This window comes from Dorea sp. AGR2135 (assembly GCF_000420885.1).
Classification (GTDB): Bacteria; Bacillota; Clostridia; order Lachnospirales; family Lachnospiraceae; genus Dorea; species Dorea formicigenerans.
In genome coordinates, this window is the sequence record NZ_ATVU01000024.1 from 1 (window position 1) to 55,243 (window position 55,243).

Here is a 55,243-nt window from a genome sequence, read left to right on the forward strand (position 1 = left end):
GGAAACAATTATAAAAAGATAGCTGCAATAAGCCAACGTTTTTTCATGACGTTTTGTGCCTTGAGCAGCGCGAAAGGAATGGATATAAAAATGAAGAAAATTATCTTAACCGGTGACAGACCAACAGGACGTCTTCATGTGGGACATTATGTAGGATCACTGCAGGAGCGTGTGAAATTGCAGAATTCCGGTGATTATGATGAAATCTATATTATGATTGCAGATGCTCAGGCATTGACAGACAATGCGGAACATCCAGAGAAAGTAAGACAGAATATTATGAATGTGGCACTGGATTATCTTGCTTGCGGAATCGACCCGGCAAAATCTAATATTTTCATTCAGTCTATGGTTCCGGAACTGACAGAGCTTACATTTTATTATATGAATCTGGTTACAGTGTCCAGGGTACAGAGGAACCCTACAGTAAAAGCCGAGATTCAGCAGAGGAATTTTGAGGCAAGCATTCCGGTCGGATTTTTCTGCTATCCGATCAGTCAGGCAGCAGATATCACGGCGTTTCGTGCAACAACTGTACCGGTAGGAGAGGATCAGCTGCCGATGCTGGAGCAGTGTAAAGAAATCGTACACAAATTCAACAGCGTGTATGGTGAGACACTGACAGAGCCAGATATTATTCTTCCATCTAACAAAGCATGCCTGAGACTGCCGGGAATCGACGGTAAGGCAAAGATGAGTAAATCACTTGGAAATTGTATTTATCTGTCAGATGAAGCAGAAGACATTAAGAAAAAAGTTATGTCCATGTTCACAGATCCGAATCACTTAAGAGTCGAAGATCCAGGGCAGGTAGAAGGCAACCCGGTATTCATTTATCTTGATGCATTCTGCAAGCAGGATTATGTAGACGAATTTCTTCCAGATTATGCAAACCTGGAGGAACTGAAAGAACATTACAAACGCGGTGGACTTGGAGATGTAAAAGTAAAAAAATTCCTGAACAATGTAATGCAGGCAGAACTTGCACCAATCCGCGAGAGAAGAAAATCATGGGAGAAGAGACTTCCGGATGTATACGACATTCTCAAAGAAGGAAGCAAGGTTGCAGAGGCAAAAGCTGCAGAAACACTTCGAGATGTAAAAAATTCTATGAAGATAAACTATTTTGAAGATCCAGACTTTTTGAAATAATTGGAATTGTTTTGACGATTACAAAAAGGGACAGGTTAAAGTTTAATTGGGGACGGGGTTTTTTTGAAAAAACCCCGTCCCCAATGATATATTTTCAAAATTGTATATATAATATTACTAGCGATTTTGAGTAGAAAGAGGTTTTTAAATGCATACGTTAAAGAGATTTATTCAATATTATGCGCCATACAAAGCTGTTTTTTTCTTAGATCTTGCCTGTGCAGCGATAATCAGCCTGGTGGATCTGGCTTTTCCTCAGATTTTACGGACACTTACGAGGACGTTGTTTGTGGAAAATGCGTCTTCAATTATGCGTAATCTTGTACCGATTGGGATTGTGTTGTTCTTGATTTATGTTCTTCAGGCATGTTGTAAATATTATGTCAGCTATCAGGGGCATATGATGGGAGCGCACATGGAGCGCGATATGCGCCAACAATTATTTGATCATTATGAAAAATTATCGTTTTCTTATTATGATCAGAACAATTCCGGACAGATGATGAGTAAACTGGTATCGGATCTGTTTGATATTGCGGAGTTTGCGCATCACGGACCGGAGAATTTATTTATCTCGCTGATTAAAATTATCGGCTCTTTTGTATTTTTATTCCTGATCAACTGGAAGCTTGCAATCCCGCTTCTTGTAATGGTTGTATTTATGATTTTCTTTTCGGGCAGCCAGAACCGGAAGATGCAGACAACATTTATGGATAACAGGCAGAAAATCGGGAACGTGAATTCCAGTTTGCAGGATACGCTTGCCGGAATCCGTGTCGTACAGTCTTTTGCAAATGAAGAGATTGAGCGGGAGAAGTTCATGGAGAGCAATCATGGATTTCTTTTATCTAAGAAAGCGAACTATCAGTGTATGGGAAGCTTTATGAGTGGAAATCTGTTCTTTCAGGGCATGATGTATCTGATTACGCTTGTATTTGGAGGCTGGCTCATAGCCCATGGTCAGATGGAAGTAGCTGATCTTGCTATGTATGCGCTTTATATCGGAATCTTTATCAGTCCGATTCAGATTCTTGTGGAGCTGACTGAGATGATGCAGAAAGGTCTGTCCGGATTTCGGAGATTTCTGGACGTGGTCGAGACAGAGCCTGAGATTACGAATGCACCGGATGCAGAGCTGCTTGATGACGTGAAGGGAGATGTGAATTATGAAAATGTTTTCTTTCATTATAGTGATGATGACACGCCGGTTCTGGAAAATGTATCGTTCCATATTCCGGCTGGAAAATCAATTGCGTTGGTTGGTCCTTCTGGAAGCGGCAAGACAACAATTTGTTCCCTGCTTCCAAGATTTTACGATGTAACAGGTGGAAAGATTACGGTTGACGGAAAAGATGTGAGAAAGCTGACCCTTGAGAGTCTGCGTAATCAGATTGGCCTTGTGCAGCAGGATGTTTATCTTTTCTGTGGAAGTATCCGTGAAAATATTGCATATGGTAAGCCTGACGCTACGATGGAAGAGATTGAAGATGCGGCAAAGAAAGCCAATATCCATGACTTTATTATGGAACTTCCGGATGGATATGAAACATTTGTCGGAGAAAGAGGAACCCGGCTTTCCGGTGGACAGAAGCAGAGAATTTCTATTGCCAGAGTTTTCCTTAAGAATCCGCCAATCCTGATTCTGGATGAGGCGACCAGTGCATTGGACAATGAAAGTGAACGTTGGATCCAGCAGAGTCTTGAAGAGTTGGCAAAGAATCGTACAACCATTACAATTGCACATCGTTTGTCCACAATCCGTAATGCAGATGAGATTCTGGTCGTTGCTGACAATGGAATAGCAGAGCGTGGAACACACGATGAGTTAATCGCACGTGGTGGTATTTATGCACATTATTATGAAATGTCATAGTTTTTACAAAATGTAGATAAAATTGGCACATAGATTTAGATAATATGGAAATTGATGTGTCACTTAGAAAATGTTATTATAATAACAATCTTTACGATTTAAAGTATTTAGAGAATGAGGTACGTACTATGAGTTCATTAGATAAACAGATAGATTTTACAGAAAACTCATGCAAGGATTTTATTGATGTTCTTGCAAGCAGTGCCCCGATTCCGGGAGGCGGCGGAGCGTCTGCTTTAGTTGGAGCAATCGGAGTGGCACTCGGCAATATGGTGGGAAGTCTTACTGTCGGTAAGAAGCGTTATGCAGATGTAGAAGAAGATATTATCCGTTGTAAAAAAGAAGCAGACGAAATTACAAAGCGGCTTCTTGAACTTGTGGCAAAAGATGCCGAGGTCTTTGAACCATTAAGCAAAGCGTACAGTCTGCCAAAGAGTACGCCGGAAGAACTTGCAAAAAAGGAAGAAGTTATGGCAGTTGTGTTAAAAGATGCATGTGAAGTACCGCTTGAAATTATGAAAACCTGTGCAAGAGGATTAGACCTGATGAAAGAGTTTGCTGAAAAAGGAAGCCGGATTGCACTTAGTGATGCAGGAGTCGGAGCAACACTTTTGAAGTCTGCACTGCAGGGCGCGTCATTGAACATTTATATTAACACAAAATCTATGAAAGATCGTGTATTAGCTCAACAGTTGAATGATGAGACAGACAGTCTCAGAAAAACTTATGAGAAGAAGGCGGATGAAATATTTGAAAACGTATGCAATGAGATTCGTTAAGTCACGGTAATGAAAAAGGAGAATCGTAAAATGGCACAGATACTGTTAGGTAAAGAAGTAACTGCTTCATTGAATGAGGAGATTGAAGAAAAAGTAAAAACATTAAAAGAGCATCAAGTGATGCCGAAACTTGGAATTATCCGAATTGGTGAAAAACAGGATGATATTGCATACGAGCGCAATGCTGTAAAGCGTTGCGAAAAATTATCTGTGGCATATGAAAAGTTTCTGCTTCCGGAAGATGTAACGGAAGAAATGGTGATTGATACGATCCAGAAACTAAACAAGGCGGAAGATATTCACGGAGTATTGGTTTTCCGCCCGTTGCCATCTCATCTGGACGAAGAGAAAATCTTAAATACATTGGATGTAGAAAAGGACGTAGATGGAATTACCAATCTTTCCATGGCAGGTATATTTGCCGGAAAAGAGATGGGCTATGCGCCGTGTACCGCAAGTGCATGTATCAGGCTCCTGGACCATTATGGAATTGACTGTACCGGGAAAAAAGCAGTGATCGTAGGACGAAGCCTTGTAGTCGGAAAGCCGGTATCTATGATGCTTCTGAAGAAAAATGCAACAATTACAGTCTGTCATACAAAGACTAAGAATATAAAGCAGGAAGTACAGGCTGCAGATATCGTAGTTGCGGCAGCAGGAAGTGCAGGATTTATAAAGAAAGAACATTTAAGAACGGGACAGGTTGTTATTGACGTGGGAATCAATGTGAACGAAGAAGGCAATCTGTGCGGAGACGTAGCATTTGATGAGGCAGAACCGATTGTAGATGCAATTACACCGGTTCCAGGAGGAGTTGGCGGAGTCACGACTTCAATTTTGGTGGAGCATGTGGTAAATGCAGCACTTTTGAAAATGAAAGCCAGTGAGAAATAGTATAACAAATATGTGAAAAGGTTAAAAAACATCAAGGAAAAGGTTAAAATTATTTCTTGAACTTTCTGATAAAAAACGTGCTGTGCAAAGAAAGGTTGTTCTTTTTGAAAAAATAGTATATAATATCTTAGTGTTAACCCCAAAACAAACAAGAAAGGATTACATTTATGAACATGCATAAGAAACGGATCGCAAGACGTGGGGCAGCCTTTGTCTGTGCGTTCGGTGTCGCACTGTCAGCAATGCCGGTGCATGCAGCGGAGGTCAAAAGCCTTGAAGATAAGACCAGTAATCTTCAAAGTCAACTGGAAGGGATTAATCAGGATTTGGTTACGATCAGCAATAAGATTGCTGAGACAGAAGCGGAAATTGAAGAGTCGAACAATGAAGTATACCGCCTGGAGGCATCACTTCAGATTTCTCGTAATAACGAGGAAAAGCAGTATGAAACGATGAAGACTCGTATTAAGTACATGTATGAAAATGGTTCAGAGACAATGATTACTATGCTGTTTACTGCAGACAGTATGGGAGACTTCCTCAACAAAGCCGAGTTCATTCAGAACATTACCGATTATGATAAGGAAATGTTGGAGAACATGATGGAGATACGTCAAGGTATCGAGACGCAGGAAGAGGATCTTAAGAGCCAGCAGCAGGAACTGACAGATTTACAGAGTCAGTTAAATACTGAGCAGCAGAATCTTCAGGCGAAAGCAGCAGCAACTTCCACAGATCTTGCGACTGTGAATGCGCAGCTTCAGGCAGCGCGTGAGGCAGAGGCAAAGCAGGAGGAAGAAGCGCAGAAAAAAGCACAGGAAGAAGCGGCAAAGCAGGCATCAGCTTCCACTGGAAATAATACTTCCGGAAGCAGTTCTAATAATAACAGCTCTTCCAAACCTTCTAATTCCGGAAGTAATAATAACTCCGGGAGCAGTTCCAGTCATGGAAAGTATAATATTCCTTCCGGTGGTCTGACCCCATCCAAAGGGAGAATCTGGTTTAACGGACATACTGAAACCTATTATTCACAGAAGGTACTTCCGGGAGCAGGACTTAACATTCCGGGACGTCATATTGCGAGTGACGGAACAATCCGTGACAAAGATGGTTATATTGTACTTGCCAGTGATGACTATCCAAAAGGAACCGTGGTCGAGACATCTCTTGGAGCTGGAAAAGTCTATGATAGTGGAAGTGGAAAAGGTAATATTGATTTGTATACCGACTGGTAGGAAAAGAAAGAGTGAGAACTCATATGACAGAAAAATTGCTCAGACCGTGTAAGGTCTGAGCAATTTTTTGTCATATAGAATGTGTACTAAATTTTTGGCTGATACCGCATATTGGAAACGTTGTAGATTGTGATAAACGCCTTAGGATCCACCTGATTGATGTATTTCATCAGTTTCTGGTATTCTGTTTTATCCACAATGGTGATAATTTCGTTATGCTTTTCCATTGTGTAAGCACCGATGGCTTCATAGATAGTAGCCCCGCTGTGAAGTTCATATAAAATGAAGTGGCGCAGCTCTTCTTCTTTCCGGGTGATGATGCAGACGCGCCGTTTCATATCTTGATTGAAGATAAAGTGATCCAGTACGATTCCGTTAAAATAAGTACCGAGGACACTTAAAACTACAGTTTTCTTATCGTACACAAGTGCTGCGGACAGAGCCACACACATACCGGACAGTGACATAGCTTTTCCGAGATCCATATGCAGATATTTGTTCATGATTTTGGCAACAATATCCAGTCCGCCAGAAGAGGCATTTCGATTGAACAAAATTGCAAGTCCGACGCTTACGACCAGTATATAACAGAGTACATCCAGTTCCTGGCTGTCGGTCATGGAGTAAAAATCCGGGAAAATCTTTTCGAAAAGCCCCAGAAACAGTGGAAGCATAATGCTTGTATAAACAGTTTTTGCTCCGAATTCCCGACCGCATGTAAAGAATCCGATAATCAGAAGCACTATATTTAAGATCATAGTGATTGCTGACAATGGAAGCGGTACAAAGTTTGACAGAATGATTCCAAGACCAGAGATACTACTGACAGAAGCGTGGCTTGGTACAAGGAAGAAGTAGACTGCAGCGGCAATAATTGCCACAGCAAGCGTCAGAATCAACGTTTCCTTTACAGAGTCTGCGTATTGATTTTTCTTATTCATATGTAACAATCCCCCACAAATAACATTTGCAACATTCATTTGCAAAGTATATTTTAACTGGTTCTGTGTGGAATAACAAGGTGTCTGTTGTATAAAATTGACAGAGATTTATAAAGAGCAGTATAATTAAAAAAGTAATAGCAAATGAGGGGATGGATTGGGAGGAGATGTATGGGAAAAAGAAAAGCCGTTTATTGGATCCTTCTTGCTTTGATAATGGTTACAGTGACAGGTTGTGGCTATACGCTGGAAGAAAAGAGAGAAATGAAGCGTTATGAAAAGCAAGGACGGGGAAATGCGAAAAATTATATAAGAGAAAAATATGGAATCGATGCAAAGATTACAGAGATAAACTGTGAGAAATACAGTTCCAGTCCGGTGCCGGATTTTTTCCCTTCTCCCACCGGAAATGTATTCGTGAAAATGAAGTACAAGGGGGCAGATTTTTTAGTTGCGATATCAGGGCAGAAAAAGAATACGGACGGGCTTGATAATTATCAGTTTCAGGAGATTGCCACAGCATTTGCACAAGAAATGTATAACATCACAGGACTTCACGCAGAGAGTGACTATGTATGTTATGGTGAGTATGGAACGGTAAAAGACGAAAAAAATGGAATGATCCACACATTTTATGATGGGGAAAATCTGGAAGAAGTCTTACAGAAGGAATCTGCAAGAGCTGTTGTATCTTATGCCAATCAGGACGTAGAACAGATTCCTGTATCGCAGATAAGCCAGAAGACAGGCGTTGATACAATATTGCTTACGGATTACGAGAGCCGGGAAGCATATCAGACGGTTCGGTGTCCATATTATAATCTGGCTGGCTGGCCGATTGAAAATGGAATAGAGAATCAACTGTATCTGATGAATGGATATCGTGTTGTGGGTGCGGGTGAAGATACCTATGTAAAATGTGAGAAAAAAATTCAGGATGATATTATCCTGATTACAGAAAATCCAAAGGATCAGATCATACTTGAAAAAACCAGTCTGGATTCACAGGAGAATTGGAATGGGAATGGATTTATTGATGCGAAGCAGGTAGCCAGTGCCTATGCATTTGATACAAATTCTGAAAAAGTATATGTGTATTTTCCGGTGGAAAAACTGGACACGAAAGAAGTGAAAGAAGCTCAGTTAGTCAAGCAGTATCAGTACAAAGGAGAAACATGCTATGACAATATCATCAGCAAAGTGACTGATGATGGCAAGTATATTCATGGCATCGTCTATACAAGAGACGAGACGGAGATAAAAATATCCGTGTTTATAGATAAGTAGGTGAAGAAAGCAATGAAGAAATTACCGAGTGCTCTTGACACAAAATAAAAATCGATTTATACTAGGCATTGTAAATAAAAGGGGAGCTTGTGATAGCAGGCTGAGAGGAAGTCTTCAACTTCGACCTAGAACCTGATTTGGATAATGCCAACGTAGGAACGTATAAGATAATGTTACGGGAGATACATTGGTGTATCTCCTTTATTATGCATAGAAAACCACGTCTTTTCTTCTAAGCCAGGTGCGAATCATAGAATATAGGAAATTTTGAGAGTGAACAGAGTTCATGAAGGGGTGCACCACCGCGGGTGTATTTCTTTGTGAACTCTGTTTTATATAATAGGAAATTACATTTCCTTTTATATAAAAAGCCTCCGGCAGGATGCGCACTCGCATTTCCGGAAAGGAGCAGCCATGATTACAGTCAATGGAGAGAACAGAACGCTGGAACATCCAGTGTCGGTAACGGAATACTTGAAAGCATGTAATTATATTCCGGTGCAGGTAGTAGTAGAATTGAATGAGGAGATCATCAAAAGAGAAAATTACGATACAACTGTACTGAAAGATGGAGATGTTGTAGAGATTCTGCATTTTATGGGCGGCGGAAGCTTCTAAGCTTCACGATATGCGAATAGCAGGTATCATAATTTATGAGTAAACAAAGAAAGGTGGATAAAAAAATGACAACAACAAACACAAACGAAGACAAATTAATCCTGGGAGGACATGAATTTACTTCCCGTTTTATTATGGGATCTGGAAAATTTTCATTGGAGCTTATGAAAGCATGTATTGAAAAAGCAGGAGCACAGATCGTAACACTTGCTTTGCGCCGTGCTAATGAAGGCGGACTTGATAATATTCTGGATTATGTGCCGAAGGACGTAACACTTCTTCCGAATACATCCGGTGCCAGAAATGCGCAGGAAGCAGTTCGTATTGCAAGACTTTCCAGAGAGCTGGGTTGTGGAGATTTTGTAAAGCTTGAAGTTATTCACGATTCGAAATACCTTCTTCCAGATAATTACGAGACAATCAAGGCAACAGAGATCCTTGCAAAAGAAGGGTTTGTTGTTATGCCATACATGTATCCGGATTTGAATGCAGCCAGAGATTTGGTAAATGCAGGGGCAGCCTGTGTGATGCCTCTTGGTTCTCCAATCGGTTCAAATAAGGGAATCTGTACAAAAGAGTTTATCCAGATTCTTATTGATGAGATTGATCTTCCAATTATCGTTGATGCAGGAATCGGTCGTCCGTCACAGGCATGTGAAGCTATGGAAATGGGTGCGTCAGCAGTGATGGCCAATACTGCTATTGCGACAGCAGGAGATGTCCAGGTTATGGCTGAAGCGTTTAAAAAGGCAATTGAGGCAGGAAGAAGTGCTTATCTTTCCGGATTAGGAAGAATACTGGATAAAGGAGCAAGTGCGTCTTCACCATTAACAGGATTTTTGCATGAGTAAATTGCACTGATAACAGAATACAAGTATAAAGATATACAAGAAAAGATATACGAGAGGATCAATGTAACAGCAATGGTAGAAACAATGCAGACCAGTAAAAAAGATGGTCATTTTAATGAAAGTATTGTAAATGAAGAAATACTGGAAGATATGAAAAAGAATCGTATCGATCATATGAAGTATCTTCCGGATATGGAGCAGTTGGAAGAATCTGATGTGATGGATCAGGTTATTTCTGCAATGAAAGCATATGATTATGATAAATATACAGAAGCAGATGTAAGAAGAGCACTGGCGCATGATAACCGGACACCAGAGGATTTTCAGGCACTGCTTTCGCCGGCAGCACTTCCGCTTTTAGAGGAGATTGCGCAGCAAGCACAGATTGAAACAAGAAAGCATTTTGGAAACAGTGTGTATATGTTCACGCCAATTTATATTGCAAACTACTGTGAAAATTACTGTATTTACTGTGGATTCAACTGTCATAATAAGATTCGCCGTGCACAGCTTAATGAAGAAGAGATTGAAAAAGAGATGGCTGCTATTGCCAAGACCGGACTTCAGGAAATATTGATTCTTACAGGTGAGAGTAAGACAAAATTTAATGTGGAGTATATTGGAAAGGCATGCGAGATTGCACGAAAATATTTTAAAGTGGTAGGTCTTGAAGTATATCCGATGAATTCGGATGAGTATGCATACCTTCATAAATGCGGAGCAGATTATGTGACAGTCTTCCAGGAGACTTACAATTCAGATAAGTATGAAACATTACATCTAGCAGGACATAAAAGGATTTTTCCATATAGATTGAACACACAAGAACGTGCACTTAAGGGTGGCATGCGAGGTGTTGGCTTTGCAGCGCTTTTAGGACTGGATGATTTTCGCAAAGATGCTTTCGCGACAGGTTATCATGCATATTTGCTTCAAAGAAAATATCCGCATGCAGAGATTGCATTTTCTTGTCCAAGACTATGTCCGATCATCAATAATGATCGCATTAACCCGATGGATGTTCATGAGCCGCAGTTACTTCAGGTAGTTTGTGCATATCGTCTGTTCATGCCATTTGCAAGTATTACGGTGTCTACAAGAGAATGTGCCCGTGTTCGTGATAATCTGGTAAATATTGCAGCGACCAAGATATCCGCAGGAGTCAGCACAGGAATTGGAAGTCATGTGGAAGATATCGAAGATAAAGGTGACGACCAGTTTGAGATTTCAGACGGAAGAACGGTGGATGAAGTGTTCGATGCGCTGAAAAAGAATGGTTTACAGCCAGTTATGAAGGATTATATATATTTGTAGATGTGAAATGTCAGACTACAAATAATTATTTTTTTTAATGATTGCAGGGAACGGAGGTTTTTAGTATGAGAACGCGAGAAGAAGTTTTGCAGTATGTGCGATCTTTCCCGAATGTGTATGAAGAAAGACCATTTCGCGATCAGGGCTGGCAACTGGTAAGAGTAAAAGGAAGTAAGAAAACATTTTTATGGATTTATGAAAGAAATGGATATGTTAATTTAAATGTTAAAGTTGATCCGCAGTGGAGAGATTTCTGGCGCAGTACTTATGCCTCTGTTATTGCAGGGTATCATCAGAATAAGGAACATTGGAATACCATCATTTTAGATGGTTCTATTCCTGAAAATGAAATTCAAAGAATGATTTCCGAGAGCTATGATCTGATTACGGACAGCCCGACGAAAAGAATCTATGAGGCAGTGAAAAAGATTCCAAAAGGTCATGTTGCGACTTATGGTAAAGTTGCAGAGCTGGCAGGAGATGCAAAGATGGCAAGAGCAGTTGGAAATGCGCTTCATAAGAATCCGGATCCGGAACATATTCCTTGCTTTCGTGTGGTCAATGCGAAAGGAGAATTAGCCGGTGCATTTGCCTTTGGAGGAGAAAGTGTGCAGGCACAATTGCTGGAAGCAGACGGGATTGAGGTAATCGATGGAAAAGTAGATTTAAAAAAATATGGGATATAACAAAAAATAAAAGTAAAAGAACCCAACGTGCCGTTTAAGATGTGGAATGCGTTGGGCTCTTTTATTTTTTTCGCTTTAAAGCAGAAAAGAACAGACAAGAAAAAACATGGCATGATATTATAAAAATAACATTTGTGGCAAAACAGACGAAAGTCCGCGGCGCAAAGCTACAGGGCCTGTGAAATGGCAGCAAATTAGAATCATTTAAATTTGATGTAAAACGAAGAGGTAAAATCAGGATTGAAGTAAGAAATCTGCATCAGTCAACACCAGATCTGGAACAGATGAACGGTGAAGAGTTCCCTGTTACATTGGGAAAGCAGGTGGAAAAAACCCGGCAGTCACTTCATGCATTAGGCACTGCCTATTACCATATCTCCAGATTGAATTTAAAAACAAAGAAGGTTGAACTCGTCAAAAGATCCAGGAAGATGGATATGGATTTTGAAGAAAATAGAGTAGATTGGGATTCTCAGTTCAATATTATTAAAGATATTATAGAAAAGCCATTTGTACAGAAGTATATAGATTTTTTTGATATACAAACCATGGCAGCACGGCTTCATAATAAAGAATCTATGTTTTCCGAATTCAAAAAGAAGAATGGATCATGGTTTCTTTCCATGGTCGTTCCTCAGAGTTATGACATAAATGGAAATGTTACATCAGTGCTGATCGCAAATCGAGATGTGACAGATGAAAAACTGCGGGAATTAAAACAAGAGGAGGAATTGCGGGAAGCAAAATTAAAAGCAGAATGTGCAAATAAAGCAAAATCAACATTTCTGTTCAATATGTCTCATGACATCAGAACTCCTATGAATGCAATCATTGGCTATGCAGATCTGGCGTCCAGACATTTGAAGGAAACAGAAAAACTTGGCGGATACCTTGAAAAAATTCAAATATGCGGAAAAGAACCTTTGTCGATGCTTGGTAATGTTCTGGATCTTGCAAGAATTGAAAATAATAAGGTCGAAATGGAATACACTGTTTTGAATGTCCATGAAAGCTTTGAAAATTGTGTCACTATGTTCCAACAACAGGCAGAAAGTAAAAATCAGACGCTCTCTCTGACAGAACAGATTCTGTATCCGTATATATGGATGCACCGCATCTGTCAGAAGTCTGTCTTAATATTATAAGCAATGCAATAAAGTATACAAATACAGGAGGCACAATATCCTGTAATGTCCTTTAAAATCGTGTGGATGTTTGCAACCTATCTTTTGTTGGTGCGGCACTGTTGGTCATTGCATATTTTATGCATATAAAAAACATATATCCGTGGCTGGTTCTATATACAGTTTCTTATTTTAGCATTGCAATTTTTGATACATTATGCTGGAAAAATAAAAATATGACGGCAGAAACTGCTGCAGAATTAATTGAAGATGGTTCTTGCGTGTGGCTGACAGCGGGAGGTGGAGGAATTAATGAACCTTCATTTTTTCTGAAGAAGCTGGAGGAACGATATCTGAATACCGGACTTCCCTGTGAACTCACTCTTTGTCATAGTGCAGGAGTGGGAGATAAACAGGGAGGAGGCGTTGACCGGTTTGCTCATGAAGGAATGGTAAAAAAGCACTGGAAGAATTTGGAATCACGGATTATAAACGGTACTTTATCTATGATGTGGATACAATTGACGAAGCATGTCAGCGTACCGTTGAAGCCTTGGAGAAGCAAGAACGGCCGACTGCCTTTTTTGCTACGATCGATATGATGACAATTGGCATATACAGTGGAATTAATCAGTGTGGTATGCAGATTCCGCAGGATATATCGGTGGTTGGCTTTGATGACATATTTGTGACAAAGCATATGATTCCTCCGCTGACAACTTATCACGCCCCAATGGGGGAAATTGCCGAGAATGCGGTTAAAATGTTGTCAGAACTGATTGAAAAAATACAATGATTAAATAGTTCAGAAAATATGGAGTAATTCCGGTAGAGAAAGAAGAATATTTGAATACTCCTAATTGAATGCCAGTATTTGGGTTACAGATAACGAATCCATGATACTGGCATTTTCATGTCTTATAATAAGATGCGTTGTTTTCGGGTGTTAAAACGGTAATGTTTTTCTTGCGTACAGTAGATACGCTATAGTATAATAAAACCAGTTTTTTGCATAAATTTAAAAGCTATAATAAGGAAATCGGCAAACCAGATGAAAGTCTGGGACGCAAAGCTACAGGGCCTGTAAAATGGCAGCCAGTTGCATAAAATGAGTTGCACTGTCTGTCTGACAGTGCTTTTTTGAGGAATAATTTATCAACAGAAGATGAAAGGAAAGTTATGAAATTGAAAAAAATATTAGGTGTATCTGTTGTAACTGTGCTGTTATGTCTTACGGGCTGTACGAATAAGAATGCGACGAGTGAACATGAAGCAGTCACTATTCTGGCACCTTATATAGAGTGTGATCGATTAGCTGATCTGGTACATGAGAAGTATCCGGAAGTAAATCTGGAGATTCTTTCCTATTCAGGTGCAAACACCACACAATATTTACAGAATATGTTAGCAGCAGATGATCTTCCCGATATTTGTACACAGACAGTTTATGATCCAGACATCAATGACATGAGTGATAAGATGATCGATCTTTCAAGTTATGATTTTACAGACAACTATGTAGAATCCAGACTGCAGGATGTCTCAGATGATGGAGCCATTTACATGCTTCCGTCAGCTTACAGCTGTTTAGGCATTACCTATAACAAGACTTTATTAGAAGAACATGGATGGAAGCTCCCAAAATCCTTTGCTGATCTGGAAAACCTGGCAGAGGAAGCAAAGGCGGCAGGGGTACAGCTTTGCCTGGCACAGATCGAATTTCCGGGTTACGGATTTCAATATATGTGCAATATTGCGGATACGGGATTTCTGGGAACTTTTCAGGGCAAACAGTGGCAAAAGGATTATCTGACAGGAAAGGCCAATGTGCGTGATACACAGGGCATGATGGATTGCATGGAATATATTCAGAAATGGAAAGACCTGGGCATGTTTACTACGAATAAAAAGAATCCCCAGAGCGATGATGAAACCAGAAATGAATTTATGGAAGGCAATACGTTATTCCTGCTTGGAAGCAAAAATGGTATCGGGGAAACAGATGATACAAAGGATCGGTTTGGATTAATGCCATATCTTTCTGAAGACGGAAGCCAGAATGTATATATTTTGAATGTGACACGCTATCATGGATTGAGCAAAAAATTAGAGGAGAATCCACAAAAACTGGAAGATGCATTAAAAGTTATGGAGATTCTTTCTTCCGTGGAAGGAACGACTGCGGTATATGACGAATCAAAATTGAAATCGAGTTTACTTCCATTTAAAGACTGGAATGCAGACGATACCTATTATGGAGATATTGCTGATGAGATCAATGCTGGAAATACGGCACTGCTTATTTATGCAGGGTGGGAAAATGCAATGGTAAATACAGGAAATCGTATGCTGGAATACCTTCAGGATCAGGCAACGCTTGAAGATGTTGTGGATCAGCTGGATACGGATCAGGATTCTGTGGTAAACAATAAACCGGAAGTTATCACGACTACAACTGAAACTATCTCTCAGGAGAGCTGTGCAAAACTGATTGGAAAAAGCTTTATGGAAGCAACAAAAAGTGATGCGGCACTGATTTCTTTAGGTGAATGGATACATGGTAATGGAAAAGATCAGAATACAGCGGGTGTGAATGGAAAGCTTTATGCACAGGATATTACAGAAGCTGATATTTGTACGATTCTTCCAACAAGCTGGTATGGCACAATACAGACAGCGAAAATTACAGGGAAAGATATCAAAAAGTTATGTGAAGATGGTTATGATGCCGCAGGTACAGGCAACACCTATCCATATGTGCTGGTGAAGGATAAAGAACTTGAAGATGATGAAACTTATCAGGTTGTTATTTGCGGAGCAAATGAAGATGTTGCATTAAATGACAGCGGTATTGTGGGAATGGATGCAGCGAAAGATTACTTTTCAAAATTTAAAACACTGAGTGAGGCAGATGTGAAATGAAACTAAGCAAGAACAGTACATTGGAGAAGATAAATAAATATAAAAAAGTTATATTGGGATGTATTGTTACGATCTTGGTGATGCTCGGTTTATTTGTTTTCCTGAATCAGTCATATATTCAAAAGTTTATTTATGAAGAACGATTGAACCAGATGGATGAAATTACCCATCAGATGTTTTTGAATCTGGAAGATGTTATGGGCACAAAATGGAATTATGTCCAGGTACAATGTAACCTCATAGAATCTGCTGATATACAGACTGTGGATGATATGAGCCGGTATATGAAAACAATAACAGATTTATATGAATTTGAAGATTCCAGGATAACATTGTTGGCAGTGGATGACAGTGGAAAGTACTATACAGAAGAAGGAAACCAGGGAATAGTGAGAGACGCATATCATTTCGAGAACAGCCCTGAAAAAATCAGCTACGTGTCGAATTTTATGACAACAAATGATTCCCGTATGGTTTTCTTACAGAAATTAGAGCATCCAATCAGGCTTCAAGGTGGTCAGATTATTAATTACTATGGTTTATATCAGGATATGCAGGAGCTGAACGAATATTTTGGCTGTGATGCCTATGATAAAAATAACAGCGTCTATATTCTTGATGATAATGGCTTTAAACAGTTTAACACCAATAAAGTAGAACTGATTAAAGGACATAACGTGTTCTCTGTATTAAAGAAGATGGAATATCTTCATGATTCTTCCTTTGACAAAACGGAAAAAGAATTAAATGGGAAAGGCGTAAGTTATTCCAATGCGATACTTGATGGGACAGAATATTTCTATGTTTTAAAAAGAATGGATAGTTCAGCATGGACCCTGATCTTTCTGGTGCCGGCAAAATATGTAGCAACGAATACGGTAAGGCTTGTGAACCTGATCATGTGGTTTATCATTCTGTTTGCAGTAGTTGCAGCAGTTTGTGTAATTACAGCTATCGTAACAGTGCTTAGAAAAAAACAGAGTGAAGCAATTGAGGTTGAAAGAGAAAATAACGCAAAACTGGAAACAATCAATACAGAACTTACACAGGCAAAACAGGCAGCTGAACAGGCATTTGAAGTAGCCAGTTATGCCAGCCAGTCCAAAAGTGATTTTCTGGCAAATATGTCCCATGATATCCGTACACCAATGAATGCAATTACCGGTATTACATCATTGCTTGAACATGATGCAGGAAATGAAGAAAAAGTAAGAGAATATGCTAGAAAAATAGATGTTTCTGCACGGCATCTGCTGGGGATTATCAATGACGTTCTGGATATGAGTAAGATCGAGGCAGGAAAAACGGTTTTTAAGTATTCTGATTTTTCTATTTTGGAATTTATGCAGGAAATCCAGATGATGTTCCGGCCACAGGCAGAGGGCAAACATCAGAAGATGATAATGAATCATGACAATATCAAACATGAGTGGGTGAATGGGGATCAGGTTCACCTGATGCAGATTTTCAGCAACCTGCTTTCCAATGCTGTGAAGTATACCCAGGAAGGCGGGGAAATTCAGTTCCTTGTAGAAGAATATGAAACAAAATCCAGGGCGTATGCAAGGTACCGCTTTTTAGTCAGTGACAATGGTATGGGAATGTCGGCTGATTTCAAGGATACAATTTTTGATGCGTTTACCCGTGCGGAAAGTTCCCTTACAAATAAAATACAGGGAACCGGACTGGGAATGGCGATTACTAAGAACCTGGTTGAGGCAATGGGAGGCACCATTGATGTGGAGAGTGAACTGGGACAGGGAAGCTGTTTTGAGGTTCTCATAGATCTGAAAATTGCAGAGGATAGAACCGTTGCTCTGGCAGCACAAGAAGAAACAGATGAGCAGGATGGTAATATCCTGCAGGGAATGAGGTTCCTGTGCGCAGAGGATAATGAGCTGAACGCAGAAATTCTGACGGAACTGTTAAAGATTGAAGGTGCAAAATGTACCATCTGTGAAAATGGTGAAGAGATTTTGAAAGCATTTGAACAGTCTGTTCCAGGTGATTACGACATGATCCTGATGGATGTGCAGATGCCTGTGATGAATGGTTATGAGGCAACGAAGGCAATCCGCAGAAGTTCCCATGAACTGGCAAAGACGATTCCGATCATTGCCATGACTGCCAATGCATTCTCAGAGGACATTCAGCATTCTCTGGCAGCCGGTATGAATGCACATGTTTCAAAACCGGTTGAGATGAAAGTACTGGAAAAGACAATCAGAAGTATAAAATCCGGGGGGGGGGGGTACCGAACCGCAGGTCACTGAACAATGACAAATGGAAATTAACCGTACATAAAAGAATCGAAAAGGATAGTTAGGGATAGATAGAAAATGAAAGGAAAAAGAATGATTGCAGGCATTCTGCTTGCGGGAATTTTAGCGGTCACCCTGGCAGGGTGTAAAAACACAGATAACACGAAAGAAGAAAACAAAAAGCCTGTGATTACCCTCGGCAGCGACAGCTATCCACCATACAATTATCTGAATGAGGATGGTGTACCGACGGGAATCGATGTAGAACTGGCTGCGGAAGCTTTTAAAAGAATGGGATATCAGTTGGAGGTTGTCCAGATTAACTGGGAGAAGAAAAAAGAACTGGTGGAGAGCGGAGAGATTGATTGTATCATGGGTTGTTTTTCCATGGAAGGGCGTCTTGATGATTACCGCTGGGCGGGACCGTACATAGCAAGCCGTCAGGTGGTCGCTGTAAATGCGAACAGTGATATTTATAAACTGAGTGACCTGGAGGGGAAGAACCTGGCTGTTCAGTCCACAACCAAACCGGAAGGAATCTTTCTGAACCGGACGGATGAGAGAATTCCAAAGCTGGGCAATCTGATCAGTCTGGGACACAGGGAGCTGATCTATACGTTTCTGGGGAAAGGATATGTAGATGCAGTTGCAGCACACGAGGAATCTATCGTTCAGTATATGAAGGATTATGATGCAAGCTTCCGTATTCTGGAAGAACCTCTGATGATCACCGGAATCGGTGTCGCTTTTGCAAAAGATGATGACAGAGGAATCTGTGAGCAGATGGATCAGACACTGGAGGAGATGCGTCAGGATGGCACATCCCTGAAAATCATTGAAAAATATCTGGACGATCCCCAGAAGTATCTGGAGGTGGATGATCTTGGATATTAAGAGAAAGAAAAAAGAAAAACGAATCCGGCTGTTCGGCTGTCTGATTGGAATCTGTGTGGCAGTAGTCGCTCTGCTTTATTTCTTCCACGCAGAAAAAGCAGAAGCAGAGAAAAGAATGGTGGAGATTGTAAACTATGTGAAAGTGCAGTGTTCCACCTACACCCATTATAATGAATCTTCGGAATCCAAAAGTCTTCTCCGTGCCATTGAAAGTGCCAGACAGATGAGCACGAATATCGATACGGAAATAGAAAACGGCGGTCAGCTAAGCCGGGATTTTCTGAAAGAAAACCTGCAGACTCTCTGGGTGGATGGTATCATTATACTGGATGCAGAGGGAAAGACAGACTGTGAATACAGTATGGATGAGTCTCTGACAGGTGAGATCACGGAGTATCTGCAAAAAGACATTATCATGGATTTTGATGGATATGAAGAAAGAACTTATTCAGAACGGTTTAACAGGAAAGACGGATCACATATTGACATTGCAGCCTGCGCCAGAAAAGATGCACCAGGTATCGTTGCGACCTATTATTACACATCTCCTGAATTTGCCAGAAACTATACGTTGACGATACAGGGACTTTTAAATGGTTATAGTATCCAGAAAGATGGAACGATTATTGTTGCAGATGAGGGAATCGTTGTTGCCAGCAATGATGAGAAACTTCTGTGGCAGAACACCGCCGGCAATGAGGTGGTTCAGGCAATGAAAAAGCATACAGACAGTCAGCACATTTTCCATTTGAAGAATAAAGGGACCGGATGTTACGGAATCATGCTGAAGCAGCGGGATTATTATATTTATGCGTATCTTCCGGATACGGAAGTATTTCATAACCTTCCATTAAGTGTGATAAGCGTTATTTTTCTTTATTTACTGATATTCGGTATGTTCTTATTCTGGGGATACAGAACTAATCAGGCACATCAGAAACAGGAGATGGAAAAAGATGAAAAATACAAAGCAGAACTTCTGATAGCAGCAAAAAAGGCAGAAGCAGCCAATGAGGCAAAGACAGAGTTTCTACAGCGGATGAGCCATGATATCCGGACTCCGATCAATGGAATCTGCGGTATGATTGATATGGCAGAGCATTATGCAGACGACATGGAGAAACAGACAGAATACAGAGCAAAGATCAAAGAGGCATCCAATCTGTTGCTGGAACTGGTAAATGATGTTCTGGATATGAGTAAGCTGGAGTCTGGTGAAGTTGTTCTGGAAGAGAGTCCATTTAATCTGAGCAAAATTTTTGAGGAAGTGCTTGTTGTGATTGAACAGATTGCTGCAGAACAGAATATCCGAATTGTATGGGAGAAAAAAGAAATCAAACACCTTGATTTTATTGGAAGCCCGAGGTATGTGAAACGTGTGATGATGAATATCCTGTCGAATGCGGTGAAATATAACAGAGAAAACGGGCAGATTTATATCAGCTGCAGGGAAATTCCATCCGAACAGCCGGAAATGCCGATAATAGAATTTGTCTGCCGGGATACTGGAATCGGAATGACAGATGAGTTTCAGAAGCATATTTTTGAACCATTTGCACAGGAGCATACCGGAAGCCGCACAAAATTTGCAGGAACAGGTCTGGGAATGCCGATTACAAAGAAACTGATCGAGAAAATGGGTGGTACCATTACTTTCGAAAGTGAAAAAGGCGTAGGGACGACATTTGTGATCCGGGTTCCATTTAAAATAGATCCGGATGTGGATAAACGTGAAGAACAGAAGGATGTGTCCGAAAAATCTATAAAGGGACTGCATATTCTTCTGGCAGAAGATAATGAGCTGAATATGGAAATCGCCGAATTTGTGCTTCAGAATGAAGGTGCTGACGTGACAAAAGCCTGGGATGGTCAGGAAGCTGTTGAGCTGTTCAGAAATAGTGAACCTGGTGAATTTGATGTCATTCTTATGGACATTATGATGCCGGTCATGAATGGTTATGAAGCCGCAAAGATGATCAGGTCTCTGGACAGAGAGGATGCAAAGGAGGTACCGATCATTGCAATGACAGCAAACGCGTTCACGGAGGACAGAATAAGAGCAAAAGAAGCAGGGATGGATGAACATGTTGCTAAGCCTGTTGATGTGGAATTACTGATAAAAATAATTTATAAACTAGTTGGATGATGAAAAATATGGATAAAAGGCAAAGAATACTGATTGTTGATGATGCAAAGCTCAACAGGGATATATTGAAGGAGATTCTGGGGGAAACTTATAATTATCTGGAAGCTGAAAATGGAAATCAGGCGATTCAGATGACAGCAGATAATCCGGGGATTGATCTGATGCTTTTAGATATCAATATGCCACAGATGAATGGTTTTGAAGTTCTGAAACTGATGAAACAAAGTCAGTGTCTGGATGAAACTCCTGTGATTATGATATCTTCAGAAGATGCCGTTGATACTATGCGTAAGGCATATGAGCTGGGAATCACGGATTATATCACACGACCGTTTGATTCTGTGATTGTAAAGAAAAGAGTCCAAAACACTTTAGGGCTCTATGCGAACCAAAAGCATTTGATCATGACACAGCGATTCAAATGATCCTGGATGGGCAATGTGGACAATTTAATCCAATCCTCCTTAAGTGTCTGAAAGAACTGAGTCGTCAGTTTTCAAAAATGCTTGATAAAGAGATGGATGATAATAAATATTACCATGAAATACAGAGACTTTCGAATGAAATACTCAGCGACAGAGCTTTACCGAATCAAAATTATTCACAGAGTGTTGTCAAGGTCATGCAGGAAAAAATCGATTTCTTCAAATCGAACAGTGGCATGAATTCGATTGATTACAATGCAATTTCAGGTCAATTAACTATATTAAATGGAGAACATCAGATATTATGTCAGAGAGATAATCCGAATTTCAATTTGTTCAAAGAATTTGGAGTAAATGAAGAAGATGTTCAATATATTCGTGTTTTATTACATCAGACATCTGTACAAAATAAAGAAATATCTGCCACGATAAAAGCGACGGTGGAAAATAACAGTCAGATGTACAGAATGAAATTGCATACATTGTGGTCGCCTTTAAAGAAGGATGGATACATCGGGATCATTGGATATTTTGATACTGTAAAATAGAAAAATGCAAAGAAGTATGGTATTAGCTTTGAAGGCGGAGCTTCCATGAGTACTTTTCATCACAGATATATCCGTAAAGATACAAAAGAGATACCAATCATTGCGATGACAGCGAATGCATTTCAGGATGATATCAGGGACTGCATTTGATGCCGGAATGAACAGAAAGATAGAAAAACGGATAAGAAAAAAAGGTAAGAAAAAAAGAATAGGTTTGAGCGTTTTAGTACTTATCATGTTACTCTTTGTACCGGTTTCTGCTTATGCGTCGGAGATAAAAAGTGACGGGAAAACAACTCAGGTAACAGAGGAAGAGAATAAAACCGTGAGAGTCGGTTATTTCCCATATGCCAATTTTCAGGAAGGCGGCTATGGGGAACACAAGCAGGGAGCAGGCTATGAGTATCTCCAGAAGATTTCTTATATAACCGGCTGGAAGTATGAATATATCTATGGCTCATTTAAAGAGTGTCTGGATATGCTGGCAGATGGAGAAATAGATCTGCTTGGAAGTGTCAGTTATACACCGGAAAGAGCAGAATCTATCGATTTTTCGACCTATGCCGAGGGAACAGAAAGATATTGAATCTATACCCGGGAAGATCATACAGATCTTACGGATGGTGATTTAAAGCAGATGAATGGCTGTCGTATCGGTGCTGCGGATGGAAGCTATCAGAAAGAACTTCTGGAAAAATGGCTGGACAGCAATCAGATTCAGGCAGAGGTTGTTGTCTGTAAAGGCTATGATGAAATGATAGAAAAACTGGATGCAGAGGAACTGGATGCACTTGTGGTCCCGGCGCTGTCTGTCAACAGCGATTTTATTGCCATTGCCAATATCGGTGCAAGTGACTGTTATTTCGGTGTATCAAAATCCAGACCGGATCTGTTAAAGGAATTAAATTCTGCCCTGGAAGAAATCAACAATACAGAAACGGACTACAGCAGCAAGCTGTATGCCCGTTATGAAGGAAAAGCGGTCATAAATTATGCACTCAACAAGGAAGAAAAACAATAGCTGGATGCACATGAAAACACAATCCGTGTGGGATACCTAAAGGATAATCTTCCTTTTTGTGGTGAAGAAAATGGGAAACTGACAGGAATCCTTGGAACCGTTCTGGATACGGTTCAGGAAAAATATGAGATCACGATCAAGGCAGTTCCCTGTTCCACGGGAGAAGAGATGAATGAGGCATTGCAATCTGGCGAAATAGATATTGCAGGTCCTATCCTTCAGGATTTTTATACACAGGAACAGTTTCAGGTGATTTTGGCGGATGAACTCAGAATCAGAGAAGTGTTGCTCAACATCATCAGTAATGCAGTCAAATTTACAAAAGACGGAGGTACCATTTCATTTGTTGCAGAAAACTGTCCGGGTAATGATGAGCACCATGTGATCGTACGCTATCGTATATCGGATACCGGAAATGAATGGATATGAAACGACAAAAGCTATCAGAAATCTGTCGGACCGTCCGGATGGAAAGAAAATACCTATTATTGCAATGACTGCAAATGCATTTGTAGAGGATGTACAGGCTGCTTTGAATGCCGGAATGGATGACCATGTGGCGAAGCCGGTTGATATGAGTATTTTAATATCTGTCATTACGAAAAATATGGAACGATGACTCGTTTGTTGAAAAATGTTAATTCTTAGAGCAGTGCCTTATGAGCTTTATAAGGGTTTGACATTTACCACAATCTGGCTAGAGGTTAATCCTCGAAAGAAAATGTTAGAAGGGTTCTGCTTATGCAGGGCCTTTCTTAATCTAAGGAGGTAGTGGAGAACTGTAATGAGGAATGTTTTAGATTGCATAAATGCATTTATCCCGCTATTATCGACCGAATATGAGCTTGTGCTAGGGAGAAAAGGTGTTTCAGTTACATTAAAAATCTCATTTGATAAAAAAGATTGTTTTCATCTTATGGGACTACAGTATCTCGCGGACAGACTTGAATTGAGCCGGGACAGAGGCAAAGTATTTGATGAGATATCAGATGGAACAATTACAATTGAAAAAATAGAGTCATCAGATTTTTATAATAAGATAGAACAAAGAGTTCATTTTTGCCATTGCTTGAACAAATGATTGACAGGAATCCCCATTAAGATAAAAACTCATAGGAATAGGATGCAGCAATGCAGCAATGCAGAACTGTTAAACATGGGTGGATCTTGCTCTGTATTTGTACTCCGCTATATAACGAAACGCTCAGAGGCTGTTTTACAGTGGGGGAAAAGAAAAAATATTTTATAGTGAATTGCAAGTGCATTGCTTTTAATGTATAATAACAATAAAGAAAGGACATACTTCTAATAAGTAGCAAAGTAGGGAAGAATCATGACATTGATTAATGAAGTGTATGATTATATAGTAAACAAGTATAGTACAAATGAACCGATTTTCTTGACAGAGTTGGATATTCCAGGCATGAAGCCAGTATCTGTTCGACAGCAAATAAAGAAGTTGACGGATGATGGAAGATTAAAACGATTTGATACTGGAATATATTATATTCCCCAAAAAACAATATTTCGTTCTGGCTCCACATTGTCAGTCGATGATGTTATCCGAAAAAAATATTTGCAAGATGGTGTCAATCGCTGCGGTTATGTAGGAGGAATTCTTTTTGCAAACCAACTTGGGCTGACAACACAAGTTCCGGCTTTATATGAAGTATATACAAATAAAGCCACAACAGAGTATCGGGAAACTAAGCTGGCTAATTTACGAGTTATTCTTCGAAAACCTTATTGCGAAATTGACACGGAAAATGCAGCAACGCTTCAATTCCTGGATTTGATAAAAGAGGTTGTAGATATTTCTGAAGTGGATGGAGAAGAATTGACAAATAGATTGATTGGTTATATGAAAAAGAAGAATATCAAATTTGAAAGTATGAAGCCGTTTCTGCCGTATTATCCGGAGCGAATTTATAAAAATATGTACGAGGTGGGGTTGTTAAATGGAGTATCTGCATAAACATAAAGAAGACTTTATAAACGCAGTTAATTTGGCAAGTGAATATTTTCATATTCTTCCACTTATCGTGGAAAAAGATTACTACGTGACTATGATTTTACGAGAACTGACAGAACGACAAGGTTTTGTTGTGTTTAAAGGAGGCACATCTCTTTCTAAATGTTATAAAGTAATTAAACGGTTTTCAGAAGACATTGATATTACAATTGATTCCAGACTGTCACAAGGGCAGATGAAAAAATTAAAAGAAGTATAAATTACTTCCAGTTGTTCCGCAAAATGAGGAGTTCAAAAATCTTATTAAAGATGTACGTAGTATCCAGGCAATGACAAACATTTGTCCATCAGCCCAGCCGGAAGTAAATGTACCGGAGTTACTGAGTTTTTTAATAGAGAATGAGGTATATAGAGACGATTATGAAAAGGTTACTGCTCGCATCTTAGAAGAAGATGTGAACTATGAGACAGCGATTAAGGCAGTAAAGGAGATTGCGCTGTCAGGATTGTTTGAGTAAATATTCTCCCCAAAAAAGATTTTCAGAGATTTGATCCTTCTCTTTAATTTTATCAATGTAGGAGTCGTTTTACTGAGAAAATACTATATATTCTCTATTGTAAGGGAATCGAACGTTTGATAGAATAAATGTATTAAAGTGTCTTTTATCAGGAAGGAGCTGCCAGGAAAAGCTTCCAGAATGTACAATGTATGATTTGATATACCAGGAAAATCAATCAAACTTAAGTCATACAGCGCTGAATTATTTTGGAAAAAAGATTAGTTATAAACTTTTTTTTGAAAAAGTAAATGAATTTGCAAAAGCATTTCAAGCTTGCGGAATAAAAAAGAGGATGTTGTTACGATTATGTCACTTCATACTCCGGAGACAATTTACAGTATATATGCTTTAAACCAACTTGGAGCAATTGTAAATTTGATTTATTTGACATTGAATGCAGAAGAGATATTAAAGCAAACAGAAAAAGCAATCTGGATTAAAAATGGAGAGAAGTGGATTCATACAGGTGATTTGGGATATGTAGAAAAAGATGGATTCCTATATTTTGCAGGAAGAATAAAAAGAATATACATCACCAGAGGAGCAGATGGAATTGTTTATAAATTATTTCCAGACCGAATTGAGAATGTATTGAAAAAATGTAAAGGGATAAATCAGGCAGCAGTGAATGTAGTTGAAGATGAAAAAAGAGTTCATGTTGCCAGAGCATATATAGTAGTTGATGACAGCTATGAATGTTATAGTGATCAAATTGAAAAAGTGTTACAAGAAGAATTACCAGAGTATGCAGTTCCTGAAAGAATCAATATAATTAAGAATATGCCAGTAATTGAGGGTGGGAAAATTGATTATAGAAAGCTGAAAAATTATGAAAAGTAAGAGCAAGAAAAATTTTGTTTGACTTTTTGAAAAAGAGGCAATATAATTACAAGAAACGAGTAGCAAGTAAGCGTAAATCCAGTTTACCGGCTACTCGTTTTTGTTTTGCAAAAAGTAAATATCGCCATGAAAAAGTGTGTAGCGTGTCAGCGTAAGTCCAGCTTATATGACAGGGTACGCACTTTTTTTGTGCCAAAAAGAAAGGAGTTAAAACGAAATGGCGGAAAGCAACAATATGAAGGAGATGCCGGTGAATAAGTTGATGGTCCAGATGGGAATCCCGATGATCTTATCCATGGCATTGCAGGCAGTCTATAACATAGTAGACAGTGCGTTTGTGGGAAATATGAGAGTAGGCAGTGAAGCAGCACTAAATGCTTTGACACTGGTATTTCCGGTGCAGATGCTTATGGTGGCAGTGGGGATTGGAACCGGAGTAGGAACCAATGCACTTCTTGCAAGGACACTTGGACAGGGAAATAGTAAAAAAGCTGCAAAGGTAGCAGGAAACAGTCTGTTTCTGGGAGTGATTATTTATGTGGTCTGCTTATTGTTTGGTATCTTTGGGGTGAAAGCATATATTTCATCGCAGACAGTAGATGCAGAAGTATTGGAGATGGGAGTCAGCTATCTGAGGATATGCTGCGTAATCTCTTTTGGTATTATTTTCTTTTCTTTATTTGAAAAGTTATTACAGGCAACAGGACGTTCTCTTTATTCCACGATTGGACAGGTGGTTGGCGCAGTTGTAAATATCATTCTTGATCCGATCATGATCTATGGTATTGGCTCTTGCCCGGAAATGGGAGTGAAAGGAGCGGCTTATGCAACTGTAATTGGTCAGGTAGCATCCGCAGTATTACTGCTCATTTTTCATATCAAATTCAATAAGGAATTCGAGCATGGGGCGAAATACATGAAGCCGGATGTTGGAATTATCAAGGAGATCTATACAATCGGACTTCCGGCAATCATTGCACAGGCACTGATGTCCATTATGGTTTATGTCATGAATCTGATTCTGAAATTCAATCCGTCAGCACAGACAGCTTATGGATTATTTTATAAAGTTCAGCAGTTTGTACTGTTTCTTGCTTTCGGTCTGCGAGATGCGATCACTCCGATCATTGCATTTGCTTATGGAATGAGAAGCAAAAAGAGAATTCAGGATGGAATCAAATATGGTCTGATCTATACGGTTATATTAATGATTCTGGGAATTCTAATTACAGAGATTTTTCCAGGGGGATTTGCAACGCTGTTTAATGCAGGGGCGTCCAGAGAATATTTTATCGGAGCAATGAGGATAATCTCAGTAAGCTTCTTGTTTGCCGGAATCAATATTGCTTATCAGGGCATTTATCAGGCATTGAATGGTGGCGTGGAATCACTGGTTATTTCGCTTCTGAGACAGTTTATTATTATTCTGCCGCTGGCTGGAATTTTTTCCGTGTTTGCCAGAAATGGTCAGATGACAGTTTCGCTGATCTGGTGGGCATTTCCAATTACTGAAATTATTTCATGCTTTGTAGGATATGTGTTCTTGAAGAGAATCAGTAAAAATAAAGTTGATGTTTTGAATTAAGGAGGAATCAGAGATGGAAAAAAGAATCATTACAATCAGCAGAGAATTTGGAAGTGGCGGACGTTTTATCGGAGAAGAAACAGCGAAGAAACTTGGGATTACTTATTATGATAAAAATATCATTAATGAGATTGCAGAGAAGTCTGGTTTATCTCCGGAATATGTCCAGGAAAGTGCAGAATTATCTCCGAAGAAAGGATTATTTGCATATGCATTTGCCGGACGTGATATCACAGGAAAATCCATAGAAGACATGGTGTATGAGGCGCAGAGAAAGGTTATTTTAGAACTGGCTGATAGGGAATCTTGTGTAATTATCGGAAGAAATGCAGATTATATCCTGAAGGATCGGGATGATGTATTGAACGTATTTATCCATGGGGATATGCCGGAAAAAACACAGCGTATTATGGACTTATATAATGTAGGAGAGAAGGAAGCTGTCAAAATGATGGCAGATACGGATAAAAGGCGTATGACGAATTATAATTTTTACACCGATCAGAAATGGGGAAAGGCCAGTAATTATACGTTGTGTCTGAACAGCTCGAAGCTTGGATATAACAGATGTGAGAAGATTATTATGGAGTGTAGTTGTAATCCTTGATGAGGCAACTGCTTACACAGATCCGGAAAACGAGGCGATCCTGCAGAATTCTATCGTAAAACTGGGAGCAGGGAACACGATTTTTCTGTTCATCCATCTGCCGGACTAGAAGATCCATGGTAGTTTTGGCAATCGGAGAATTGTCAAATCCAACAATCTCATAAGTTGACGGAAATGTTCCGTGTTTTTGAAAAATTAAATTTAGAAACATATTGGCATAGGTATCATTCGCAAGAAAGATACCTTTTTTTTGATTGGGATATTTTGATTCTATCTGTTTCTTTAAAAGCCCGGATTCGGTCATAAGCAGGGATGGATTTATCCACATTGACATTTATATGAATTAAATGGAAGGATTTATAATGCTTTCATCCGGGGACGAGATTGGTCAGGTAAATGATTATGATTATAAGAAAAACCCGGATATTGCTGCGGATAGCAGGTATCTGCACCGCAGTTTGTTCCGGTGGGACAATGCAGACAAGAGAAAAGAAGCAGGTACTGTACAGTATGAAATTTGGCATGGCCTGAAGCAGATGGAAGAAATGAGGCGTCAGGAGGATTGTTTTGGTGAGACTGCCAGTATTTCTACCCGGGACACAGGAAATTATGCGGTTTTTGCAATCAGAAGAACAGTAGGAAATGAAGAATTAATCTGTCTGGCTAATTTTTCAGAATATGGGCAGAATGCATGGCTGAACTGTCTGGAAGGTGAATATGAGAATTTATTTACAGGAGAAAAACTGGAAATGAATTCGGTATGGATGAATCCTTATCAGTACAGATGGTGCGTGAAAAAATAGGAATCTTATGAAAAAAGCAATGTCATTTTTGGAGACAGGATGGAGAATATGACAGGGAAAGAAGATTATACTGCGGGGGTAAACTGGATCAGAGAAAGATATCAGATTCCGCTGATTCTTGTATCTATGGGCAAAGAAGAAAGTCGTGCATACTATAACGGAATGATGGTAGAAGTAAAACCGTTCCTTCAGAAAAATACAATTATTCGATTGAAGTTTTAGAATAGAACGTTCACAAATTCTTCACAAAAAATTAGCACTCACCTCTTGTTATTACAGCGTAGCTTTTGTCTTAGTTCATAGAGTGCCGTAAAGTGCCTATTTACAGGCTTCTCACGGGTTTTATGAATTTATCACATTTCATCAAAAATCGTCAATATACAAAAAATTGGTGTCAAATAACCTTAATTTGAGATTTTGATGAGCAACACATCAGTATAAAAAATTGAATATTTTATAGATTATGGAACGCCTAAAATGACGTTCCTTTTCTATTTCCAGCCGTTCTTATTGGACGGCTATTTTATTACCCAAAATGAAAGGAGCATTAGATTTATGAAAAAGACATTGAAACGATTGTGTACGGGCTTCTTAGCTCTTGCAACTGTCGTTACTGCTTTACCGACTATACCCGTCCATGCAGAAAGTAAGTAAAACTTGTCAATTCGAAGTTATACGGCAGAGGTTACGCAATCGGGGATATGGGACATACCGATTATGTGTTAGTTGCTGATGATATTGTAGCAGTTGAAGAAAAGTAAAGGAGTGAAGAATTTATGAGATTATCAAACGGGTTTGTTATTGACAAAGAGAAAACATTTGGAGAATTAAAATTTACAGCGGTGCGTGATGTGTTCTTACAGAATGAGGACGGGACACCGAGTACCCAGATTAAAAAGCGTATTTATGATTTGAAGTGCAGTCTGCATGGTGGAATTATCCCCGTGTCTGTACCACCAGAAGTACCGTTAAGAGAATTTCCGTACAATGCAGTTGTGGAACTTGTCAATCCAGTAGCTGATACGGTATCACGAAAGACCTATACGGGTGCAGATGTGGACTGGTATGTAAAGGCAGAGGATATTGTGTTGAAGAATAAAGGCAACCAGAACGCAGGCAATCCACAGAATAATAACACGCAGGGACAACCGAAAAAATAGTAATTGATATACCTTTCAAAAAAAAGTGTTGTTCAATTAAAATATACTGTTGATATTCATTATACTGTGTAGTACGATATACATATCAAGAAAACAGTGAGGTGAACAACATGAACTTAGACAAATGGAAATCTCAAATAGTGCGAGGTACATTGGAATATTGTATTTTGCTAATGCTGGATAAAAAAGTATATTATGGGTATGAGATTTTACAAGAATTGAGCAAATATCCTATAATTACTTCTACGGAAAGTACAGTATATCCATTGTTAAGAAGATTACAAAAGGAAAACTACTTGCAATCAACTTGGCAAGAGTCCACAGAGGGCTTGCCACCTCGTAAGTATTATTCATTAACACCAGACGGAAAAAATTATCTGGACGCTATGAATACTGAATGGGAAAATTTATTAAATGCTATGTCTGATTTGAAAGGAGAATAAAATTATGAATACTACGTTTGAAAAATACTTAGATACTATTGATAAATGTTTGAAACCACTTCCAACTTCTGAACGTGTTGATATTGTAAAGGAAATAAAAGGCTCTATTTTAGAAATGGAAAGCGAAAACCTCTCAACAGAACAAATTTTAACTAGATTAGGAAAGCCAAAAGACCTTGCAAAAGCCTATCTTGGAGATTTACTTGCAAAGGAAAACAATTTTAGCTGGAACAGAGTTTTAACAGTTTGTGCTTTTTATAGCTTAGTAGGTTTTTCTGGATTGTTTGTAATACCAGTTTTAGTTATTGTTGCACCTACTTTTATTCTGTGTGGTATTGCCTCTGCTGTATTAGGGATTATAAAATTAGTAGATTATTTATTACATTTGAATATTCCTTATGTAGATTATATTGGTTTTCAATTTGGAAATACAGCTTTAAGCCCTATCCCAGTATTTATCTTATCACTAATCACGGGGATAATCTTGTTCTTATTAGGACGAGGTGCATGGAAGTTATTGATTACCTATTGCAAAGGTATTAGTAAAACTAAAAACAATTTATCAATTTAATATGTATGTGTATTTAAGCAGTTAGTCTTAGGATTGACTGCTTTTTCACACCCAGAAAGGAGTGATTGATTTATGCGTAAGATTTGGAATAAAGGACACCGTATCAGAGCAAGCGACAAGCACCTTATTTACCATTTTTCCATAGGAACGCTTCTGTTTCTGTTCGTGGCGGTTCTTTTGCTAGTCAATATCAAACAGCTCATGCATACCGATTGGGAGCATTTCAGCTTGTTAGAGAATGGTTTGACACTTTCCCCTTAGACGCATATAACAAAACCGAAGTAGAGAGAGCAAAAAAAGAGCATAGGAAAGCAGAGCTGTTACCAAAGTTTTCAGCTCATGGTCGAGTTATAATAGGGACAAGTTAGAAAACTCCAGTAAATACAAGGGGTTGCACTAATTTAGTCCTTATTTTTAACTCCCTGAAAAGGGAAAAATAAGGCAGCGCTGTCATTCCAGAATATGAATTATTACAGACCTAGACTGGAAATGGGTTTGAGTAACACAAGAGTAAAAACAACAGAATTATTGTAATTATAGGACTGAATTAGCTCGCACGGAATATAGATTCCGGTTGTCTAATTCAGTCCTCTTTTTTTGATTGACGACGATGAAAGGTGATGAAAAATGGCTAGAATTATTTCTATTGTAAACCAAAAAGGGGGAACGGGAAAATCCGCATGTACAGCTAATTTAGCAGTAGGATTAGCACAAAAGAATATGAAAGTGTTAATCGTAGATGCAGATCCACAGTCTGATGTATCCGCAGGATTTGGATATCGTGATTGTGATGACAGTAATGAAACACTTACAGCTCTTATGGATGCAGTAATGAAAGATGAAGATATTCCTTCCGACTGTTATATCAGACATCAGGCAGAGGGGATAGACATTATCTGTTCTAACATTGGACTGGCAGGTACGGAAGTACAGTTGGTAAATGCAATGAGCAGGGAATATGTATTGAAACAGATTTTATATGGTATCAAGGATCAATATGATGCAGTCATCATTGATTGTATGCCATCATTGGGAATGATTACGATCAATGCGCTGGCTGCATCAGATGAAGTCCTCATTCCAGTTGAAGCATCCTACCTGCCAATCAAAGGATTGCAGCAGTTGTTAAAAACGATCGGTAAGGTTCGTAAGCAGATCAATCCGAAGTTACAAGTCGGTGGGATTCTGTTCACGATGGTAGATGTTCATACGAATGATGCCAGAAATAATATGGAACTTCTCAGAAATGTATATGGAAATCAGATTCATATTTTTGATAATTATATTCCATTTTCTGTAAGAATGAAGGAAGCAGTCAGAGAAGGACAGAGTATTTTCTCTTATGATCCGAAAGGCAAAGCTACAGAAGCTTATCGGAGAGTGACGGAGGAGGTGCTGAAAGATGCCATCTAAAAAAAGAGCAACTCCCATTTCCTTACAGCCACTTGATGCGTTGTTTGGAACAAACGAAGAGACGACCAATGGAATTAGCGAGATAGCAATAGGAAGCCTTCATCCATTTCCGAATCACCCATTTCAAGTAAGAGATGATAAGAAAATGGAAGAATTAGCAGATAGCATTACACAATATGGCGTGTTGGTTCCTGGTATTGTGCGATTGAGAGAGTCCGGTGGTTATGAGCTTGTAGCTGGTCATCGGCGAAAACGAGCATGTGAACTTGCGGGATTAGAGAAAATGCCGGTTATCATCAAAGATCTTACGGATGATGAAGCGACGGTGATCATGGTAGATTCCAACATTCAGCGAGAAGAGCTGCTAATCAGCGAAAAGGCATTCGCTTATAAAATGAAATACGAGGCGTTAAAGCGTCAGGGGAAACGATCTGATTTAACTTCTTGCCAAGTTGGCAAGAAGTTGGCGGCGGAAGAAGTCAGTCAGAATACAGGAGATAGTTCCAGGCAGATTCTTCGATATATTCATCTGACAGAGTTGATAGCAGAGTTTTTAGAACTGGCAGACGAGAAGAAGCTTCCCTTTAATACAGCTGTTGAAGTTTCATATTTGAAAAGTGAAGAACAACAGATATTGCTTCAGTATATGAGTAATCACAATATGGTACCGTCCATGAAGCAGGCAAAGGAATTGAAGCAGATTTCAAAAGAGCAGATGTTGACGTATTCAGAGATTGACCAGATTTGCATGAATGAAAGTACTGAAAAAGTTCAGGTGCAGATTCCGGCGAAGAAATTGAAACAATATTTTCCAGAGACATATACAAAGGATCAGATGGAAGAAATTATATTTATGCTTCTGGCATCGTGGGCAGAAAGAGAGGGGAAAGAATGAGCAATGAAGATACGGCAAGTAGAATACAAGTCTATCTGAAGAAGATAGAAAAGATACGTGTTAAACGGATGAAAAGAGAGAAGTTTAAACATTTGTTGAAAACATTAGGATTATCAACAGGAAGGAAGTGAAAGTATGGCTTTAAAGATTGTACGAAGATATGATGCGAACGGAAGGGAGCTTACTGAGAAAGATCTGGAAACCTTTCGATTGGATTCTCCTGTGGTTAGAGAAATATTGGCAAATCTTAATCGGGAGGTGGCGGAAGGAATCAGAGAGAGGGAGAAAAAAGGTGACGATTGAAGACGTAATTAAAAAATCAATATTGCCACTGGCATTTATGCTATTCTGGTTCTGGATGGTATCCACCATCATGAAAGTCAGTGGACAGACAGACTTGTTCTGGTGGATATTTCTTTCCGGACTTCCATTTGGAATACATAAAATGCGGCTGATCCTGATTCCAAAAGGAATGGATATAACAGCAACACTTGGGATGGCTGCATTAAGTGTCATCATTGGAGCTTTGATTGGAAGTATCATGATTCCAGTGTATGTAATCCGTGCGGTATACGTTTTCTTACGATATATCATCGGAAAATAATTAAATATTTGATAAGAGGCAGGCTTGCGAAAATAAAATCGTAAGCTTGCCTCTTTTTTTGTACCAAAAATCAGGCAATTCAGGGGAAATCCCTTTTGCAAATATATATTTTTGGAGGATTTTTAAGATGAGAGAGCGAATTGAAAGTAAGCATGTAACAAAGGAAATCAAAAGTCAGATGCCAGTGATCCCGGTGGAAATTGTTAAAGAAAGAGGCTGTACGTTCTGCCCGTATTATCTGGGCAATTATGAGAAACAGCCACGCTGTATGATGAAAACCTGTGCCTGGGATGATGAAAATGAACGTTTCCATCCAATTCTTCGTAAACTGATCCCATTTTACAAAGAGAAGATGGAAAAAGCAGAAGAAAAATTCCTAGCAATGAAAAAGATTTACACAACGCTGTTAGGAATGTTTGCCGATGAAATGAAGCAGGAAGAGTTGGAAAAAGATGAATGTTACGGATGTGCCTATGGAAAATGTGGACCATGTATCGGTATCTGTTACAAATCAATGAAAGCATAGGAGGGTTAAGCCAATGAATACAACAGTTATTTCCGGGCGATTGGTAAGAAATCCCGGATACAACGAAGTGGAGAATGAAAAAGGACTTCATAAGATTGCCAAGTTTGTTCTTGCAGTCAGAAGAAATTATTCCGATGAAGTCAGTTTCATTCCGGTAAAGGCTTTTGCAAAGAAAGCAGAATTTGCCAGAGATTATCTGATGCAGGGAACGAAGGTCATGGTGGAAGGCGAGATTGTCACGGGTAATTATGAAGATAAAGATACCGGGAAAAAGATCTATACCACCGAAGTGTATGCAAACCGGATTGAATTTGCAGGTGCAAAAATGGTTGACAGACCACCGTTTCCAGAAGATGCGGAAGGGTTTTTAGAGATACCGGAGGGCATGGAAGAGGAAATGCCGTTTAGATAGAGGAGGATAAAAGATGGTTTCAGTAGATCAGGCGTATATGGTAGGGCATATGGAAAATGCCGATGGAAGTATCAATAACAAAAATGTAGTGCTGTCAGCAGCATGTGAAGCAGCGGAACTGTTCCAGTGCATGATGTCAGTAAATCAGAAATTGGAGGACTGGCAGAGATTTAACCACACTTTGGAGATGCATCTGAGAAGTGTGGAATGTGAGAAAATCCATGATATCTGTCAGGCAGTATATGGAATGAAACATCCGTCCAATGAACTGGAAGGACTGTATTTGGCAAGAGAGGATGAACAGATATGCCTGCTGTATTATCAGGTATTTGTGGGTATGTTGGAAATCAATATCAATTCAGCTGAAGTGCTGTACAAACAGAAGGAGGAAACAATCAATGAGTAAGATGGAGTATATGCCGGTAGATTGTCTGCAGGTGCCAAAGATGCTGTTTCAGATGGATAGATACAAGAATCTGTCAAATACAGCAAAGATTTTATACAGCTTATTTCTGGATCGCTTAAAATTTGCGGTGCAGAATGGCTGGGTAGATGGTGAAGGGGATTTGTTTGTAATCTATCCGAAAAATGAAATGAAAAAAGAGCTGAATACGACCAGATATGGCGTAGATCAGGCAGTGCAGGAACTGGTTCAGGTTGGTAATCTGGTGCGTATCATTCCAGACAATGGAAAGGCGAACCACTTTTATATCAATGATATTTATGAAAATGAGATGGAGGAAGAATCAATGATGACACAAGATACTATTATGGCAAATATGCCGCTGGCTGAAAGAGAAATTATTATGGATAAGATGGTGAAAGCATCCAGAGATATTTTGGAAACTATTGCGGATATGGGATATCTGGATGAATATGAGACACCACTGACTCCTATGGAAGAGCGTGGCTATTACGATGAAGAAGGTAATCTTGATATTGATGCCGTAGAAGCCGATGGCTATGAGTTTGGTATGGATCTGGCATTTGGCGTGTTATCTGTTTTTGATGGAAAGCCTGAACGTGTACTGGAAATTCAGAAATATGTAAATGAACAGTATGAGTGCTGTTCTAATAAGAAGTTTATGAAAGTTCTGGAAACGATCGCACGAATGAATGGAAACGAGGAGGTTTATATCGAAGATATGTATGCCTGCAATAAAGAGGCAAGGAATTATTATCTGAGTGAGTTAATGATGTGCTTCAACTTTGTGTTTAATGAGATGTGTCATGGAACAGGCAGTGCAGCAGAGAGTGATTTTAATAATGAGGAAGAATAGGAAATAAGCTATGGCAGATTTTGAATACTTCAGAGCAGAAGAATCTGACCAGTTTTCTTTTTTTCGGATACCAAAAGCTCTGTTCACAGAAAAAGAGTTTGCAAGCCTGTCCACAGACGCAAAACTCCTGTACGGAATTCTGCTTGATCGAATCAGCCTATCCAAGAAAAATGGCTGGATTGATAGTGATGGTTATGTCTATATCATTTACACGATCGCAGAATTGCAGGAACTATTGCGAATGTCGCATACGACAGTGACAAAGCTTCTTTATGAGCTTGACAGTGTGCATGGGATTGGATTGATTGAACGGTATCGGCAGGGGAATAATCGTCCTTCTGTCATATACGTGAAAAATTTTGTGAAACGGATTAGAGGAAAGCCAGTAAGATACTTTGCTTCTGGAACGCCAGAAACTGGAAATCCGGACTGCAAGGAATTGGAAATCCGGATTGCAAGAAACTGGAAGTCCGGAACGCAAAAAAATAGAAGTCCGGACTGCAAGAATCTGGATGGAAGTAATACTAAGTTAAATAAGACTGAAAAGAATCATACTGATAAGAGTGAGAGCAATACTCCCGCTTTGGAAGAAAAATTCAGTCTGTGTGGGAGATTTAAAAATGTTGTCCTGTCAGAAGCCGAACTGCAGGAGCTGATGACGTTATTTCCATGGGATTACCAGAAACGGATTGATCATCTTTCTGTTTATATGAAATCCAGTGGAAAAGAGTATCAAAACCATTTTGCAACAATCTGTCTTTGGGCAGAAAGGGATGGAGCCAGGACAGGAATGGATAAATATGAATTTCAGGAAGGAGAAAGCCTGTGATGGAAAATAAAGTAACAGCAGATTATCTGGACGAAGAGGGATGTCTTCATTGTGGCACCTGTGGAAAAAGAAAACAGATGAAAGTCAGTCTGATGGGATTTGAGCATGTAGTGTCCTGTTTGTGCGAATGCGAGGTAAAAGTCAGGCAGGAACTTGATGAGAAGATGCAGCGGGAAGAAGCACAGCGGCAGCTTTATCAGAGAAAATCCGTCGGACTTCGGGAAAGAAGATTCTGGGAATGGAAATTTGAAAATGACAATGGAAGCAACCAGAAGATACTAATTGCTAGGCAGTATGTAGAAAGTTGGACAGATATGAAGAGAAAAAATGTAGGATTGCTTTTGATGGGACCAGTTGGAACCGGGAAAAGTTTCTTTGCAGGCTGTATTGCAAATGCACTTTTGGAACAGGGAGAACGTGTCATGATGACGAATTTTTCCAGGATCTTAAATGAAATGACCAGCTATCAGGCAGATAAGAACCAGATTATACAAAATCTTGTGGATTATCCGCTGTTGATTATTGATGATCTAGGAATAGAACGAAATTCCGAGTTTGCTTTGGAGCAGGTCTATAATGTGATAGACAGCCGCTATTGTAAAATGCTTCCGCTGATCGTAACAACGAATCTGGGACTGAATGAAATGAAATCTGCAGATTTAGATACTGCCCATCAGCGTATTTACAGCAGAATACTTGAAATGTGTGTTCCCATCTATTGTGGTGGAGAAGATAAGAGAAAAGAAGAAGGGACAGAAAAACTCGTACAGGTGCAGAACCTGATTACCGGTTAATCTGTTTTTTTATTAAAGGGGGTGATTGCCATGATTACAGATATGGACAGCAGTTGAATCGCTGAAAGGAGGGAAAAGTCATGCAGGAAGAGGTAACTCAGAAAACGGTCACGTTCTGTGTTCGGGCTACTAAGATTACGGCAGACCTGTTGAAAAAGGTTCTTGTTGCGTATCTGCGTCATCAGAAGCAGAAATCAGTAGAGAAGAAAGCACAGAAAAATCAGCCGAAACAGGGAAAGGTCACGGTAAAAGAGCTGGCAAAACAGAATGCTGGGATGGTCAATATCGAGATCACGGACAAAAATATCAAGTCCTTTGAACGGTATGCCAGAAAATACGGGATCAATTATGCTCTGAAAAAAGACAAGAGCAAAGATCCTCCGGTTTATCTGGTATTTTTCAAGGGACGTGATCAGGATGCCCTAAATGCTGCTTTCCGTGAGTTTTCCCAGAAACAGATTCAAAAAGCGAATAAGCCTTCCATTCATAAGCGTCTTGCAGCTTACCGGGCAATGATGCCAAAGAAGACGAAGGACAAAGTAAAGAACCGGCATCAGGAGCAGAGTCGATGAAAAAGAAAAGCGGCAAAACTCTGATGCAGAAGTGGAAGAATAAAATCGGGGGTAAGCTGTCCGCCCTGGATAAAAAGAAACTGGTTCTTACAAATATCCCTTATGCTCTGGCTGCTTTCTATGCAGACCGGGCATTTTTTCTTTACCGGAACAGTCCGGGAGAAGATATGGGGAACAAACTTTTATATGCAATGGAACACGCAGACCGGATTTTTGCTGGTTTTGTGTTAAGCAATAACTGGAAAGATCTGCTAGCAGGTATTGTTGTTGCAGTCGTTCTGAAAGTGTTGGTCTGGCAGAAACAGGCAGACGCAAAGAAATTACGGAAAGGCATCGAGTATGGTTCAGCCAGATGGGGAACCGCGGAGGATATCAAGCCTTATATGTCGGAAGATCCATGGATGAACATTCCATTGACAGCAACAGAAGCACTGACCATGGAGAGCAGACCGAAGCAGCCGAAGTATGCAAGAAATAAAAATATAGTGGTCATCGGCGGCAGTGGTTCCGGTAAGACTCGTTTTTTCGTAAAACCATCGGTCATGCAGATGAAGCGACATGAGAAAGCTCGACACCCAGACAGATGCAAAGGTGTGGAAGAGATTTTGAAAAATAAAAAGACCTGCCCTGAAGAAAGTATCTATCAGCTGGGGACGATAGATGAACATGCTTCTGTAGAGACACTGATCAGGGTTTTTGATGAATTTAAAAAAGAATTTGATGAGCGGTTTGGCTCTAATGTTCATATCATTGACTGGTCACTGCATATGGACGAATCAACTCCTCATATCCATGAGCGTCATGTATTTGATGCTACAAACCGATATGGAGAGATTGAGCCAAAACAGGAAGCAGCACTGGAAGAACTTGGCTTTGAACTTCCAAATCCAGAAAAGAAGAGGTCAAAGACAAATAACCGTAAGGTCGTTTTTGATTCTGCCTGCCGGGCGATGTTTCTGGATATCTGTAAACGGCATGGATTGGAACTTGATGAAGAACCAGCTTATGGTGGACGACAGTGTCTGGAGAAACAGGATTATATCCGTATGAAGCAGAAAAAAGAGATTGCAGACCGACAGGAAACAATCCTTATGCAGATAGATAAGGTAAATGAAAATCGTCTGGAACTTGCAAAACAATCAAGTCGTGTAAATGCAAACGAAGAAATTATCCAGTCACAGGAAGAAAAAATAAAACAGCAGGACAAAGAATTTGCAAATAATTCTGATCGGATATTTAAACAAGGTGATCTGATTGAAGAACAGAAACAGGAGTTGCAACAGCTTACAGTTCGTATTGAAGATGTAGAAACTTTGCTTGATGAAGTCTCCAGTGAAGCATATGACAAGGCAGTGGAGAAAGTAGCAAAAGAAGCAATGCTGGCTACCAGAAGAGATGATATCCGTCTGGTGGAAGATTCAAAAAAGTGGATTCAAGATCCGAAGCATAAAGCTTCCCGAAGAGAAAAGGAATACGCAATAAAAAGATTGGATGGTTTGATACAGAAAATTGAAACTGCGATGGAGAAGATAGTCATAAGGATTACCAGCCAGTTGAAACAGCCGGAAAAGAAAAAAGCGGTTGTGGAGGAAATCAAAAAAGAAGTGAAGCCATCTATCAGAGAAAAACTTGCACTGAATGTAGCAAAGATTCAAAGAGAAGAGGCGGAGAGAAAACAACTGAAAAGAGGAAAATCACATTCCAGTGATTTAGAGATGTAGGGCATTTTGTTGATTCCGTAAGGATAGGATAGAGTGCTTTTTTGTTTTTATTGAAAACTTGCTTCCCAGATTTTGGAAGCAGATTTGAGAAAGTGAGGAAATGAATTGGGATTATTTGATGAAGTGAAACAGAATGTAACCGTCCGGCAGGCTGCGGAGATGTATGGATTGAAGCCAAACAGGAGTGGGCTGATTCGCTGTATTTTTCATAATGATAAATCGCCCAGTATGAAAGTAGACCGAAGATATTACTGCTTCGGCTGTGGCTGCACAGGAGATGCGATTGATTTTACAGCACAGTTATTTGGACTGGGATTAAGAGATGCGGCAATGAAACTGGCAGATGATTTTGGAATTAACTACTCTGCCAGAGGAAGAGATTCCTTGCCAAGCAGAAGAAACATTTTGGTGAGAAAGCCAGAACCGACACCAGAAGAACAATGGGAAAAAGAATATATGAGATGCCTGAAAGCTTATCTGGATTATCGGATTATGTTGCTGGAATGGAAAGAAAAGTACAGACCCAAAACAAGAACAGAAGAATGGAACGATAGATTTACAACTGCCCTGAGAGAACTTGTGATTGTTAATTATTATCTGGATACCTTGCTGTTTGGAGAGCCTGCGGACAAAGAAACAATAGTGAGAGAAAAGCGAGAGGAGATAGAGAATATTGAGCGAAAATGTAAAAGATATTTCAATGAAAGAGGAAAAAGATTTGATAAAGAAAATGATTCTTATGGTGAATCCGGGGGACTGTCGGGAAATCAGAGAAACCCTGAATATGACGGAAAAAGGGACAGTCAAAAATTCAATGGAGAATTATGTGACCGTATTAAGAAAAGATCCGCTGTTAGTAGGTAGTCTTCGATATAACCGATTGACAGAGAAAATTGACGTAACAAAAGTTCTCTGGTGGAATAAAGAACCATGTGTATTAACGAACAAAGGAAGAAAAGCACTTCGGTATTTCTTTGAAAAATATTATGGTCTGTTCAATGAAAGTGTTATGGACGATGCATTGGATCTGGAAGCATACAGTAAAGAATACCACCCCATTTGTGAATATTTAGAAACTCTTGAATGGGACGGGAAAGAAAGAATCCGTAATGTATTGAAAGTGTATATGGGTGCGGACGATTCGGATATGGTTTATGAAATGCTGAAACATTTTATGATGGGAGCCTTAAACCGTATCTACTGTCCAGGGTGTAAATTTGATGAAATGTTATGTCTGGTAGGACAGCAGGGGGCGGGAAAATCCACTTTTTTCCGCTTTCTGGCACTGGACGATCAGTGGTTTTCAGACAGCTTGAAAAACCTGAATATGGAAAAACCTTATGAATTACTTCGGGGACACTGGATTTTGGAGATGTCGGAGATGACAGCTGCAATCAGTGCAAAGAGTATCGAAGAAACAAAATCTTTCTTATCAAGAATGAAGGAAACCCACAGAAATCCTTATGAAAAATATGAGGAAGACAGACCAAGGCAATGTGTGTTTGCTGGATCATCAAATAACCGGCAGTTCATTCCGTTTGATCGTACTGGGGCAAGAAGATTTCTGCCGATTGAAATTGATAGCAGCAAAGCAGAGAAGCACATTCTTGATGATGAGCCAGAAGCCAGAGAGTATTTTGACCAGCTGTGGGCAGAAGCAATGGTATTGCTTAATGCAGCTGAAAATAAATCGGAATTACTGCGGTTTGACAGTGAGATGGAATTTAATATCAATGAATATCGGAAACAGTTCATGCAGGAAGATACAATGGCAGGAATGATTCAAGGGTGGCTTGACAGCTATGACGAAAATTATGTCTGCTCTATTCAGCTTTGGAAAAATGCCTTTAACCATTATGACGGAGAGCCGAAGAAATTTGAGACAAATGAAATCTGTCAGATCATGGATACTCAGATTATCGGGTGGAAGAGAGGCGGATATCATCGCTTTACAAAGGAAGGATATGGGAAGCAGAGATGCTGGATTCGGGGAGATACAGATGGTGGCAACAACGAAGGAGGAGAGGGATTTATTGACCTTTCCGAAGCCGAACAGATGGCACTTCCTTTTAACTAGCCCGACAGAGAAAGAGGACAGTTTTTGAAGCCGGAAGGCTGATTTTTACCCGGTTGGTTATCGGTTGTTGCCACTATTGTATCCGCCGAAAACTACTGATTTTAAAGGCTTTACAGCTATTTTTACTAGGTGGCAACAAGATATTTCAAAAAAGAAAATAGTAGTGTTATAAATTGGAAAAATGAGTGGTGAAAAACACTTGAAAGAAAGTTTCAACCATGTTGTTGCCAGTTGCAAATTACAGCTTTAAATGAATACGTCCGGCAGAGACAAAACAATCATTCTCTCTGTCGGGCAATTCAGCGAAAGGAGAAAAATTTTATGGAAGACAGAAATATAGTTCAGACTACAGAAGAAAAAAATCCAGACTATGAAAAGAAAATCGGGAACACCTGCTATCAGGTTAATTACTATTTTAATCAAAACTCTAGCATGACCATGCAGGAAAAAGTAATGAAAATTATGAAGGCAGAGTTAGATATGGAAGTCCGCAACCCAGCGTAAATACTGGGTTCGCAGTCATTTTGAAAAAAATAAGCATTTATTCAAATTCCTACTTGACGAAATGGTGCCCAAAGGCACTTTGATTGAAGAGTGCGGGAAGATGTTAGCAAAGGGACCACCTAAGAAAGATAAGAATGGAAATATCATGAAAGATAAATCTGGAAAAGTGGTACATGAGCCATATGTGATTAAGGTTCTGAATACCATCAATTTTTCCAAGTCCCTTCATTACAATCCATTTGCTTATATACGGTCTGAAAAGGATATTCTGAAGCTGGTAACGACAATCATTGTTAATACCAAAGGTGAAGGGGAAAAAGCTTCCGAAGATTTTTGGGTGAAAGCAGAGAAATTGCTCTACACAGCACTGATTGCTTTTATCTGGTATGAAGGTGATGAAGAGGAAAAGAATCTGAATACCCTTCTGGATCTTTTGAATGAAAGCGAAACCCGTGAAGAGGATGAAACTTACCAGAATCCAGTGGATATGATGTTCCAGGAACTGGAAGAAAGAGATCCGCAGCACTTTGCGGTCAGACAGTATAAAAAATACAAAATGGCCGCCGGCAAAACTGCAAAATCGATTTTGATTTCCTGTGGAGCCAGACTTGCCCCATTTGACATCGCAGAGCTTCGTGAGATCATGTCTTATGATGAAATGGAACTGGATAAGATCGGTGACAGGAAAACGGCCTTGTTTCTGATTATGTCCGATACAGATACAACATTCAACTTTGTGATTGCGATGCTGCAGTCACAGCTTTTCAATCTGCTTTGTGATAAGGCAGACGATGTATATGGAGGAAGACTTCCGGTACATGTGCGTGTCATCGCTGATGAGTTTGCCAACATCGGGCAAATTCCTCAGTTTGACAAGCTGATTGCAACTATCCGAAGCAGGGAAATCTCTGCTTCTATTATTTTGCAGTCACAGAGTCAGCTAAAGGCAATGTATAAGGATAGTGCAGATACCATTCTGGGTAACTGTGATACTACACTATTTCTTGGTGGAAAAGAGAAAACTACCTTAAAGGAAATGAGTGAACTTCTGGGTAAGGAAACCATTGATCTGTATAACACTTCGGAAACGAGGAGCAATCAGAAGTCCTTTGGATTGAATTACCAGAAAACAGGCAAACAGCTGATGACAGAAGATGAGATTGCAGTCATGGATGGAGGAAAATGTATCCTGCAGATTCGTGGTGCCAGACCATTTTTCTCAGACAAATATGATATCACGAAACACAAGAATTATCGATTTCTTGCAGATGAAAATGAGAAAAACCGATACAAAGTAGAAAAAGAGTTAAATCCGCAGTACACACCGAAACCCGAAGAAGAGGTGGAGGTAATTCAGGTGGAGCTGTCGGAGTAACCATGGGAATGAACGAAAAATAATGAGGAAAGGAATAACTGACATTAGGTGCGCCGGCTTTTTAGTCGGTGTTTTTTCATTCCCGTAAACACCTGAAAAAAGTCAGTTTTGGTGAATGTATATGGCATTTTTTAGCAGTGCAATTACAACTTTAAAAACTCTTGTAGTCGCAATCGGCGCAGGTCTTGGCGTGTGGGGTGTCGTAAACCTTCTGGAAGGATATGGAAATGACAATCCCGGTGCTAATGCTCATGTGCGGTAAAGTAACACAAGAATTTGATAGACAGTAGCCCTCTATTCCTTAAACATCTCAAAATTTTTCTTAGACAAAATGCAAGAAATATGTTATACTGTTGAACAGATTTTTCGGAAAGGCGGTGAGCCAGTGGCGAACAAAAACAAATATCAATTTGATAGTAAAATTCATATATATCGAGCCACAAAAAGAATGACACAGCAAGAGCTTGCCGACTTAGTTGGCGTTTCAAGACAGACAATTATGCAGCTTGAACGAAATCGCTATAATCCTTCTATGTTGCTTGCATATAGTATCGCAAAAGTGTTCAATGTGTCGATTGAAGATTTATTTGATTTTAAGGAGGAACAGTGATGATTGAGTGGATAACGCTTTTATTAGATAGCAGAGTTTTTATGCGAGCAAATGGAATACTGGGCTTTTTGCTTTTGGGCTTATTTATATTCTTCTATTTTTCAAAAGAGGGGCGAGATGAAAGAGGGCGTGGACTTATCGCTACAGCTTCACTAATTGCTTTTGTTGCCTTGTTCTTCCTTTTGAATACTGTGGGGCAGAGTTTAATTTGGCTTATGGATAACCCTGTTAGGTTAATGAATGGACTACAGTCGGCATATACATTATTTCTATTTATCGCTGATATTGCATTGTTGATTTTAAGGAAAATCAGATAGTTTGATTATAAACCAACCACGCTCATTTGAAATAGTATGAGTGTGGTTAATTTTTCTTTTCTGATGTATGAAATACTTGACATTAAGAAAAAAATATGATATATTTCGAGTGTGGCATGAAAGGTCAGTCACATTTTTATTCAAGGAAAGGAGCGCATAAAATGGTTAAAGAGCGATTTGTAGAAACCTACTCACAAGGAGTAACTAATGTTCGGAAAATCATCGTTGATACAGAAACCGGTGTGAATTACCTATTGATTTCTTCCAACATGACAACTGGCTGCGGCATAGCCGTTCTTGTTGATAAAGACGGAAAGCCCATTGTTACGCCTGTTGATACGGAAAATCAGTAATTTCAATAGAGTTGACAATCAAGGGGCGACAGCAAAAAAGTGCTGCCGCCCTTTCCCATAATCGAAGAAAGGGGGATTTTCCATGACTGAATACGAAGCCTATCAAGAACATATCCGCTATACCCATGATACCTATTGCCGGATTGTTATTCGCCATGCGTCCTTTGACGCTGCCCGTATGCTGGCGGCGAGGTGGAAACGGGAAATCTCCCTTGAATATCTGACCGAAGAAAAGTTTGTCCAACTAAGCACCACAGACGAGTATTTTCAAGTGCCGGACTATGGCGAAACTTATCCGTTCTCTGTCCGGGGGCAGACGATACTTTTAGATAGCTGTTCCCTTGCGGCTGCTCTTGCTGGGCTGCCGGAACAGACGCAGGAGGAAATCTTTTTGTATTACTTCCAGCACTTGACGCAGAAAGAAATCGGAGAACAAAGCGGCTGGACACGCAGCACAATCGGGCGGCATATTCAGCTTGCCTTGAAGCGGCTGAAAAAGGAAATGGAGGTGTTGTCCCATGAGTAACCGACTTCTCCCCTATGACACGATAATAAAGGCACATGAGGGCGACCCCATAGCGATACAAGCTGTCCTTGACCGCTACGCCGGATATATCCGCTACTTCTCTAAGATGAACGGCTATTATAACTCTGATATGGAGGACTACATCAGAACAAAGCTGATTGAAAGCCTGTTCAAGTTCCGGCTTGACCGATAACATAAAAACTGAATATCCCGCCGCCCCGCAGCGGCACACAAAGCAGTAAATCCGAAAAAGATTTGCTGCTTTTTTTGCGCCCATTTTGGGCAAATTTCCAAATGTTCCGTATTAGACAGTGAAGCCAAAAAAGATTGCCGTTTTTTTCAGACAGCGGGCAAAACACAGCTTCCAAAACGCCTTATTGTCGGGAAAGACCACGCCGCAGGAAAAGTTCTTGCCGGAAAGTCCGTCATTTTTGCTTTTTGCGGTGTTGTAGGGAGTAAGGGGAGAACGCTGCCCGCAGCCTTTTATAAAAAAGCTGGTTATAGATTTCCCGAAAAAGTGGCAGTAGCAAGTGAGGGAAATCCGGCAGCTTTTTATGAAAAAGTTGGTTGCGATTTCCCAAAAAAGTGGCAGTAGCAAGTGAACGGCAGTCCGGCAGTTTCTTAGAGCAAGATTCTACCGTAGTACCAAAATTCGCTTTTCGCTCATTTTGCCCCTGCGGGAATCTTGTTGGGGAGCGCCTTCCCCAAACCCTGCTATCCCCTGCGTGGCAAACAAAAAACAGTATAAGGCAACGGCAACTTTTTGCTGATTTTTGTACTGACTTATGAGGGGATTTTTTCAAAAATAGTTCCGCTTTACCCCCTGTTTTTCTCCTATTAGTGAGAGGACACCACGCACAGAAAGGAGGTCAACCACCTATGAAACGATACAACACGCCGCACCGCAGCCGGGTAGTCAAAACACGCATGACCGAGGAAGAATACGCCGAGTTTGCGGAAAGGCTTTCTGCTTACAACATGAGCCAAGCCGAGTTTATCCGGCAAGCCATAACCGGGGCAGCCATACGCCCCATCATAACCGTTTCCCCCGTCAATGACGAGCTGCTTGCCGCTGTCGGGAAGCTGACCGCCGAATACGGCAGGATCGGCGGCAACTTAAACCAGATAGCCCGGACGCTGAACGAGTGGCACAGTCCCTATCCGCAGCTTGCCGGGGAAATACGGGCGGCGGTTTCCGACCTTGCTGCCCTAAAGTTTGAAGTCTTGCAGAAAGTGGGTGACGCTGTTGGCAACATTCAAACATATCAGCTCTAAAAATGCCGACTATGGCGCAGCGGAAGCGTACCTCACATTTGAGCATGACGAGTTTACCATGAAACCCACCCTTGATGAAAACGGGCGGCTGATACCGAGGGAGGATTACCGCATTTCTTCCCTTAACTGCGGGGGCGAGGATTTCGCCGTTGCCTGTATGCGAGCCAATCTCCGCTATGAGAAAAACCAAAAACGGGAAGATGTGAAAAGCCACCACTATATCATCAGCTTTGACCCACGGGACGGGACAGACAACAGCTTGACCGTAGACCGGGCGCAGGAGTTGGGCGAGCAGTTCTGCAAGGCACATTTCCCCGGACACCAAGCCCTTGTATGCACCCACCCGGACGGGCATAACCACAGCGGCAATATCCATGTGCATATCGTCATCAACTCCCTGCGGATTTATGAAGTACCGCTTCTGCCCTACATGGACAGACCAGCCGACACACGGGCGGGCTGCAAGCACCGCTGCACCAACGCCGCTATGGAATATTTCAAGAGTGAAGTCATGGAGATGTGCCACCGGGAGAGGCTTTACCAAATCGACCTCTTGAACGGCAGCAAGGAACGGATAACCGAACGGGAATACTGGGCGGCAAAGAAAGGGCAGCTTGCCCTTGATAAAGAGAACGCCGCCAGAGAAGCCGCAGGACAGCCGACCAAGCCCACCAAGTTTGAAACGGACAAGGCGAAGCTGCGCCGGACGATACGGCAGGCACTTTCCCAAGCTGGCAGCTTTGACGAGTTTTCTTCCCTTTTGCTGCGGGAGGGTGTGACCGTCAAGGAGAGCCGGGGGCGGCTTTCCTACCTCACGCCGGACAGGACAAAGCCTATCACAGCCCGGAAGCTGGGGGACGATTTTGACAAGGCTGCTGTCCTTGCCCTGCTTACACAGAACGCCCACAGAGCCGCCGAACAGACCAAAGCCATACCCGAATACCCCCACACCCAAAAGGGACGCTTGCAGGAGGAAAAAGCCGCAAAAACCACCCCGGCAGACAACACCTTGCAGCGCATGGTTGACCGGGAAGCCAAGCGAGCCGAGGGCAAGGGCGTGGGCTATGACCGCTGGGCGGCAAAGCACAATCTAAAGCAGATGGCGGCTACTGTTACCGCCTACCAGCAGTACGGCTTTTCTTCCCCGGAGGAACTGGACGAAGCCTGTTCTGCCGCCTATGCCGCCATGCAGGAAAGCCTTACAGAGCTGAAGCAGGTGGAAAAGACGCTGAACGGGAAAAAGGAGCTGCAACGGCAGGTGCTTGCCTATTCCAAGACCCGCCCTGTCCGGGACGGGCTGAAACAGCAGAAAAACGCCAAAGCAAAAGCAGCCTACCGACAGAAGCACGAAAGCGACTTTATCATAGCAGACGCAGCCGCCCGTTATTTCAGGGAGAACGGCATTTCCAAGCTGCCGAGCTATAAAGCCCTGCAAGCAGAGATTGAAAGCCTTATCAAAGAGAAAAACAGCGGCTACAACGATTACCGGGCAAAACGGGAGGAATACCGCCGCTTACAGACTGTCAAGGGCAATATCGACCAGATTTTACGCCGGGAACGCAAGCCTGTGAAAAGGCAGGAACAGGAGCGATAAAAACCGCCCCCAAATGTACCCGAACCCATACAGAACAAGGGGGCTGCCCCGTACCCTACCCGCAATACCAAAGGATTTTTTAACGGGCTTACAGGGCAGAAAAACCCCGAAAATGATACCGAGATGATACAGAATTACCGCCGATACCGCCACACCAGCGGAAACGGCAGAAAGGAGCGCACCCATGCCAAGAATGAGCAAGAAACGGCGGCTGGAATGGTCTTTTTTCCTGCGGCAAGTAAAAGTCGGGAATGTATCATGTGTTCAACCAGGATCGGATTGAACCATTTAAGTTCCAGTATAAGATGCTTCCAGAAACAGGATTAAAGACCAAAGATTTTATTGCACCGACTTCCTTTAACTTTTCCAAGAATCAGACATTTTTGATGGGAAGAACGATGGGAAGTGTGAGTTACCTGCAGATTCTGGCACCGGAGCTGACAGACCGGATGCTCGCAGACTTCCTTGATGTAGATGACAGCATCAATGTCAACATTCATATCCAGTCCATTGATCAGAGTTCAGCGATCAAAATGATCAAGAGCAAGATTTCAGATCTGGATAAGATGAAGATTGAAGAGCAGAAGCGGGCGGTACGTTCCGGTTATGATATGGACGTGCTTCCATCAGACCTTGTGACTTATGGAGAAGAGGCGAAGAACCTGTTGGAAGATCTGCAGTCCAGAAATGAGCGAATGTTCCTTGTAACGGTTCTGGTAATGAATACCGCAAAGAAGCGTCAGAAGCTGGATAATAATATTTTCCAGGTGCAGGGAATCGCACAGAAATATAACTGTTCCTTAAAACAGCTGGATTATCAGCAGGAAGCAGCACTCATGTCCTGTATTCCACTTGGAGTCAATCGGATTGAAATTCAGAGAGGGCTTACCACATCTTCAACAGCAATCTTCGTGCCATTTACGACACAGGAACTGTTTCAGGAAGGGGAGGCTCTTTATTATGGACTGAATGCATTATCCAACAACATGATTATGGTTGATCGGAAACGTTTGAAGAACCCGAATGGACTGATTCTTGGTACACCTGGTTCCGGTAAGTCCTTCTCAGCAAAGAGAGAGATTACGAACTGTTTCCTAATTACGGAAGACGATATCATCATCTGCGATCCAGAAGCCGAGTATTCTCCATTGGTACAGGCACTGCATGGGCAGGTGGTGAAGGTTTCACCGGTATCTGACCAGTATATCAATCCAATGGATCTGAACCTAAATTATTCCGAGGAAGATAATCCACTGTCACTGAAAGCAGATTTTATTCTGTCTTTGTGTGAGTTGATTGTTGGAGGAAAGAATGGACTGGAGCCGGTAGAAAAGACCATCATTGACCGTTGTGTGCGGTTAGTATATCAGGAATATCTTGCCGATCCAATGCCGGAGAAGATGCCAATCCTGGAGGATTTATATAATCTGTTGCGGAAACAGGAAGAGCCGGAAGCACAGCGTCTTGCAACTTCATTGGAGATTTATGTTACAGGCTCCCTGAATGTATTTAATCATCGCACAAATGTAGATATCAACAATCGTATCGTTTGTTTTGATATCAAAGAGCTTGGAAAACAGCTGAAAAAGATCGGGATGTTGATTGTGCAGGACCAGGTATGGAACCGAGTGACTATCAATCGTTCCGCTCATAAATCTACCCGTTACTATGTGGATGAATTCCATCTTCTATTAAAAGAAGAGCAGACAGCAGCTTACAGTGTGGAAATTTGGAAGAGGTTCCGTAAATGGGGAGGTATTCCAACTGGTGAACTGGTTTGTTACTTGTTAGTCGCTTAAAGTGCAAACTATCGCCGTTCTGACTGAAACCGGCAAGTAAGTCAGAAGTATCAATGCGGAAAAAAACGGGAAAGGGGTAGCGACCTAATCCGAGTGGAAGGCTATTCATAATAGAATAGCCACACGCAACGCATAGAGCTTGAACCTGCATAAGCAGAATATAACAGCTCCAAGAGGCCGCATTGCCAGCCGGTACGATATAATCGTGGTAAAAAGATATGCTATGCTGAGCGTGAAATGACACGCTGATGAAAATGGGCGAAAGCCCTAGAGAGGTGGATAAAAAGCCGCCTGATAATAACAATCAGATAACACAGAATATCAAAGATTTATTGGCTTCCAGGGAAATCGAGAATATTTTTGAAAACTCTGATTTCATTTATATGCTCAACCAGGCTTCCGGAGACAGGCAGATTCTGGCAAAACAGCTGAATATCTCACCAACCCAGCTGTCCTATGTAACCAACAGTAATGAGGGGGAAGGACTTCTGTTCTATGGAAATGTCATTATCCCATTCGTAGACAGATTCCCGAAGAATTCCCTCTATAAAATCATGACAACTCGCTTGGAGGAAACTTCTGAAGCAGGGTAAATCAAAGGAGAAAACAATGTTACGAGCAATTTCATATGTATTAACTTTTAGTGGCGGTGCTGTTTTTGGCATCGCTTTTCTCTGCTTATTACAGGCAGGGAAAGGGTATCCGAAGAAGGAGGAGTAAGTAGTGGCAGAACAGAGAATGAAAGTCAGGGACAAGAAAGTCCAAAAGATGACCAAGGATGGTCTGGTGGAAGAAAACCTGACGGATAAATCTTCTGTTCGTGTCAGTAACCGTGCCAGTGATGTGCAGATGGGAGGAAAACAGGGGGAAAAAGAATTAAGCCTTGTGGATAAGTCTTCCCGCCAGTCTGAACGGAGTGGGAAAAATATTCGTCCCTCTGTGCAAAAATCCAGAGATGCACCGGAACTGATACGGACAGAGAAGCAAAGTGAGGATTTTGGACAAAATAGAAAGCAGCAAAACCGGAAAAGGATTCGTGCTGAAGTCGGAAAAGAATCCAGACTTGCAGAAAAATATGAATCCGGACAGTTAGGGAGACTGAAAGAAAAACGTGCTGATCTATCAGAAAACAGAGGAGACAGCCGGAGAAATCAGACCGGCGGCAGCAAAAAGCCAAAACAAAAACAGCGTTTGAAATTTGCTTATGAGGAAACTGGTGCTTCTGTGAAAAATGACAAAGATATGGAGAAATTGAACCAGATGGATACTGATGGAGTCAATTTCCGCCATCAAAAACAGAAGGAAAAAGCCAAAAAGTTTTCTTATGAGGAAGCCAAAAAGAAAAAGGAAGCTAAGCAGCATTCCAAGAAGGCACAGGTCTATCGGGCAAATGAAGGGGAAACTCCTGGAAAGAAGAAATCCCGCCTGAAGTTTGGCGAAGGGGAATCTGTAAAAACAGAAAAAGCTTCTGTTGTCAAGAAAGCAGGAAGTGCAACTTCCGCAGCATTGCATCGTGAGATCAGTAAAAATGAAGACGACAATGCGGCAGTGGAAGGTGCCCATAAGTTGGAAGAAGGCGGCGAAGGTATTTACCGGCTGGAACAGAGAAGTGCCAGACGCAGGAAACAGAGGGCATCCAGAAAGAGAAGCAGACTGGAGAGACAGAAAGAGAAACAGACACAGGCGGCAGCCCGTCAGGAGCAGAAGAAACTAAAAAAACAGATTCAGAAGCAACAGATCAAACGGGATTATGCCAAAGCGAAGCGAAGTGAACAGACAGTAGGAACAGCTGCAAAAGGTACGATTGATTATATTAAGAAGATTGGCGGCAAAGTCACTAACTTCTTTAAAGAAAACCGGAAGGTGTATATCAGTGTATGATAAGATGTTCTGTGTATTGATGGAAAATGAAATTTGCCGAAAGGTGTGTGAAAAGAATAAATATAATAGTTGGACGAAGCTGATTGGACAGTATTGTGTTTCAATGGCTTAAAGATAAAGAAAGTTGCTGGAGAGAAAAAATATTCTCCAGCAACTTTGTCTTTGATGAATAAAGGTCAATTTTTTATTTAACTATTCTCACTATTATTTGATTCAGTGATTTTTTTCTTCTTTGGAGAAACCAGTTTGTGACCGGAATAAATGGACATGCCCATACAAAGCAATGAAGAATAGGCAAAGTATTTATGTGCAGTCATAGATTTTTTGATTCCAGAATAAATGCATCCCAACATACAGAAAAGTGCGCCTAAGGACCAGTATTTATGTGATTTCATGATTTGATACCTCCTTTGATTTAACTGATTCAATCATAACGCTTTTTTACGAAAATGCAAAGAAAAACTTTGAATATAGTTCTGTAGAATTAGAACTTGGTTTTGCGATTCTGTATATTTAAGATATCAACAAGTATACTAAATTCAGAACGATTATTCGTTCTGGAGGAGGTGTTACGATGGATTTGAAAGCAGTAGGACAGCGAATCAAATCAGCACGAGAAGCAAAAAATCTCACGCAAGAGGAACTGGCTGCATTAGTAAATTTAAGTCCAACGCATGTGAGTGTAATAGAGAGAGGCTTGAAAGTTACAAAATTGGATACCTTTGTTGCAATTGCAAATGCATTAGATGTTTCAGCAGATACTCTTTTGATTGATGTTGTGGCACATTCAGTTACAGGTGTTACCAATGAGCTGACAGAAAAAATTGAAAAACTTCCGATCAAAGAGCAGAAAAAAATCATCAAAGTAATTCACACATTATTGGAAGAGTGATATGACAAACTGGGAAGAGCAAGTAGCTCTTCTTTTTTTGACCTTTTATTCCGCTTTAAGTTGTAAAGTGTCTTTTCATGATAATAGAAATATGCTAAATTGGTTCTATAGAACAAGGTGTAATTCTACTTATATATTGGAGGAAAATGAATGAGAGAGAAAACTATTTATGAGAAGATTGCAGAAAAGTACAACACAACACCAGAAGAGGTACGCAGAGAAATGCAGATAGCCATAGATGCAGGATTTGATAATCCCGATCCGGCTGTGCAGGAAGAATGGAAGAAAATGACACTTAAAGGAGACAGGCCCACACCGGAAGAAGTAATCAATTACGCAGTAAAAAAACTAAAAGGAAAATAAAAATATGAAGAAAAAGATAATTGCATTGATTTCAGGAGCAGTGATCTTGATAATTGCTGCAGGAAGTATTTATGGGAATCTGAATCTGGTCATAAGGAAGGCGAACCGGATGTAGTTGGAACATTTTCCGTAAATCGAGATGAAAATATTACCGTGGTTGCTAACCGGGGACATATCGAGGATAAAGAAGCTTTTGCAAGAGAACTTTTGCAGATGTACAAGGATGATTCATTTTATTCGACAAAATTCTCCACAGACAGGGGATATGCGACGAGCCTTGATATGAACATCTATTTATGGAAAGAGGATATTGAAGATGGGGAATCGGTAATGACAGCCGAATATAGACCTGTAGAATACGGAAAGGACTATGATGTAGTCAATAATCCTGATAAATTTCAACTATATATAGATGGAAAAGAGATTAAATAGTAATCTCCTGAAAGAAAGCTTTTTGTCAGATTTTTTCAAAGAAAAATTAAATGATAACAATACATAGTTTTAACCATGATATTCTGAAAAATTTTATAGGAATGCTCTATTATCAAATTGACATAGGAATGTGGTAGCGTATAATTAGAATTGAATACACTGAAAAATGGAGAAATTACATGAAAGCACATAAATATTGGTCAGTAGTAGCTTTAATCACAATGATTGGAACTTTTTATACAGGATATAAAGGGTTAAAAGCAGCACACAAATACTTTGCATTTGGCTCTCTGATATGTATGATTATGGCAGTCTATTCTGGTCATAAAATGATTTCGGGTAATAAAAGAACAAGAAAACAGGTGAAAAATACAAAAGCGGAGGAATAGTAAATGTTAGAGTTAGGAATAAAAGCACCGGATTTTGAATTGCCGGATCAGAACGGAGAAGTGCATAAATTAAGCGATTATGCAGGAAAAAAAATAATCTTATATTTTTATCCAAAGGATAATACACCAGGATGTACGAAGCAGGCATGTGGCTTTTCTGAGCGTTATCCACAGTTTACTGAGAAGGGAGCTGTTATTCTCGGAGTAAGCAAGGACTCTGTAGCGTCTCACAAGAGATTTGAAGAAAAATACGGACTGGCATTTACGCTATTAGCAGATCCGGAGCGTAAAGTTATTG

Annotated in this window: 66 protein-coding genes, 7 pseudogenes and 2 riboswitches; of the genes and pseudogenes, 70 read left to right on the plus strand and 3 right to left on the minus strand. The window is 40.4% G+C overall.

Features of this window, described 5'->3' with window-relative positions:
* Positions 1-90 precede the first annotated feature (90 nt).
* The 5 genes from trpS (at position 91) to G593_RS0113525 (ending at position 5,933) form a co-directional block, all read left to right on the plus strand.
* Positions 91-1,152 carry a tryptophan--tRNA ligase gene (gene trpS, locus G593_RS0113505; protein ID WP_005333967.1) on the plus strand — a complete coding sequence of 354 codons (1,062 nt, stop codon included), beginning with the start codon at positions 91-93 and terminating at the stop codon, positions 1,150-1,152.
* 148 nt (positions 1,153-1,300) lie between these two features.
* Positions 1,301-3,025 (plus strand): ABC transporter ATP-binding protein, encoded by a 1,725-nt coding sequence (locus tag G593_RS0113510; protein ID WP_005341429.1) that lies wholly within the window; start codon positions 1,301-1,303, stop codon positions 3,023-3,025.
* Positions 3,026-3,153: 128 nt separating this feature from the next.
* Positions 3,154-3,804 carry a cyclodeaminase/cyclohydrolase family protein gene (locus tag G593_RS0113515; RefSeq protein ID WP_105308917.1) on the plus strand — a complete coding sequence of 217 codons (651 nt, stop codon included), beginning with the start codon at positions 3,154-3,156 and terminating at the stop codon, positions 3,802-3,804.
* A 30-nt stretch (positions 3,805-3,834) separates the two neighbouring features.
* Positions 3,835-4,698 carry a bifunctional 5,10-methylenetetrahydrofolate dehydrogenase/5,10-methenyltetrahydrofolate cyclohydrolase gene (locus G593_RS0113520; protein WP_022279743.1) on the plus strand — a complete coding sequence of 288 codons (864 nt, stop codon included), beginning with the start codon at positions 3,835-3,837 and terminating at the stop codon, positions 4,696-4,698.
* A gap of 167 nt (positions 4,699-4,865) precedes the next feature.
* Positions 4,866-5,933, plus strand: a complete 1,068-nt coding sequence (locus G593_RS0113525; RefSeq protein ID WP_005341433.1) for a coiled-coil domain-containing protein — start codon at positions 4,866-4,868, stop codon at positions 5,931-5,933.
* A gap of 86 nt (positions 5,934-6,019) precedes the next feature.
* Here the strand turns inward: G593_RS0113525 and G593_RS0113530 are convergent, their stop codons facing one another.
* Positions 6,020-6,874 (minus strand): YitT family protein, encoded by an 855-nt coding sequence (locus G593_RS0113530; protein WP_029732035.1) that lies wholly within the window; start codon positions 6,872-6,874, stop codon positions 6,020-6,022.
* 171 nt (positions 6,875-7,045) lie between these two features.
* On the opposite strand from G593_RS0113530, the gene G593_RS0113535 reads away from it, so the two are divergent.
* The 25 genes and pseudogenes from G593_RS0113535 to G593_RS21325 all read left to right on the plus strand — a co-directional run bounded on the left by G593_RS0113535 (position 7,046) and on the right by G593_RS21325 (position 28,644).
* Positions 7,046-8,161: a hypothetical protein gene (locus tag G593_RS0113535; protein ID WP_029732036.1), complete on the plus strand. Its 1,116-nt coding sequence runs from the start codon at positions 7,046-7,048 to the stop codon at positions 8,159-8,161.
* A gap of 69 nt (positions 8,162-8,230) precedes the next feature.
* Positions 8,231-8,337: riboswitch (TPP riboswitch) on the plus strand.
* A gap of 238 nt (positions 8,338-8,575) precedes the next feature.
* A complete protein-coding gene (gene thiS / locus G593_RS0113540; protein ID WP_005341442.1) occupies positions 8,576-8,779 on the plus strand; it encodes a sulfur carrier protein ThiS in 204 nt (67 codons plus the stop codon).
* Between the two features lie 65 nt (positions 8,780-8,844).
* Positions 8,845-9,630 (plus strand): thiazole synthase, encoded by a 786-nt coding sequence (locus G593_RS0113545; RefSeq protein WP_029732037.1) that lies wholly within the window; start codon positions 8,845-8,847, stop codon positions 9,628-9,630.
* Positions 9,631-9,702: 72 nt separating this feature from the next.
* Positions 9,703-10,944 carry a 2-iminoacetate synthase ThiH gene (thiH, locus tag G593_RS0113550; RefSeq protein ID WP_029732038.1) on the plus strand — a complete coding sequence of 414 codons (1,242 nt, stop codon included), beginning with the start codon at positions 9,703-9,705 and terminating at the stop codon, positions 10,942-10,944.
* A gap of 65 nt (positions 10,945-11,009) precedes the next feature.
* A complete protein-coding gene (locus tag G593_RS0113555) occupies positions 11,010-11,630 on the plus strand; it encodes a methylated-DNA--[protein]-cysteine S-methyltransferase (RefSeq protein WP_029732039.1) in 621 nt (206 codons plus the stop codon).
* Between the two features lie 437 nt (positions 11,631-12,067).
* Positions 12,068-12,775 carry a sensor histidine kinase gene (locus G593_RS18690; protein ID WP_242827092.1) on the plus strand — a complete coding sequence of 236 codons (708 nt, stop codon included), beginning with the start codon at positions 12,068-12,070 and terminating at the stop codon, positions 12,773-12,775.
* Positions 12,776-12,990: 215 nt separating this feature from the next.
* Positions 12,991-13,356 (plus strand): hypothetical protein, encoded by a 366-nt coding sequence (locus G593_RS20895; RefSeq protein ID WP_242827099.1) that lies wholly within the window; start codon positions 12,991-12,993, stop codon positions 13,354-13,356.
* On the plus strand, positions 13,266-13,550 hold the full coding sequence (locus G593_RS19680; protein WP_242827093.1) for a substrate-binding domain-containing protein: 285 nt from the start codon (positions 13,266-13,268) through the stop codon (positions 13,548-13,550). The genes G593_RS20895 and G593_RS19680 overlap by 91 nt, the downstream gene beginning before the upstream one ends.
* A gap of 235 nt (positions 13,551-13,785) precedes the next feature.
* Positions 13,786-13,861: riboswitch (cyclic di-GMP riboswitch) on the plus strand.
* 72 nt (positions 13,862-13,933) lie between these two features.
* Entirely contained in the window at positions 13,934-15,676 is a 1,743-nt protein-coding gene (locus tag G593_RS0113575; RefSeq protein WP_005341451.1) for an extracellular solute-binding protein, read from the plus strand.
* Positions 15,673-17,949 carry an ATP-binding protein gene (locus tag G593_RS0113580; RefSeq protein WP_029732042.1) on the plus strand — a complete coding sequence of 759 codons (2,277 nt, stop codon included), beginning with the start codon at positions 15,673-15,675 and terminating at the stop codon, positions 17,947-17,949. The genes G593_RS0113575 and G593_RS0113580 overlap by 4 nt, the downstream gene beginning before the upstream one ends.
* Positions 17,950-18,015: 66 nt before the next feature.
* Positions 18,016-18,831 carry a substrate-binding periplasmic protein gene (locus tag G593_RS0113585; RefSeq protein ID WP_029732043.1) on the plus strand — a complete coding sequence of 272 codons (816 nt, stop codon included), beginning with the start codon at positions 18,016-18,018 and terminating at the stop codon, positions 18,829-18,831.
* Positions 18,815-20,977, plus strand: coding sequence for an ATP-binding response regulator (locus tag G593_RS0113590; protein WP_029732044.1), 2,163 nt, complete (start codon positions 18,815-18,817; stop codon positions 20,975-20,977). Before G593_RS0113585 ends, G593_RS0113590 begins: the two co-directional genes overlap by 17 nt.
* Positions 20,978-20,985: 8 nt before the next feature.
* Positions 20,986-21,950, plus strand: a pseudogene (locus G593_RS21555) (response regulator).
* 214 nt (positions 21,951-22,164) lie between these two features.
* The gene (locus G593_RS21775; protein WP_196801976.1) at positions 22,165-22,536 is read left to right on the plus strand and encodes a transporter substrate-binding domain-containing protein; all 372 of its coding nucleotides are present in this window, start codon (positions 22,165-22,167) and stop codon (positions 22,534-22,536) included.
* Positions 22,537-22,587: 51 nt separating this feature from the next.
* A complete protein-coding gene (locus tag G593_RS21780; protein WP_029732046.1) occupies positions 22,588-22,971 on the plus strand; it encodes a transporter substrate-binding domain-containing protein in 384 nt (127 codons plus the stop codon).
* Between the two features lie 27 nt (positions 22,972-22,998).
* Complete coding sequence (locus G593_RS0113615) at positions 22,999-23,400, plus strand: hypothetical protein (RefSeq protein WP_029732047.1); 402 nt, start codon at positions 22,999-23,001, stop codon at positions 23,398-23,400.
* Positions 23,375-23,590, plus strand: a pseudogene (locus G593_RS0113620) (response regulator); the annotation flags it as partial. The gene G593_RS0113615 and the pseudogene G593_RS0113620, both read left to right, overlap by 26 nt.
* A gap of 165 nt (positions 23,591-23,755) precedes the next feature.
* Complete coding sequence (locus G593_RS21560; RefSeq protein WP_242827095.1) at positions 23,756-24,052, plus strand: PBECR4 domain-containing protein; 297 nt, start codon at positions 23,756-23,758, stop codon at positions 24,050-24,052.
* 252 nt (positions 24,053-24,304) lie between these two features.
* On the plus strand, positions 24,305-24,946 hold the full coding sequence (locus tag G593_RS0113630; protein ID WP_029732050.1) for a hypothetical protein: 642 nt from the start codon (positions 24,305-24,307) through the stop codon (positions 24,944-24,946).
* A complete protein-coding gene (locus tag G593_RS0113635; RefSeq protein ID WP_005341477.1) occupies positions 24,930-25,202 on the plus strand; it encodes a nucleotidyl transferase AbiEii/AbiGii toxin family protein in 273 nt (90 codons plus the stop codon). The genes G593_RS0113630 and G593_RS0113635 overlap by 17 nt, the downstream gene beginning before the upstream one ends.
* 70 nt (positions 25,203-25,272) lie before the next feature.
* Positions 25,273-25,461, plus strand: a complete 189-nt coding sequence (locus G593_RS0113640) for a hypothetical protein (protein WP_029732052.1) — start codon at positions 25,273-25,275, stop codon at positions 25,459-25,461.
* Positions 25,462-25,893: 432 nt separating this feature from the next.
* A complete protein-coding gene (locus G593_RS0113645) occupies positions 25,894-26,343 on the plus strand; it encodes an AMP-binding enzyme (RefSeq protein WP_196801977.1) in 450 nt (149 codons plus the stop codon).
* Between the two features lie 217 nt (positions 26,344-26,560).
* Positions 26,561-27,928: an MATE family efflux transporter gene (locus G593_RS0113650; protein WP_029732054.1), complete on the plus strand. Its 1,368-nt coding sequence runs from the start codon at positions 26,561-26,563 to the stop codon at positions 27,926-27,928.
* A 13-nt stretch (positions 27,929-27,941) separates the two neighbouring features.
* The gene (locus tag G593_RS0113655; RefSeq protein ID WP_029732055.1) at positions 27,942-28,535 is read left to right on the plus strand and encodes an AAA family ATPase; all 594 of its coding nucleotides are present in this window, start codon (positions 27,942-27,944) and stop codon (positions 28,533-28,535) included.
* Complete coding sequence (locus G593_RS21325) at positions 28,498-28,644, plus strand: hypothetical protein (RefSeq protein ID WP_155961820.1); 147 nt, start codon at positions 28,498-28,500, stop codon at positions 28,642-28,644. The genes G593_RS0113655 and G593_RS21325 overlap by 38 nt, the downstream gene beginning before the upstream one ends.
* Here the strand turns inward: G593_RS21325 and G593_RS21565 are convergent.
* Positions 28,606-28,882: pseudogene (locus G593_RS21565) on the minus strand (LacI family transcriptional regulator); the annotation flags it as partial. The gene G593_RS21325 and the pseudogene G593_RS21565 overlap by 39 nt on opposite strands.
* Before the next feature lie 15 nt (positions 28,883-28,897).
* Between G593_RS21565 and G593_RS0113665 the strand changes: the two are divergent.
* From G593_RS0113665 to G593_RS0113835, 35 genes and pseudogenes are all read left to right on the plus strand, one after another.
* The gene (locus G593_RS0113665) at positions 28,898-29,338 is read left to right on the plus strand and encodes a hypothetical protein (RefSeq protein ID WP_029732057.1); all 441 of its coding nucleotides are present in this window, start codon (positions 28,898-28,900) and stop codon (positions 29,336-29,338) included.
* A 48-nt stretch (positions 29,339-29,386) separates the two neighbouring features.
* Entirely contained in the window at positions 29,387-29,560 is a 174-nt protein-coding gene (locus tag G593_RS0113670) for a hypothetical protein (protein WP_242827096.1), read from the plus strand.
* A 428-nt stretch (positions 29,561-29,988) separates the two neighbouring features.
* A pseudogene (locus tag G593_RS20245) lies at positions 29,989-30,099 on the plus strand (DUF961 family protein); the annotation flags it as partial.
* 15 nt (positions 30,100-30,114) lie between these two features.
* On the plus strand, positions 30,115-30,498 hold the full coding sequence (locus G593_RS0113675; RefSeq protein WP_029732058.1) for a YdcP family protein: 384 nt from the start codon (positions 30,115-30,117) through the stop codon (positions 30,496-30,498).
* A gap of 110 nt (positions 30,499-30,608) precedes the next feature.
* Positions 30,609-30,941: a PadR family transcriptional regulator gene (locus G593_RS0113680; RefSeq protein WP_007286208.1), complete on the plus strand. Its 333-nt coding sequence runs from the start codon at positions 30,609-30,611 to the stop codon at positions 30,939-30,941.
* Positions 30,942-30,945: 4 nt separating this feature from the next.
* The gene (locus tag G593_RS0113685) at positions 30,946-31,512 is read left to right on the plus strand and encodes an HAAS signaling domain-containing protein (protein WP_029732061.1); all 567 of its coding nucleotides are present in this window, start codon (positions 30,946-30,948) and stop codon (positions 31,510-31,512) included.
* A gap of 72 nt (positions 31,513-31,584) precedes the next feature.
* A pseudogene (locus G593_RS0113690) lies at positions 31,585-31,770 on the plus strand (ATP-binding protein); the annotation flags it as partial.
* 369 nt (positions 31,771-32,139) lie between these two features.
* Positions 32,140-32,925 (plus strand): ParA family protein, encoded by a 786-nt coding sequence (locus G593_RS0113695; RefSeq protein ID WP_029732063.1) that lies wholly within the window; start codon positions 32,140-32,142, stop codon positions 32,923-32,925.
* Complete coding sequence (locus G593_RS0113700) at positions 32,915-33,820, plus strand: ParB/RepB/Spo0J family partition protein (protein WP_029732064.1); 906 nt, start codon at positions 32,915-32,917, stop codon at positions 33,818-33,820. Before G593_RS0113695 ends, G593_RS0113700 begins: the two co-directional genes overlap by 11 nt.
* 135 nt (positions 33,821-33,955) lie before the next feature.
* Entirely contained in the window at positions 33,956-34,123 is a 168-nt protein-coding gene (locus G593_RS20540) for a hypothetical protein (protein ID WP_196801978.1), read from the plus strand.
* The gene (locus tag G593_RS0113715) at positions 34,113-34,424 is read left to right on the plus strand and encodes a DUF6050 family protein (protein ID WP_029732065.1); all 312 of its coding nucleotides are present in this window, start codon (positions 34,113-34,115) and stop codon (positions 34,422-34,424) included. The genes G593_RS20540 and G593_RS0113715 overlap by 11 nt, the downstream gene beginning before the upstream one ends.
* Positions 34,425-34,551: 127 nt before the next feature.
* Positions 34,552-34,950, plus strand: a complete 399-nt coding sequence (locus G593_RS0113720; protein WP_029732066.1) for a hypothetical protein — start codon at positions 34,552-34,554, stop codon at positions 34,948-34,950.
* 13 nt (positions 34,951-34,963) lie between these two features.
* Entirely contained in the window at positions 34,964-35,362 is a 399-nt protein-coding gene (locus tag G593_RS0113725; protein WP_005344165.1) for a single-stranded DNA-binding protein, read from the plus strand.
* A 13-nt stretch (positions 35,363-35,375) separates the two neighbouring features.
* On the plus strand, positions 35,376-35,768 hold the full coding sequence (locus G593_RS0113730) for a hypothetical protein (protein ID WP_029732067.1): 393 nt from the start codon (positions 35,376-35,378) through the stop codon (positions 35,766-35,768).
* The gene (locus tag G593_RS0113735) at positions 35,761-36,642 is read left to right on the plus strand and encodes a replication initiator protein A (protein WP_029732068.1); all 882 of its coding nucleotides are present in this window, start codon (positions 35,761-35,763) and stop codon (positions 36,640-36,642) included. The genes G593_RS0113730 and G593_RS0113735 overlap by 8 nt, the downstream gene beginning before the upstream one ends.
* A gap of 10 nt (positions 36,643-36,652) precedes the next feature.
* Positions 36,653-37,471, plus strand: a complete 819-nt coding sequence (locus G593_RS0113740) for a replication initiator protein A (RefSeq protein WP_029732069.1) — start codon at positions 36,653-36,655, stop codon at positions 37,469-37,471.
* A complete protein-coding gene (locus G593_RS0113745) occupies positions 37,471-38,265 on the plus strand; it encodes an ATP-binding protein (RefSeq protein WP_029732070.1) in 795 nt (264 codons plus the stop codon). The genes G593_RS0113740 and G593_RS0113745 overlap by 1 nt, the downstream gene beginning before the upstream one ends.
* An 80-nt stretch (positions 38,266-38,345) precedes the next feature.
* Positions 38,346-38,837 (plus strand): PcfB family protein, encoded by a 492-nt coding sequence (locus G593_RS0113750; protein WP_029732071.1) that lies wholly within the window; start codon positions 38,346-38,348, stop codon positions 38,835-38,837.
* A complete protein-coding gene (locus tag G593_RS20915; protein ID WP_049946493.1) occupies positions 38,834-40,558 on the plus strand; it encodes a type IV secretory system conjugative DNA transfer family protein in 1,725 nt (574 codons plus the stop codon). The genes G593_RS0113750 and G593_RS20915 overlap by 4 nt, the downstream gene beginning before the upstream one ends.
* A gap of 105 nt (positions 40,559-40,663) precedes the next feature.
* Positions 40,664-41,422, plus strand: coding sequence for a CHC2 zinc finger domain-containing protein (locus tag G593_RS0113760; RefSeq protein ID WP_049946494.1), 759 nt, complete (start codon positions 40,664-40,666; stop codon positions 41,420-41,422).
* On the plus strand, positions 41,385-42,635 hold the full coding sequence (locus G593_RS0113765; protein ID WP_049946495.1) for a virulence-associated E family protein: 1,251 nt from the start codon (positions 41,385-41,387) through the stop codon (positions 42,633-42,635). The genes G593_RS0113760 and G593_RS0113765 overlap by 38 nt, the downstream gene beginning before the upstream one ends.
* 321 nt (positions 42,636-42,956) lie before the next feature.
* Positions 42,957-43,139, plus strand: a complete 183-nt coding sequence (locus tag G593_RS0113770; RefSeq protein ID WP_029732075.1) for a transposon-encoded TnpW family protein — start codon at positions 42,957-42,959, stop codon at positions 43,137-43,139.
* Positions 43,140-43,206: 67 nt separating this feature from the next.
* Positions 43,207-44,514 (plus strand): annotated as a pseudogene (locus tag G593_RS0113775) (VirD4-like conjugal transfer protein, CD1115 family); the annotation flags it as partial.
* A 121-nt stretch (positions 44,515-44,635) separates the two neighbouring features.
* Positions 44,636-44,776 carry a Maff2 family mobile element protein gene (locus G593_RS19695; RefSeq protein ID WP_029732077.1) on the plus strand — a complete coding sequence of 47 codons (141 nt, stop codon included), beginning with the start codon at positions 44,636-44,638 and terminating at the stop codon, positions 44,774-44,776.
* 123 nt (positions 44,777-44,899) lie between these two features.
* On the plus strand, positions 44,900-45,124 hold the full coding sequence (locus tag G593_RS0113785) for a helix-turn-helix transcriptional regulator (RefSeq protein ID WP_044994486.1): 225 nt from the start codon (positions 44,900-44,902) through the stop codon (positions 45,122-45,124).
* A complete protein-coding gene (locus G593_RS0113790; protein ID WP_022116780.1) occupies positions 45,124-45,441 on the plus strand; it encodes a hypothetical protein in 318 nt (105 codons plus the stop codon). The genes G593_RS0113785 and G593_RS0113790 overlap by 1 nt, the downstream gene beginning before the upstream one ends.
* A 161-nt stretch (positions 45,442-45,602) precedes the next feature.
* Positions 45,603-45,794: a DUF6440 family protein gene (locus G593_RS0113795; protein WP_029732079.1), complete on the plus strand. Its 192-nt coding sequence runs from the start codon at positions 45,603-45,605 to the stop codon at positions 45,792-45,794.
* 82 nt (positions 45,795-45,876) lie between these two features.
* Entirely contained in the window at positions 45,877-46,320 is a 444-nt protein-coding gene (locus G593_RS0113800; protein ID WP_029732080.1) for a sigma-70 family RNA polymerase sigma factor, read from the plus strand.
* A complete protein-coding gene (locus G593_RS0113805) occupies positions 46,313-46,513 on the plus strand; it encodes a helix-turn-helix domain-containing protein (protein ID WP_006858003.1) in 201 nt (66 codons plus the stop codon). The genes G593_RS0113800 and G593_RS0113805 overlap by 8 nt, the downstream gene beginning before the upstream one ends.
* 647 nt (positions 46,514-47,160) lie before the next feature.
* Entirely contained in the window at positions 47,161-47,595 is a 435-nt protein-coding gene (locus G593_RS0113810; protein WP_330360864.1) for a plasmid mobilization protein, read from the plus strand.
* Positions 47,567-49,189, plus strand: coding sequence for a relaxase/mobilization nuclease domain-containing protein (locus G593_RS0113815; RefSeq protein ID WP_029732083.1), 1,623 nt, complete (start codon positions 47,567-47,569; stop codon positions 49,187-49,189). The genes G593_RS0113810 and G593_RS0113815 overlap by 29 nt, the downstream gene beginning before the upstream one ends.
* A 272-nt stretch (positions 49,190-49,461) precedes the next feature.
* Positions 49,462-50,958: pseudogene (locus tag G593_RS0113820) on the plus strand (VirB4-like conjugal transfer ATPase, CD1110 family); the annotation flags it as partial.
* Positions 50,959-51,236: 278 nt separating this feature from the next.
* A complete protein-coding gene (locus G593_RS0113825) occupies positions 51,237-51,581 on the plus strand; it encodes a hypothetical protein (RefSeq protein WP_005344190.1) in 345 nt (114 codons plus the stop codon).
* Positions 51,582-51,597: 16 nt separating this feature from the next.
* Positions 51,598-51,708 (plus strand): hypothetical protein, encoded by a 111-nt coding sequence (locus tag G593_RS20255; RefSeq protein WP_008688066.1) that lies wholly within the window; start codon positions 51,598-51,600, stop codon positions 51,706-51,708.
* Between the two features lie 3 nt (positions 51,709-51,711).
* Positions 51,712-52,869, plus strand: coding sequence for a hypothetical protein (locus G593_RS0113835; RefSeq protein ID WP_242827097.1), 1,158 nt, complete (start codon positions 51,712-51,714; stop codon positions 52,867-52,869).
* Between the two features lie 188 nt (positions 52,870-53,057).
* Here G593_RS0113835 and G593_RS0113845 read toward each other — a convergent pair whose 3' ends face one another.
* A complete protein-coding gene (locus G593_RS0113845) occupies positions 53,058-53,264 on the minus strand; it encodes a DUF6219 family protein (RefSeq protein ID WP_008688150.1) in 207 nt (68 codons plus the stop codon).
* 179 nt (positions 53,265-53,443) lie between these two features.
* Between G593_RS0113845 and G593_RS0113850 the strand changes: the two genes are divergently transcribed.
* The 5 genes from G593_RS0113850 to G593_RS0113875 form a co-directional block, all read left to right on the plus strand.
* The gene (locus tag G593_RS0113850; protein ID WP_008688152.1) at positions 53,444-53,761 is read left to right on the plus strand and encodes a helix-turn-helix domain-containing protein; all 318 of its coding nucleotides are present in this window, start codon (positions 53,444-53,446) and stop codon (positions 53,759-53,761) included.
* 150 nt (positions 53,762-53,911) lie between these two features.
* On the plus strand, positions 53,912-54,124 hold the full coding sequence (locus G593_RS0113855; RefSeq protein WP_029732086.1) for a sporulation initiation factor Spo0A C-terminal domain-containing protein: 213 nt from the start codon (positions 53,912-53,914) through the stop codon (positions 54,122-54,124).
* Positions 54,125-54,277: 153 nt separating this feature from the next.
* The gene (locus tag G593_RS18700; protein WP_044994526.1) at positions 54,278-54,556 is read left to right on the plus strand and encodes a hypothetical protein; all 279 of its coding nucleotides are present in this window, start codon (positions 54,278-54,280) and stop codon (positions 54,554-54,556) included.
* A 179-nt stretch (positions 54,557-54,735) separates the two neighbouring features.
* Positions 54,736-54,945, plus strand: coding sequence for a DUF6219 family protein (locus G593_RS0113870; protein WP_029732087.1), 210 nt, complete (start codon positions 54,736-54,738; stop codon positions 54,943-54,945).
* A gap of 3 nt (positions 54,946-54,948) precedes the next feature.
* A partial coding sequence (locus G593_RS0113875; RefSeq protein ID WP_029732088.1) for a peroxiredoxin occupies positions 54,949-55,243 on the plus strand: 295 nt, incomplete at its 3' end.

Excerpts from the sequence above, each read along its gene's own strand:
- G593_RS0113655 (WP_029732055.1), top strand. The coding sequence starts at position 27,942 with ATGGAAAAAAGAATCATTACAATCAGCAGAGAATTTGGAAGTGGCGGA.
- G593_RS0113870 (WP_029732087.1), top strand. The coding sequence starts at position 54,736 with ATGAAAGCACATAAATATTGGTCAGTAGTAGCTTTAATCACAATGATT.
- trpS (WP_005333967.1), top strand. The coding sequence starts at position 91 with ATGAAGAAAATTATCTTAACCGGTGACAGACCAACAGGACGTCTTCAT.
- G593_RS0113640 (WP_029732052.1), top strand. The coding sequence starts at position 25,273 with ATGACAAACATTTGTCCATCAGCCCAGCCGGAAGTAAATGTACCGGAG.
- G593_RS20540 (WP_196801978.1), top strand. The coding sequence starts at position 33,956 with ATGGCTTTAAAGATTGTACGAAGATATGATGCGAACGGAAGGGAGCTT.
- G593_RS0113520 (WP_022279743.1), top strand. The coding sequence starts at position 3,835 with ATGGCACAGATACTGTTAGGTAAAGAAGTAACTGCTTCATTGAATGAG.
- G593_RS0113855 (WP_029732086.1), top strand. The coding sequence starts at position 53,912 with ATGAGAGAGAAAACTATTTATGAGAAGATTGCAGAAAAGTACAACACA.
- G593_RS0113750 (WP_029732071.1), top strand. The coding sequence starts at position 38,346 with ATGCAGGAAGAGGTAACTCAGAAAACGGTCACGTTCTGTGTTCGGGCT.
- G593_RS0113545 (WP_029732037.1), top strand. The coding sequence starts at position 8,845 with ATGACAACAACAAACACAAACGAAGACAAATTAATCCTGGGAGGACAT.
- G593_RS0113665 (WP_029732057.1), top strand. The coding sequence starts at position 28,898 with ATGCTTTCATCCGGGGACGAGATTGGTCAGGTAAATGATTATGATTAT.
- G593_RS0113825 (WP_005344190.1), top strand. The coding sequence starts at position 51,237 with ATGAAAATGGGCGAAAGCCCTAGAGAGGTGGATAAAAAGCCGCCTGAT.
- G593_RS20895 (WP_242827099.1), top strand. The coding sequence starts at position 12,991 with ATGACGGCAGAAACTGCTGCAGAATTAATTGAAGATGGTTCTTGCGTG.
- thiH (WP_029732038.1), top strand. The coding sequence starts at position 9,703 with ATGGTAGAAACAATGCAGACCAGTAAAAAAGATGGTCATTTTAATGAA.
- G593_RS0113800 (WP_029732080.1), top strand. The coding sequence starts at position 45,877 with ATGACTGAATACGAAGCCTATCAAGAACATATCCGCTATACCCATGAT.
- G593_RS0113805 (WP_006858003.1), top strand. The coding sequence starts at position 46,313 with ATGAGTAACCGACTTCTCCCCTATGACACGATAATAAAGGCACATGAG.
- G593_RS0113795 (WP_029732079.1), top strand. The coding sequence starts at position 45,603 with ATGGTTAAAGAGCGATTTGTAGAAACCTACTCACAAGGAGTAACTAAT.
- G593_RS0113845 (WP_008688150.1), bottom strand. The coding sequence starts at position 53,264 with ATGAAATCACATAAATACTGGTCCTTAGGCGCACTTTTCTGTATGTTG.
- G593_RS0113585 (WP_029732043.1), top strand. The coding sequence starts at position 18,016 with ATGAAAGGAAAAAGAATGATTGCAGGCATTCTGCTTGCGGGAATTTTA.
- G593_RS0113700 (WP_029732064.1), top strand. The coding sequence starts at position 32,915 with ATGCCATCTAAAAAAAGAGCAACTCCCATTTCCTTACAGCCACTTGAT.
- G593_RS0113770 (WP_029732075.1), top strand. The coding sequence starts at position 42,957 with ATGGAAGACAGAAATATAGTTCAGACTACAGAAGAAAAAAATCCAGAC.
- G593_RS0113740 (WP_029732069.1), top strand. The coding sequence starts at position 36,653 with ATGGCAGATTTTGAATACTTCAGAGCAGAAGAATCTGACCAGTTTTCT.
- G593_RS0113725 (WP_005344165.1), top strand. The coding sequence starts at position 34,964 with ATGAATACAACAGTTATTTCCGGGCGATTGGTAAGAAATCCCGGATAC.
- G593_RS0113580 (WP_029732042.1), top strand. The coding sequence starts at position 15,673 with ATGAAACTAAGCAAGAACAGTACATTGGAGAAGATAAATAAATATAAA.
- G593_RS20915 (WP_049946493.1), top strand. The coding sequence starts at position 38,834 with ATGAAAAAGAAAAGCGGCAAAACTCTGATGCAGAAGTGGAAGAATAAA.
- G593_RS0113555 (WP_029732039.1), top strand. The coding sequence starts at position 11,010 with ATGAGAACGCGAGAAGAAGTTTTGCAGTATGTGCGATCTTTCCCGAAT.
- G593_RS0113730 (WP_029732067.1), top strand. The coding sequence starts at position 35,376 with ATGGTTTCAGTAGATCAGGCGTATATGGTAGGGCATATGGAAAATGCC.
- thiS (WP_005341442.1), top strand. The coding sequence starts at position 8,576 with ATGATTACAGTCAATGGAGAGAACAGAACGCTGGAACATCCAGTGTCG.
- G593_RS0113745 (WP_029732070.1), top strand. The coding sequence starts at position 37,471 with ATGGAAAATAAAGTAACAGCAGATTATCTGGACGAAGAGGGATGTCTT.
- G593_RS18690 (WP_242827092.1), top strand. The coding sequence starts at position 12,068 with ATGGATTTTGAAGAAAATAGAGTAGATTGGGATTCTCAGTTCAATATT.
- G593_RS0113850 (WP_008688152.1), top strand. The coding sequence starts at position 53,444 with ATGGATTTGAAAGCAGTAGGACAGCGAATCAAATCAGCACGAGAAGCA.
- G593_RS0113635 (WP_005341477.1), top strand. The coding sequence starts at position 24,930 with ATGGAGTATCTGCATAAACATAAAGAAGACTTTATAAACGCAGTTAAT.
- G593_RS19695 (WP_029732077.1), top strand. The coding sequence starts at position 44,636 with ATGGCATTTTTTAGCAGTGCAATTACAACTTTAAAAACTCTTGTAGTC.
- G593_RS0113530 (WP_029732035.1), bottom strand. The coding sequence starts at position 6,874 with ATGAATAAGAAAAATCAATACGCAGACTCTGTAAAGGAAACGTTGATT.
- G593_RS0113720 (WP_029732066.1), top strand. The coding sequence starts at position 34,552 with ATGAGAGAGCGAATTGAAAGTAAGCATGTAACAAAGGAAATCAAAAGT.
- G593_RS0113680 (WP_007286208.1), top strand. The coding sequence starts at position 30,609 with ATGAACTTAGACAAATGGAAATCTCAAATAGTGCGAGGTACATTGGAA.
- G593_RS0113575 (WP_005341451.1), top strand. The coding sequence starts at position 13,934 with ATGAAATTGAAAAAAATATTAGGTGTATCTGTTGTAACTGTGCTGTTA.
- G593_RS0113525 (WP_005341433.1), top strand. The coding sequence starts at position 4,866 with ATGAACATGCATAAGAAACGGATCGCAAGACGTGGGGCAGCCTTTGTC.
- G593_RS0113675 (WP_029732058.1), top strand. The coding sequence starts at position 30,115 with ATGAGATTATCAAACGGGTTTGTTATTGACAAAGAGAAAACATTTGGA.
- G593_RS20255 (WP_008688066.1), top strand. The coding sequence starts at position 51,598 with ATGTTACGAGCAATTTCATATGTATTAACTTTTAGTGGCGGTGCTGTT.
- G593_RS21780 (WP_029732046.1), top strand. The coding sequence starts at position 22,588 with ATGAATGGCTGTCGTATCGGTGCTGCGGATGGAAGCTATCAGAAAGAA.
- G593_RS0113650 (WP_029732054.1), top strand. The coding sequence starts at position 26,561 with ATGGCGGAAAGCAACAATATGAAGGAGATGCCGGTGAATAAGTTGATG.
- G593_RS0113630 (WP_029732050.1), top strand. The coding sequence starts at position 24,305 with ATGACATTGATTAATGAAGTGTATGATTATATAGTAAACAAGTATAGT.
- G593_RS0113515 (WP_105308917.1), top strand. The coding sequence starts at position 3,154 with ATGAGTTCATTAGATAAACAGATAGATTTTACAGAAAACTCATGCAAG.
- G593_RS0113535 (WP_029732036.1), top strand. The coding sequence starts at position 7,046 with ATGGGAAAAAGAAAAGCCGTTTATTGGATCCTTCTTGCTTTGATAATG.
- G593_RS0113510 (WP_005341429.1), top strand. The coding sequence starts at position 1,301 with ATGCATACGTTAAAGAGATTTATTCAATATTATGCGCCATACAAAGCT.
- G593_RS0113670 (WP_242827096.1), top strand. The coding sequence starts at position 29,387 with ATGACAGGGAAAGAAGATTATACTGCGGGGGTAAACTGGATCAGAGAA.
- G593_RS0113685 (WP_029732061.1), top strand. The coding sequence starts at position 30,946 with ATGAATACTACGTTTGAAAAATACTTAGATACTATTGATAAATGTTTG.
- G593_RS0113735 (WP_029732068.1), top strand. The coding sequence starts at position 35,761 with ATGAGTAAGATGGAGTATATGCCGGTAGATTGTCTGCAGGTGCCAAAG.
- G593_RS0113590 (WP_029732044.1), top strand. The coding sequence starts at position 18,815 with ATGATCTTGGATATTAAGAGAAAGAAAAAAGAAAAACGAATCCGGCTG.
- G593_RS21560 (WP_242827095.1), top strand. The coding sequence starts at position 23,756 with ATGAGGAATGTTTTAGATTGCATAAATGCATTTATCCCGCTATTATCG.
- G593_RS0113790 (WP_022116780.1), top strand. The coding sequence starts at position 45,124 with ATGATTGAGTGGATAACGCTTTTATTAGATAGCAGAGTTTTTATGCGA.
- G593_RS0113695 (WP_029732063.1), top strand. The coding sequence starts at position 32,140 with ATGGCTAGAATTATTTCTATTGTAAACCAAAAAGGGGGAACGGGAAAA.